The organism is Terriglobia bacterium, from assembly GCA_020072565.1.
Taxonomy (GTDB): domain Bacteria; phylum Acidobacteriota; class UBA6911; order UBA6911; family UBA6911; genus JAFNAG01.
The window spans coordinates 1-41846 of record JAIQGI010000050.1; the positions used below are offsets into that span (position 1 = coordinate 1).

Annotated in this window: 32 protein-coding genes and 1 pseudogene; 15 read left to right on the top strand and 18 right to left on the bottom strand. The window is 57.9% G+C overall.

What is annotated here, in order from left to right; all coding sequences use genetic code 11:
• Window positions 1-134: 134 nt before the first annotated feature.
• Window positions 135-350: pseudogene (locus tag LAP85_23510) on the top strand (tyrosine-type recombinase/integrase).
• 234 nt (window positions 351-584) lie between these two features.
• Here LAP85_23510 and LAP85_23515 read toward each other — a convergent pair.
• Both LAP85_23515 and LAP85_23520 read right to left on the bottom strand, forming a co-directional pair.
• The gene (locus LAP85_23515; GenBank protein ID MBZ5499377.1) at window positions 585-1118 is read right to left on the bottom strand and encodes a DUF4199 domain-containing protein; all 534 of its coding nucleotides are present in this window, start codon (window positions 1116-1118) and stop codon (window positions 585-587) included.
• Window positions 1119-1172: 54 nt separating this feature from the next.
• Complete coding sequence (locus LAP85_23520) at window positions 1173-2021, bottom strand: methyltransferase domain-containing protein (protein MBZ5499378.1); 849 nt, start codon at window positions 2019-2021, stop codon at window positions 1173-1175.
• Window positions 2022-2242: 221 nt separating this feature from the next.
• On the opposite strand from LAP85_23520, the gene LAP85_23525 reads away from it, so the two are divergent.
• Window positions 2243-3175: a helix-turn-helix transcriptional regulator gene (locus tag LAP85_23525; GenBank protein ID MBZ5499379.1), complete on the top strand. Its 933-nt coding sequence runs from the start codon at window positions 2243-2245 to the stop codon at window positions 3173-3175.
• A 169-nt stretch (window positions 3176-3344) separates the two neighbouring features.
• On the opposite strand, the gene LAP85_23530 is transcribed toward LAP85_23525, so the two are convergent.
• Window positions 3345-3884 carry a hypothetical protein gene (locus tag LAP85_23530; protein ID MBZ5499380.1) on the bottom strand — a complete coding sequence of 180 codons (540 nt, stop codon included), beginning with the start codon at window positions 3882-3884 and terminating at the stop codon, window positions 3345-3347.
• Between the two features lie 556 nt (window positions 3885-4440).
• Between LAP85_23530 and LAP85_23535 the strand changes: the two genes are divergently transcribed.
• Window positions 4441-4632, top strand: coding sequence for a hypothetical protein (locus LAP85_23535; GenBank protein MBZ5499381.1), 192 nt, complete (start codon window positions 4441-4443; stop codon window positions 4630-4632).
• 261 nt (window positions 4633-4893) lie between these two features.
• Here LAP85_23535 and LAP85_23540 read toward each other — a convergent pair whose 3' ends face one another.
• Window positions 4894-6516 carry a hypothetical protein gene (locus LAP85_23540; protein MBZ5499382.1) on the bottom strand — a complete coding sequence of 541 codons (1623 nt, stop codon included), beginning with the start codon at window positions 6514-6516 and terminating at the stop codon, window positions 4894-4896.
• A gap of 251 nt (window positions 6517-6767) precedes the next feature.
• Here LAP85_23540 and LAP85_23545 point away from each other — a divergent pair, with 251 nt between their 5' ends.
• From LAP85_23545 to LAP85_23565, 5 genes are all read left to right on the top strand, one after another.
• Entirely contained in the window at window positions 6768-7352 is a 585-nt protein-coding gene (locus LAP85_23545) for a sigma-70 family RNA polymerase sigma factor (GenBank protein MBZ5499383.1), read from the top strand.
• 128 nt (window positions 7353-7480) lie between these two features.
• On the top strand, window positions 7481-10405 hold the full coding sequence (locus LAP85_23550; GenBank protein MBZ5499384.1) for a protein kinase: 2925 nt from the start codon (window positions 7481-7483) through the stop codon (window positions 10403-10405).
• A gap of 616 nt (window positions 10406-11021) precedes the next feature.
• Window positions 11022-11354, top strand: a complete 333-nt coding sequence (locus LAP85_23555) for a PadR family transcriptional regulator (GenBank protein MBZ5499385.1) — start codon at window positions 11022-11024, stop codon at window positions 11352-11354.
• 12 nt (window positions 11355-11366) lie between these two features.
• Window positions 11367-13979 (top strand): ABC transporter permease, encoded by a 2613-nt coding sequence (locus tag LAP85_23560; protein MBZ5499386.1) that lies wholly within the window; start codon window positions 11367-11369, stop codon window positions 13977-13979.
• Between the two features lie 849 nt (window positions 13980-14828).
• Window positions 14829-16652: a PQQ-like beta-propeller repeat protein gene (locus tag LAP85_23565; protein ID MBZ5499387.1), complete on the top strand. Its 1824-nt coding sequence runs from the start codon at window positions 14829-14831 to the stop codon at window positions 16650-16652.
• 447 nt (window positions 16653-17099) lie between these two features.
• On the opposite strand, the gene LAP85_23570 is transcribed toward LAP85_23565, so the two are convergent.
• The 3 genes from LAP85_23570 to LAP85_23580 all read right to left on the bottom strand — a co-directional run bounded on the left by LAP85_23570 (window position 17100) and on the right by LAP85_23580 (window position 20586).
• Window positions 17100-17369 carry a hypothetical protein gene (locus LAP85_23570; protein MBZ5499388.1) on the bottom strand — a complete coding sequence of 90 codons (270 nt, stop codon included), beginning with the start codon at window positions 17367-17369 and terminating at the stop codon, window positions 17100-17102.
• 226 nt (window positions 17370-17595) lie between these two features.
• Window positions 17596-20193, bottom strand: a complete 2598-nt coding sequence (locus LAP85_23575; GenBank protein MBZ5499389.1) for an ABC transporter permease — start codon at window positions 20191-20193, stop codon at window positions 17596-17598.
• Window positions 20194-20250: 57 nt separating this feature from the next.
• Window positions 20251-20586, bottom strand: a complete 336-nt coding sequence (locus LAP85_23580; GenBank protein ID MBZ5499390.1) for a PadR family transcriptional regulator — start codon at window positions 20584-20586, stop codon at window positions 20251-20253.
• A gap of 582 nt (window positions 20587-21168) precedes the next feature.
• On the opposite strand from LAP85_23580, the gene LAP85_23585 reads away from it, so the two are divergent.
• Window positions 21169-21450, top strand: a complete 282-nt coding sequence (locus tag LAP85_23585) for an acylphosphatase (protein MBZ5499391.1) — start codon at window positions 21169-21171, stop codon at window positions 21448-21450.
• Window positions 21451-21457: 7 nt separating this feature from the next.
• Window positions 21458-21973 carry an adenine phosphoribosyltransferase gene (locus LAP85_23590; protein MBZ5499392.1) on the top strand — a complete coding sequence of 172 codons (516 nt, stop codon included), beginning with the start codon at window positions 21458-21460 and terminating at the stop codon, window positions 21971-21973.
• Window positions 21974-22179: 206 nt separating this feature from the next.
• On the opposite strand, the gene pckA is transcribed toward LAP85_23590, so the two are convergent.
• Window positions 22180-23841: a phosphoenolpyruvate carboxykinase (ATP) gene (gene pckA, locus LAP85_23595; GenBank protein ID MBZ5499393.1), complete on the bottom strand. Its 1662-nt coding sequence runs from the start codon at window positions 23839-23841 to the stop codon at window positions 22180-22182.
• A complete protein-coding gene (locus LAP85_23600) occupies window positions 23838-25055 on the bottom strand; it encodes a pyridoxal phosphate-dependent aminotransferase (GenBank protein ID MBZ5499394.1) in 1218 nt (405 codons plus the stop codon). The genes pckA and LAP85_23600 overlap by 4 nt, the downstream gene beginning before the upstream one ends.
• 751 nt (window positions 25056-25806) lie before the next feature.
• Here LAP85_23600 and LAP85_23605 point away from each other — a divergent pair.
• Together LAP85_23605 and LAP85_23610 are read left to right on the top strand one after the other, a co-directional pair.
• Window positions 25807-28365 carry a M28 family peptidase gene (locus tag LAP85_23605; GenBank protein ID MBZ5499395.1) on the top strand — a complete coding sequence of 853 codons (2559 nt, stop codon included), beginning with the start codon at window positions 25807-25809 and terminating at the stop codon, window positions 28363-28365.
• Window positions 28366-28415: 50 nt separating this feature from the next.
• A complete protein-coding gene (locus LAP85_23610) occupies window positions 28416-29210 on the top strand; it encodes a histidinol-phosphatase HisJ family protein (GenBank protein MBZ5499396.1) in 795 nt (264 codons plus the stop codon).
• Between the two features lie 154 nt (window positions 29211-29364).
• Here LAP85_23610 and LAP85_23615 read toward each other — a convergent pair whose 3' ends face one another.
• The 7 genes from LAP85_23615 to LAP85_23645 form a co-directional block, all read right to left on the bottom strand.
• Window positions 29365-29748 carry a hypothetical protein gene (locus LAP85_23615; GenBank protein MBZ5499397.1) on the bottom strand — a complete coding sequence of 128 codons (384 nt, stop codon included), beginning with the start codon at window positions 29746-29748 and terminating at the stop codon, window positions 29365-29367.
• 152 nt (window positions 29749-29900) lie between these two features.
• Window positions 29901-30284, bottom strand: a complete 384-nt coding sequence (locus tag LAP85_23620; GenBank protein ID MBZ5499398.1) for a hypothetical protein — start codon at window positions 30282-30284, stop codon at window positions 29901-29903.
• Between the two features lie 394 nt (window positions 30285-30678).
• A complete protein-coding gene (locus LAP85_23625) occupies window positions 30679-30921 on the bottom strand; it encodes a hypothetical protein (GenBank protein MBZ5499399.1) in 243 nt (80 codons plus the stop codon).
• 138 nt (window positions 30922-31059) lie between these two features.
• Window positions 31060-32031 carry a xanthine dehydrogenase family protein subunit M gene (locus LAP85_23630; protein MBZ5499400.1) on the bottom strand — a complete coding sequence of 324 codons (972 nt, stop codon included), beginning with the start codon at window positions 32029-32031 and terminating at the stop codon, window positions 31060-31062.
• 3 nt (window positions 32032-32034) lie between these two features.
• Entirely contained in the window at window positions 32035-34344 is a 2310-nt protein-coding gene (locus LAP85_23635) for a xanthine dehydrogenase family protein molybdopterin-binding subunit (protein MBZ5499401.1), read from the bottom strand.
• Window positions 34341-34973, bottom strand: a complete 633-nt coding sequence (locus LAP85_23640; GenBank protein MBZ5499402.1) for a (2Fe-2S)-binding protein — start codon at window positions 34971-34973, stop codon at window positions 34341-34343. Before LAP85_23640 ends, LAP85_23635 begins: the two co-directional genes overlap by 4 nt.
• Window positions 34974-35188: 215 nt before the next feature.
• A complete protein-coding gene (locus LAP85_23645; protein MBZ5499403.1) occupies window positions 35189-35743 on the bottom strand; it encodes a hypothetical protein in 555 nt (184 codons plus the stop codon).
• A 233-nt stretch (window positions 35744-35976) separates the two neighbouring features.
• Between LAP85_23645 and LAP85_23650 the strand changes: the two genes are divergently transcribed.
• From LAP85_23650 to LAP85_23660, 3 genes are all read left to right on the top strand, one after another.
• Window positions 35977-36723, top strand: a complete 747-nt coding sequence (locus tag LAP85_23650; GenBank protein MBZ5499404.1) for a DsbA family protein — start codon at window positions 35977-35979, stop codon at window positions 36721-36723.
• 148 nt (window positions 36724-36871) lie between these two features.
• A complete protein-coding gene (locus LAP85_23655; protein ID MBZ5499405.1) occupies window positions 36872-39007 on the top strand; it encodes a GWxTD domain-containing protein in 2136 nt (711 codons plus the stop codon).
• Complete coding sequence (locus tag LAP85_23660; protein MBZ5499406.1) at window positions 38901-40700, top strand: DNA mismatch repair protein MutS; 1800 nt, start codon at window positions 38901-38903, stop codon at window positions 40698-40700. The genes LAP85_23655 and LAP85_23660 overlap by 107 nt, the downstream gene beginning before the upstream one ends.
• A gap of 304 nt (window positions 40701-41004) precedes the next feature.
• On the opposite strand, the gene LAP85_23665 is transcribed toward LAP85_23660, so the two are convergent.
• Window positions 41005-41463, bottom strand: a complete 459-nt coding sequence (locus LAP85_23665; protein ID MBZ5499407.1) for a hypothetical protein — start codon at window positions 41461-41463, stop codon at window positions 41005-41007.
• 188 nt (window positions 41464-41651) lie between these two features.
• A partial coding sequence (locus tag LAP85_23670) for an IS110 family transposase (protein ID MBZ5499408.1) occupies window positions 41652-41846 on the bottom strand: 195 nt, incomplete at its 5' end.

Sequence of the window (41846 nt, forward strand, 5' to 3'; positions counted from 1 at the left end):
ACTATGTCGAGCGAAACACTCACCGCATCCACACCGTGACCTGATTTCTTCAGATATAGAGCCTCACCGATCCGGTATCGCTCGACATAGTCAGGCAGGGTTGATAGTGGCGGCTATGTCGTTGAAGACATAGGCGCCATAGCACCGCAATGGAATTGCTCCACAATGGAGTCGATCCGTCGGTGATCGCTCTCTGGCTTGGGCATGAGTCTATCGAAACAACGCAGATGTACACACATGCGGATCTTCGTCTCAAAGAGAAAGCTCTGGCCCGCGTGGCCACCACTATCCCGGCTGCCGGGCGCTATCGTCCGGATGACAGTCTCCTTGCCTTCCTGGAATCGCTCTGATTATGCCGCATGGCCGCGTCGATCCAGGCCGATTTTTAAACCCAAGTCGTGATCGACGCGGCATAATCCGGGTGTCGGCATTATGCATGTTATGCCGATATCGGCATAAAATGCACTGGCTGGAGTGCAAGCGCTTCTCCCTTCCCTCGCCGCGGATGAGGCAGCTTATCCCGCCTATCCATCCGAATTCAACAGGCGCCCCCCCGCGGCCTCCTCGCGTCCCAGCTTCTGCTACTACCGGACGCCTGCCAAGTTGCGTGCCCTTGTCCTCCTGCGAAATGCGATGGCGGTCAACGCCGACAGGGCGACCCCGAACCGCACAAATCCGCTGAGATTTTCCGTAACGATCCTCCGGAGTGTCGTTTCATCCCGCAGCAACTCGAGCATCTGCCCTGCCTGCGACGGATCCATCCCGAGCGCCTGCTGACGCGCGAGTTCGGACTGAACCATGTCTTCCAGGAAATGCGGATACACGAATGAAATCGATACGATGTTGTAGGTGACGTATACCAGACCGGTGCACACGGCGATGATAAACCCGACGAGCAGCGCACTCCAGTATGTGGTATGTCCGTCGAGCACGTGCCTCCCGTAATAACGAGTGCCGACGGCAATGCTGGCGGCAAGCGCCAGCAGGGTGACAAGCAGGCTCCCCCGCGCGAAGTAGATGCCCGCCAGGTACAGCGCGACACCAATGGCCACCTGAATCAAGCCGGAGACAAGACCGATGGCAACCGCCGGTTTCCATTGAAACGTGTTCATGGTCATAAGCAATCCTCCTCTTTTGTATAATCGAACCAAGGTAGGGACAGGCGCTTCCCGTTACGGTTTTCTGGCGATCGCGCGGACGAGGCGCGAACCGGGGCCTCCCCAGTCGGCCGTCGCTTCGAACTCTTTATAAGACTCGATTTCAAAGGCGCTGAAAATGCTCCGCAACTGGCCAGGCCTGAGCGCCCTTATCCCCGCGGGCCTCGGTCGTTCCGGAGTGTCCAGGAAATGCTCGAAGACGATTCTGCCGTTCTTGCGCAAACCTGTGGCGAGTCTCTCAACAAATGCCGAGTCCGACATGGGCGCCCACGCAAAGGTGAGCACGATCAGGTCCCATTTCCCGGCGCCGAAATCAAAGTCGTCGTAGGAACCTTTGACGGCGGTGATCGCAACCCCCGCCTTCTTCGCGTTGGACTCTGCCGCCGCCAGCGCGCCGCTGGAAATGTCGAACCCGATGACATTCCAGCCCCTCTGCGCCAGGTAGACGGCGTTCCGGCCCTGCCCCATGCCGGCGTCAAGTGCGGTTCCCGGTTTCAAACCTTTGACGGCCTCGACCAGTAACGCACTTGGGGAAGTCGGGACATCCATGGATGGGTCCCCCGTGGGCTGCCTGGTGAACGCGCGATCGTAGTAGATCTCGACCGCTTCACGGCGGCTGAAGAACAGGTTCTTTATAATTCCCGCCCGGCGCTCGATTTCCTCGGCCGGAACTCCTTCCTGCCGCAGCTTGAGAAAGTAGTCTCGCGTGGGATTTGCTTCCCACGACGCGGTCTTGAACCATGCCATGAACTCGCGCCATACTTCCTCGGGGCTTCCCTGGCTATGCGCAGGCAGGCCGGCGAGGGTTGCAACACTGATGCCTGCGAGCAATACAAACAACAACACACGTTTCGTTTTTTTCATCGCAGCCACTCCTTCACGAATGAAATTGCATTTGTGCATCTTTGTTTCTTTTAGACGCCCGCCTGAGGTTCTGCATCCATGCTAAAAAGGTGGGAAAAAACAGGATTCCACTTTTGCGGTAGGCAGCGGAAAACAGCATACGGGATTAGGCGACAGCATAGACGAAGCGGAAAACCTTGAGCCGTGTATATTTTCGGAAAGAAATCTGTTAGAAATGGATCGTGCGTGCGATTCCTTTTTTGTTTTTTTTCGCCATTGCCGGTGTCGGCTGTATTTCCGTCGCGAAATCGTATGGTTTGCAGCGTCGGTACAGGCAGGAGTATCTGCCGGCCTACACTCTCTATCTCGGCGGCTGGGGAGTTCTGGCTCTCTTTGCGGTAGTTCATTTCATACTTGCAACTCCCGTGATACCTGCCGAGGCATGGGTTCGCATCACACTGGCCTTAAACCCGCTCGTCCACCTGATCGTGGCCGTGAGCATGTACTTCTACTCCTCTCTGATGGCGCAGCTCGCCGGCCGCAAATTGTCGAGGCTGTATAACATCCTCTATGCGGTGGCGTGGGGGGGCAGCGCTGTCGTCATAGCTATCGTGGCAGCGCGGCCCCCTGCGGAGATTTCGAACTATCCCCTCGTTCTTTCGGTGGCGCAGTACCTGCTCAGGACGGTAACGTTCCTGGGCTGGGGACTTTATCTGCTGCTGCATTTGAGGAAGATCGACGACCTTCTCGAGCGGAGGTTTCTGCGTAATTGGGTCATCCTGTTGCTGGCCGGCTACGCGAGTTTCGATCTGTCACTCAAGATTCCCCGAGCCTCCGACTACGTGATAGCGACTTTACAGGCCGGCTTCAACATTCCGGCCCTGTTTTACCTGTCCTATTTCCTAAGAAGACGCTCCGTAGAACGGCCGTTCGAGGCAAATCAGACCGACCTGAATGCGATTTTGGTTCCGCTCGGCGTTTCACCGCGGGAAACGGAGATCGTCGAATTGATCCTGAGAGGATTCAGCAACAAGGAGATCTCGGGCCGTCTTTTCATCTCCGTGGATACGGTCAAGAAGCATAGTTACAATGTCTACCGGAAACTCGGCGTTCAAAATCGGGTTCAACTCAGCTACTTTGTGCAAAATCGTCCTGGAGGGCCACAGAGGGGATGAGGTTGAAGCTGAGATCGGTCCCGAGAATATGCCCGGCTAACTTGGCAAAGTGGTGCTTGCCATACGCTTACACGATCTGCGCAGGGAAACTTGGACGCAAGGGCTGCCCCAACGAAGGCTCAGATGGCGACATGCTTTATCCTGCGACCGACTTTCTCGTCATGAACTCTCAGCGTTTCGTTCTCGAAGTGTCCACGCCCAGTCCGCCATCAACCTGTTTTGCAGCAACTTCCGCCCACCTGCGCTCCACGCGGCGTTCCCAGGCAAGCAACAAGTAGCCGTAGACCAATGTTTGAAGCACGATCTCTGGCAGGTGCGCCATGAATAGCCCAAGGTGAAAGGTTGTGGAATACACCCAATCTTCGATTACACCAGAGATTCCGGCTATCGAGCCGATGAGGAGAAGCAGCGACGCGACCACAAGACCCCCAGAGCGGGGCATTTTGAGAAGCGCGGCCCTTAGGGGGAATAGGGCGACGCCGTGCAGCACCCCGCGGACGATCTGCGCCGGCACGAACCAACGCCGCACAAACTCGCTCTCGGGATTGCGCAGCCATGGAAGCGCTTCCGCACCGGTCCAAAAACGTCTTGCCACGAACCAGTAAGACACTGCACCAATGACGAGGTAGGTGAGAACATGGAGTACCGTGCTGCGGACAGTGAAACCCACCAACATTCGAAAGATACCTCGCCTGTTCTGTGCCGTCATTTTCCACCTCCGTCTGACCCTTGGTCGCGTTCGAACGCCATGGATCCGCACATGACCGGTCTAGCTTGTAAGTAGAATGACCTGGGTCCCAACCCTGCGAGAAGCATGCAAACATAGTCGTGAGGGTTAGCCTTTCGCCTATTATCTGAGCGATTGGAACGGAATGCAACCGAGTTCATTATCGCGACTTGCCGAGGTATCCAGATCGGCGGGACAAGCCAATACGCGATCCGGAGATTGAGTTCGAGGATGTAACGACGCTGCGGGTCGACATCGTGGGGACGTTTCCTCGAACGCGACTTCAATAGCATGTCGGGGACTTCTACGGGTAGCGCGTTTTACGACCAAGTGCAAGATCCTCTGTTTCTTGGCGGATCCCATCATAGCGTCAGACCCACAAACTACGACCCCATAGTTAGACGTTTAGGGGCCGTTATTCATTACTGTCCGCAGCCGTTTGCCCTCATGTACCATCAAGTCATTGGTTTCCATGACGGGCGCCATAACCTCGAAATTCTCACTGGCACATGGAGGCGTCTCTCGGAATTTCGAGGTTATGGCGCCTGTCACTGAAGTTCCTGTGGAGGGGCCCAGCGATATAATCACATGCGAGGAGATCTACGAACGGCTTTGGCGCTACGGCACCGTCATCGAGTTCGAGCACGGCGCAAACTCGGCGGGGAAGCAGCTGTGCGCAACTACCTTTGCGACTCCGCAACCACCCCACGGTTCATGGAATCAGGAATAGGAGACTGACGACCCTGACCTCCAGAGCGCCAGCCCCATCGGCAGGGCCGAGGCCAAGAACTACTTTTTGCGGCCAAAAAACAGGCCCGATTTCTTGATGCTCCCACGCCTGGAAGTCTCCTGATCCGTACTTTTTCGTGCACTTCCGAACAGTCGCCGTGGTTATTTCCCGATTTGTCCCCAATTCGCAATCCACTCGATCGGGCAAATCGCTCTTCTGCTTCGATTGCATACCGCAACAAGCGGTTGCAGCAGCGGATTGTCACTTGTCAACCGATTCCTCATCCATCATCCTCAAAAAGCGCATGATCTGCTGGACTGTCTGGCCAATGCCGGGTTTCTGGATGAATTGGGCCGGGTGACCGACAATTCTGTTGTCGTGCACATAGGGCAGGCCGGTATCCGGGTTGATCATGTCAGCAATCACCAGTATCTGATTGAGAGCTCCGCCGGTCCCCACCGGGAAGCGGCCGCTTTCAAAAACCAGGTTGTTCTTCACTTCGGTTCCGGCACCTCCAAACTCCTTGTTCGACACAAGAACGATCACGCCACTTTCGCGCTCCGTGAGCCTGTAATCGTTGTGCATGATCACACAGTTCTCCACCGGATTCGGCAGAGGGGTTGTGGTGGGATACCCATGTATCGATTCAAGCCAAATGACCGGCTGCAACTCAGATCCATCCGGTATGAGCCTTCCCAGGACATTGTTCGAGAACGTCGTATCGGCCGTCGAAATCAGGGCGTGATTGTAAGCCTGCATTTCCGAAAGGTCGTTATCTACGATGATATTATCGTGCCCGTAGAAGGCTACGGCTATGGTAAGGCCGCACGTACCGGACATGGTGTTATCTCTGACGACACTGTGACTGAGACCTGTCGAGGTGCCCCCAAGACACATTGCCTCGGCTCCAGTATCAGGGGGGGAATCCATCTGTATGTCGTTCCCGCTGATAAGGACCGGGCCGTTGTCTCCCTGGACAAACTGATTTACCCACGGCGAGCTCGAGGTTTGCCTGTATCGTCTGAATCCTTTTTCAGGATCCGGATCAGGGCTGTTGAGGTTGGACCAGCCATAGATCAATATCGCCTGAGTGAACACACCGGGAGTCGTGATCATCAGGTTATTGGTGATTTCAAACGGATAGCGGACACTGTTGCCGAGCGAATCTGTCGGCACGACGGGCACATCATAGGGAAAAGTACTGATGGGTTGCAGTGTAAATCCGATCCATCGGCCACAGGCAGGGTACACTCCCCTGAGCACATTGTTATCTATCCTGACCGGGAAACCTGCGGAATTGTAGGCGAGGACGGGGTACGATACTACACTGATGTGATTCCTCTCCACCACAACAGGATGGTCGCTCGCCTGCCGGTTTGCGGATGAAATAAACATCCCGGTAGCGGCGGCTGTGGAAGTCAGTTTGAGTTCACGAACAGTGACGCCCGGAGCATTGACTGCGAACACCATCGCGTTACCGGAAAGGGTGGGAGAGAAGATGAATGGCCCCCCGCCACCGACGATTTTCGTCTTCGGCTCATCGAGAATAGCGTCCCAGCCATCGCCTGTCAGGGTGATGTCCGGACGCAGGAGTTTGATCACGCCACCCGTTCCGGTCGTAGTGCCTCCGAAGTTGAATGCCAAGGGATTACCGGAGACATCGGTGGATTTCATGATGACAGTCCCCGGTGAATCGACGTTGTCCAAAGCCCACTGCACATTTATCCTGTCTGTCGGATAGATACCGGTCGGATACACTTCATAGACCGCATTGCCCGCGGCTCCCAAAGCGATAGCGGACCGACCGGGCGCTTCGCCTGGTTCGGCTACACCTACCTGTGACATGGCAACCAGAAGCAGGGTAAATAGAAATCGGTATTTCATAAGAACCTCCTTGTATGGACGAAATTACACTTTTCTGAGCTCTACCCTATTAATGCGGGAATTGGCTTCGAGCGGGGTCACGGGTCACGATTGTTCCGGATTGCCAATTGCGGTGAGGGAAACGGGGTGCTCCGTTCCGCGTGCAGCGGCTATTCTGGGGCAATGTGAAAAATCAGCGTAGCGGTTTATTGCCGGACCGATCTATAATTAGAGAAACATAAGAGTTACCTTCGATTCCTGGAGACCGTTCCATGGGAGCCAATGCTCCGGAGGAAGTTACCAGGCTACTGCAGGCGTGGTGTCACGGCGACCGTGCCGCCCTCGATCAACTCATCCCCCTGGTGCATGACGAGCTCCACCGGCTTGCGCATCAGTACATGGCGCATGAAGCTGCCGGCCACGTGCTTCAGACCACAGCCCTGGTCAACGAAGCCTACATGCGGCTGATTGATGCAAGGCAGGTCGAGTGGCAGAACCGGGCGCACTTCTTCGCCATTTCGGCCAATCTCATGCGCCGCATCCTGGTCGATTTTGCACGCGCCCGCCGATATAAGAAACGGCGGGCCAGCACCCGGAATGCACACCTCGACCTTGATCGAGGACAAATCCCCCAATTTCAGGCAGGGCCGGACATCATAGCCCTGGACGATGCGCTGCAGGCGCTTTCAGCCTTCGATCCCCGGGGTGCCAGGGTGGTGGAACTGCGCTTCTTTGGCGGCCTTACTGTGGAAGAAACAGCCGAGGTGCTGGCAGTGTCGCCCAAAACCGTCAAGCGGGACTGGGCGGGCGCAAAGGTATGGCTTCTTGGCCAGATGAAACGCGGAGGAAGGGATTGAATCCCGAGCGCTGGGAACGACTCAAGCAGTTGTATCAATCCGCCCTGGAGCAAGAGCCGGGCGGGCGGACCGGATTCCTGTAGGAAGCCTGTGCCGGCGACGAGTCTCTGCGGGCAGATGTCGACTCTATGCTGGCGCGCCACGCTGAATCCCCGGATTTCCTGGAGTCGCCGGCCCTGCAGGCTGAGGCCGAGGTGCTGGCAAGGGACCTCGCGGATGACGGTTCCCATTTCCCCCATGGTTATTCCGCTTCGGGAAGCAAACTGTCGTCCCCTCGTTCCTCACCTTCCATGCGGCCGCCATGGTGGATGGTTTTCCTTGTGGCCGTCTTCGTGGCCGATTGCCTTTTGCGTAGTTATTGCCTGTTCCTGGGACCGAAGGGATTTGACTTCAGATTCCGGTGGGAAGGAGACCGGCCGGTCGTTTCGGCTGTGCCCCCGGGTTCTATTGCCGATCGCGCGGGCATCAAATCCGGAGATATCCTGCTTTCCCTGGACGGCCGGCCCGTCCGGCGCGGCAATTGGGCATGGATCACTCCGAATCTGGAAAGGGGCCGGACTTACCTCTTTGACATAGAGCGAGAGGGGAAACAGCGGCAGGCAAGGTATTTGATGGCGCGGGTCAACGTACTGGTGAATCGTGATTTCACTCTATGGCAGATCATCGGCATCCTCCTGCTTGCTACGGCGCTGCTTATTGCATTCGGCCGCCCGTATTACTTCCCGGCGCGGATGGGGGCACTGGCGCTGGCCACCCTGTCGATCAGCCTGATCCGATGGGGGAGCCTTGGGCCCCCGGGTTATGCGGCTATCTGGAGAGACTTGCCGCTTGTTGTGGGCGCCCTGCTGTGGATACCGACAGTCTGTTCCTATCTGGTGGGACCCATCCTTCTTACTTTTTTTGCCTTGTTCCCGCGCGCACTGTTTCGGGTGCGCTGGCCATGGGTGGTCATCTGGCTGCCGGCGCTCTGTTTCGTACCCGTGTTCTTCCATTCCAATTTCCTGATGGTGTACTACCCGCTGCAGGCTTACGGCAATCTCGTGCCTTCGAAGCTGCTGGTTTTCGGCGGTCGGCTCTATGGACTTTTTTGTCTGGCATCGCTCGGCGCGCTGACCGCAAATTATTTCCGGCTGGCGGACCCCAACGACAGGCGCCGGTTGCGGGTCTTGTTTATCGGCGGGGCGGCAGCAGTCCTTCCGGGGATCTTTAGATTGCTGATCTGGAATTCGGCGTCGCTGCCTGCGATCTGGAAGTGGGTGTCATCTGGGACTCCCGATCTCTTGCTCACTTTGATATTTGTTCTGTTTCCTGTCTGTTTCGCATACTCGATCCTGCGACACTGGCTGCTTGATATCCGGATCATCATTCGCCAGGGCGTGCGCTACCTTGCAGCACGGGGCGCTCTGCTCTCGGTCGTGCCGGTCCTGGGAGCTGTCCTGGTGGTGGATCTGCTTGTGCACGGCGACCAGCCGCTGATCGACATTCTGGAACTGCGCGGTTGGGTGTATGCCGCGTTGGGAGTTGCGGCAGTCACGGCTCATTGGCAACGCCGGCGCTGGGGGGATGCGATTGACCGGCTTTTCTTCCGCGAGCGCTACGACGCCCGCAGGCTCCTTCTTGAAGTCGCCGGGCACGCCCGGCAGGCGGGCAGTTTCGAGCACGCCGCCCCGGGCATCGTGGCCCGCATCGAGAAGGCGCTGCACCCCGAATTCGCGGCCATCATGCTGCGCCCGCCCGGGAACACGAGCTTTCAAACCCTCGCTTCGGCTCCCTCAGGGCAGGCTCCTCCCGCACTGATGGCGGACAGCAAACTGATCGCTTTTCTGCGCATACTGGCCAGGCCCCTGGAAGCAGGTGTGGATCAATCGAACTGGCTCGAGCGGCAACTGCCGCCTCGCGAGGTGGATTTCCTGCGGCAGTCGCGCATTGAAATCCTGATTCCGGTTGCCATGACGCCGGAACAAAACGAGGCGCTGCTGGTGCTCGGCGCCAAGCGCTCCGAGGAGCCTTATACGGGCGAAGACCTGGATCTGCTGGCGGCGATCGCCACCCGTCTTGCGCTGCTGCTCGCAATCCCGGCGGTTCCTCCGGCGCGCATCAGCGAGTCATTCGACGAGTGCCCTGAGTGCGGCACCTGCTACGACACGGGAACCGAACGCTGCGCGCATGATCGGATACATCTCACTCCCGTCCTCATGCCCCGGTCGCTCGTGGGACGCTATCGCCTGGAGCGCCGCCGCGGACGCGGAGGCATGGGTACGGTGTACGAGGCGACCGACAGGGCATTGGAGCGGAGGGTTGCGATAAAGGTCGTGCGTGAAGATTGGGTGGACAACGCCATTGCCGCTCAGCGCTTCCAGCGGGAAGCGCGCACGGCTGCCGGTTTTGACCACCCGAATGTCGTGACCGTGCACGATTACGGCGTCGAGGCGGGCACATGGGCATTTCTGGTCATGGAGTTGCTCGAAGGCTCCACGCTGCGCGAAGAAATCAGGCGCCTCAAACGGCTCGATCCCGCACGCACCGTCGAGGTGTTCCAGGGCGTATGCAGTGCCGTGCATGCCGCCCACAGCCGCCGGATGATCCACCGCGATCTGAAGCCTGAGAACATCTTCCTCACCCGGAGCGGCGATAATGGAAACGAGACGGTAAAAGTTCTCGACTTCGGCATCGCCAAACTGCTTGCCGCGGACGATGCGCCGGCGGCAACGCGGTCGGGAACCGAGACGGGCGCCGGCATCCTGGTTGGTACTCTGGGCTACATCTCGCCCGAGCAATTGCTCGGGGAAAGACCGGCAGTGTCCTGGGATCTGTGGGCGCTTGCCGTTGCCATCTACGAAACCCTGACCGGCGCCCTGCCATTTCCTGTTGAGAACCGGGAAATATGGCGACAGTCCGTGACCGCTGGCCGCTACACGCCCCTGAGCGCGCACCTGAAAAATCCTGCGCCCCGGTTGCAGGAGTTCTTCGCGCGTTCCCTGGCAATGGATCGCACAAGGCGCCCGCAATCGGCAGCGGATTTTTCCCGTCAAATGGAGCAAGCTCTGACGTAGGGGAATCGAGCTCGCTTCGCTCACCAAATTCAAGGGCTACTGGAAAGTGGAGACGTCGCCCTGTTCGGCTTGTCTCCAGGGCAACTTGCGGCATAAAACCAGCGAGCAAGTCGATCAGCCCGAACCTTTGCCTTTCCTGGCCATCTGGAAGGACGCCGATGCCGATATCCCGATCCTGAAAGAAGCCGAAGCCGGGTATGCGAGATTGAAGTAAGCGCGGTCAACCTGACGCCGTTTAGCAACGTGTCTGAGCACAGGTCGCGATATAAGAAACTGAGGCTCGGCTACCTGGACGTGTCGGTATATCGGAAAGATGACTTGGATTTAGACTCCCAATACACGAGCTTCAAGGCAGCTTTGGTTCCATGCGGACGAATAACCGGTAACTGTGAATGCTCGTTATCGACGGTCAGTCATTGTCAGTTTCCGCGAACGCCGTGCCTGGCCCACAATCCGACTTGTCCAGTTTGCCGACAATACGTCAACCGAGACTGACGCCTTCCCGCCCGCCGCCCATCACCGAATAATCGAATGCCATGTTGAATGACCAAATAGAATTTTCTTGACGCGGCAGGGAGTGATTATGCTATTCCTAGATAATCTAGGAGTTAGGGATATGAAAAAATCAGATGCCGATCTTCTTCAGGGTACGCTGGACCTTCTCATTCTCAAAACTCTTGCGCTGGAATCAATGCATGGTTATGGGGTGTCTTTGAGGATTCAGCAGATGTCCGAAAATGTGCTGCGGGTTCAGCAGGGTTCATTGTACCCGGCTCTTTATCGACTCGAGCAACAGGGCCTGATTGCCTACGACTGGGGTGTTTCCGAAAACGGTCACAAGGCGAAGTATTACAGCTTGACCAAGGCGGGACAAAGACGACTGAAGGATGAAACCGCGAGCTGGGATCGCTTGTCCTCTGCCGTGATGCGCATTCTTCAAACAACATAAGGATAACTGCAGATGTTATGGCGCACCTTGATCAACCTGCGTTTTCGTGAGCTTTTCCGAAGAGAGCGTTTCGAAAAGGAGATGGACGATGAGTTGCGTTTCCATCTCGAATCGATGATCAAGAGCAACATCCAGGCGGGGATGACTCCCAAGGAGGCCCAGCGTGCGGCGCGCCTCGCTTTCGGCGGCGTCGATCAGATAAAGGACGATTGCCGCGATACGCGCTGGATGCACTGGCTGGACCAATTCTGGCAGGACTTGCGATATGCCCTGCGCATTCTGTCGAGAAATCCGCTCTCTGCCCTGATCACTATCGTCCTGATTGCGGTCACCATAGGATTATTGTGCGCTGCCTACGCAGTTCTGGATGCCGTCGTTCTTAGAACATTGCCGGTCCCGCACCCGGAACAGTTGGTGGTGATAAATCCAACGGCACAGATTGACTCCTCGATTTATGACGTGCTCCAACGGGAGCGTCAGAACATATCGCAAATATTTGGCCTGAAGAGTTTGCGTTTATTTGGCAGTGCTGCAGGCGCCACTCGTTCTTTTTCGATCTATGGAATCAAAGGGGACTACTTCGGTGCCGTGGGCGCCATTCCTCAATTGGGACGATTTCTGGCTGCCGATGAACAGAATGCCGTGGCGGTCATCAGCGATCGCTTGTGGCGCAATGAATTTGCTGGAACTCCGGACATTCTTGGCCGGAACATGAAATTGGGTTCGTTGGAAGTCACGATCGTCGGAGTCGCGCACCGCGACTTTATCGCCGTGGAAGAACCTTATTTGGAATGGGATGCGATCGTACCCTGGGACATATTTTGCCGGGCTCTGGGGACTAAACGGATGCCGCTGCAAATCGTTGCGCGACTTAAAGTCGGCAAGAAGGCCAAGGAATATGAGGCGCAGCTCAATTCTTTGTGGCCCGCTCTTTTGCAGGCTACTGTTCCGCCTAATACGACACTCCAGCAATGGGGCGAGAGTATAGGTCCGCGGGCTCAGGTTGTATCCATCAGTCATGGCATCAATTATGTTCTGACAATGCAGCCGTCCATTCCACTTGCGATCTACATGATTTTCGGCTTATCCATATTGATCTTTTTATCAGGCTGCCTGGCCCTGGTTTTGCTGGCGATAGCTCGCAGTATCAAATATCAGCACCAGACGGCGATCATGTTGGCGATTGGCGGAGGGAGATGGCATGTACAACGGCCGTTCTTTTTGGAAATTTTGATTCTTTCCGGGCTGGGATGTGCCATTGGTCTCGCCATCGCCTGGTGGTGGAGCGGGCTGGGCAATTTTTTTTTGCCTGATTCCCAGTCCCAGTCCATAAATTGGCACGTGAGAATTGATGGCCAAGCAATCAAGCTGGCACTGCTAATGGCGATGTTTTTCGTCGGGATCATTTCTTGGGTCACCCTGACATTCGGTTTCGGCAATATATCGAGCCGGATACTGCAGCACGCCAACTCTGCGTCCCGGCCGAACGTTCGCCTGCGTACGGGCATGCTTGCCTTACAGATAGCGATTTCGGTGCTTTTAGTCCAATGTGCCCTGTCTTTCATCAGCACCTATTCAAGACTCCTTCACGTCCCTTTAGGATTTGATTTCGAGAATCTGCATATCTACCGACTGCAGGGCAAATTGCCAAAACCTAACGTCCCCGACAACTATTTTCCTGATTTGATTACGCAGATACAACAATTGCCGGAGGTTGAATCGGCCGCAATCACATTGAGCCCACCGCCATTGGCTTTCCCGCTCGAATTTAGACAACCGGTTAAGACCGAGGATGGGCGCGAAGCGCAGGCGACGATTGTATGCATTTCATCCGGTTATTTTCGCGCACTAAAATTGCCGCTGCTATTCGGCAGGGACTTTTCCTGGACGGACCTGAACACAGCGATTGTCAATCAAACATTATTAAAGAAACTCTACCCCGATCAGGATCCGCTGAGGCACACGATTGCCTTCGGCAAATCCGGCACTCGATTGCAGATCATCGGGGTGGTAGGAGAAATGGCCTATTTTGGACCTCGCTGGAGTAATTCGACGATTGCATTTGTGCCCTACGTTGCTCCGCCGCGGGGTGGCGTTAGTTTCATGGTTCGATCGAAACGCAATCTCGAAGAGCTCAGACGGCCTGTTCAGACCGTGTTAGATCCTCCCGGAGTTCATTACATTTACGATTCCGTAGACCAGAAGACCCTCCTTTCGAATTCGCTGCAGCAGGAGAGAATGCTGGCCACTATCGCCGGTGCATTCGGCGGTCTGATCGTGCTACTGGCTGGAGTGGAACTCTACGCTTTTTGTAATTACCTTCTCGCCATGCGCACAAAGGAATTGGCAATCCGGGCCAGCGTGGGTGCAGGCCCCGCTCAACTTGCGGCTGCCCTGTTAAAGGAGGTCGTGAGAGCTCTTGGGATCGGCTTAACCATCGGATTTATGGTGGCACTGGCCGGAGAACACGTTCTTTCCAATCTGGCCAAAATCATCAATCCGCCTGAATTTCCATACCTGGTGTTTGCACTGGTGGTCGTTACTGGTGTGACGATGAGTGCTGTATTAATGCCGATTTTGCAGGCAATTCGTATAAACCTGGCTAAAGCGTTGCGCGTGGATTGAAATAGCGAAACCAAGTTGACGGGAAACGCGTTACCCATGGATGAAGAATCTCCGATACTTGCGCGAGTCTTGTTTTGGGAACCTTCCAGGCAGTTGGCTACGAGGAACCAAAACTGCTCCGAAGCTTTGCGACCAAGTACGACTGGTTGTGCAAATGTTCGGCGCTGGATTCCCCGGCTGGGCCCTTGGCGTGGGGGCTCACTATAAATTGCGCCCTGCTCGCCTTGTCTTGTTCCGCATTTGTGTCCAACACACGGGAGGCGGACTGGCCACTCGGTTGACGAGACACGAATCGGACGGCTGAACGAGGAAATGGCGCGAATGCACCCTGGCGCGGACAAGTCACACCGGACAGCGGAAGTCAGTGCAGATTCCAGGCCCGTAACAGCATTCCGCTCCAAGACTATGAATTCTCATCGTGCTTGGATCTCTGGCGCAGTCGGGCGCAGTCAATGATATGATACCTATAACTCGGAAGCCGTAGCCACCAACGATGCCGAACGTGACAGTTTGACTCATTGCTTAACCCGCTGCATCCAACCGTCAGGTGCGTGAAGCATTCAGTTTAGTTCTCTTGTGCGTCAAGGCACTGCGCCACTGCCATGATAGCCCGGCGTGGCGGATTCTTGTTCTGAAATCTCCATTTCATCACGAATCAGCTCGGTCACATGGCGGTATAATGCTAGATCTCTATCAAAAGTGCTCCGGCAGATAATTGTCGATCATGAAGCGGCACGGCGTCCGGAGCACTTTTGATAGAGATCTAGCGTTTTACGTCCATGTGAATCGAAACGGCGCCGCGCCAAGAAAAAGGGAACCAATTGCCGGTGAGAAGAGTATCCTTCTGATATGACCATCGTGCAGACCGACGAACCGACTCCTCAGAAGCCGCTCCGGCTGTGGCCCGGCGTGGTCGCCGTGGTGCTGCAGTGGCTCATCAGGTTTGTTGTCCCCATCGTCGTGCCCGGGGCCGTTGTTTTCGCGGTGCTTGGCGGACTTTTCGGCGGATTGGCTATCGCCGTGTGGTGGGTGTTCCTCAGCCGGGCGCCTTGGTCCGAGCGCTTGGGCGCCATCATCGTGATGATAGCCGCTCTGTTCGCGACATCGCGCATCCTCCACGAGTCTATTGCGAGGGGGGCGCAGGGGATGTTGTTCGTCGTCCTCGCTATCCCGGTCCTGAGCCTCGCCTTCGTCGCGTGGGCGGTGGCCAGCCGCCGCCTCTCGGACGGACCTCGGCGCGCGGCGATGGTCGCGACCATCCTGCTTGCGAGCGGAGGGTGGGCGCTTGTCCGGACCGGTGGGATGACCGGCAACTTCGATAACGATTTGATGTGGCGGTGGGCGAAGACTCCCGAGGAACGCCTCTTGGCCCAAGCCGCCGACGAGCAGGCGGCGCGCCCGGCGGCTCCGGCAGTGCTCCCGGCGACTCCGGCAGTGCTCCCGGCGACTCCGGCAGTGCTCCCGGCGACTCCGGCAGTGCTCCCTGTGGCTCCGGCAGCAGCGGACACAGGTGCCGACTGGCCCGGCTTTCGCGGACCCCATCGCGACGGCATCATCCCCGGCGTGCGGATCGAGACCGACTGGTCTGCGTCGCCGCCGGTCGCGCTATGGCGCCGGCCGATCGGACCGGGTTGGTCGTCCTTCGCGGTCCACGGCGACCTCCTCTACACGCAGGAGCAGCGCGGTGGCGACGAGGTTGTCGCCTGCTACAACGTGACCACCGGCAAGCCGGTGTGGAAACACCGCGACGCGGCCCGGTTCTGGGAGTCGAATGGCGGCGCCGGTCCGCGCGCGACACCGACCCTCAGCAACGGTCGCGTATACACATTTGGTGCGACCGGAATCCTGAACGTGCTCGACGCTCGTGACGGCGCCGTCGTGTGGTCGCGCAACGCGGCGTCCGACACCGGCACGAAGGTCCCGGGCTGGGGCTTCGCGAGCTCGCCCCTGGTGGTCGACGACGTCGTCATCGTCGCCGCCGAGGGCCGACTCGCCGCATACGACCTCGCCACCGGTAATCCGCGCTGGGTCGGCCCGGCCGGCGGCGCTGGCTACAGCTCGCCGCATCTATTGACGATCGACGGAGTCGCGCAGGTCCTACTGGCCAGCGGAGCCAGCGCAATCAGCTTCGCGCCTGCCGACGGCACGCGGCTTTGGGAGTACTCTTTGCCGCCAAGCGTCCCCATCGTGCAGCCGGCCCTGACCGCGGACGGCGACATCCTGATCAGCACCGGCGGAGCCAACGGAGGAAACGGCATCTGCCGGATTGCAGTCGCGCACGGATCCGGCGGATGGACCGTCGAGGAACGCTGGACGTCGATCGGGCTGAAGCCTTACTTCAACGACTTCGTAGTTCACAAAGGCCATGCCTTCGGCTTCGACGGAAGCATCCTCGCGTGCATCGACCTCAAGGATGGCACGCGCAAGTGGAAGGGCGGACGGTACGGCAACGGCCAACTCGTCCTGTTGCCCGACCAAGACTTACTGCTGGTGCTGTCGGAGGAAGGCGAGCTGGCGTTGGTCGCGGCGGCCCCCGATCGGTTCACGGAGCTCGCACAGTTCCCGGCGATCGAAGGCAAGACCTGGAACCACCCGGTGCTGGTCGGCGACGTCCTGCTGGTTCGCAACGGCCAGGAGATGGCCGCATTCCGGCTGTCCCTCGCGCGCCGCTGACGCGGGTTGTCATCTGGGTGGGATGGGGACTGACGACAGCAACTGCTTGAAAGGGCTGGCAGAACCGCAGGTCAGGTGCCTGTTTGAGAGGCCTAAAACAAAAATCGGAGGCCGATTTTTCAATCTAAGATCCGCATCCGAGGCGTTAGAGTAATTCCCGATCGTACGTGTCCCACTCTCCTGGGCTGTCGAAAATTGCCGCGCATGGTCATCGGTCTTAGGTTCAATAATCAGGCCTGTTTTGTTGATGTAAACGGGAATTTGAAGGGTGAAGAATTATCAAAATACTGACCGGTCAGCACCTTGCCGTTGTCAGTCCCCCATCCCCAACGGGAACAGGAACACTCTGCAAAGGCGGAGGGGTAGGAAGAATGGGCTGTCATTTCGGGTCTGGACTCGCTGCCTGAATCTGTGGTTTTCAGGTTTTTCCGGTAGACGCAGGTTTGATCACTTTTTGATCTTCGGCTGCACGAGCTTGTCGAGGCTTTCCACCGAAAACACGAGATATTCCGAGTAACGGTGGCGATTCCTATAAGTCAGGCCGTTCCACTCCATGGTAACCAGGACTTCACGCGGAAGCCAGAACGCGTGCGGGCTGTCCTTGAAACGGACTTCATTGAACCAGATTTCCGTAGTCTGCCTGGCCAGCATCACATCGTTTCTGGGCGCCAGCAGATCGGTTCGCATCCGCAGGATTTGATGCGTCTGGGGATCCACCCAGGCCAATCCCTAATATGTCTATCTTAGTGCAGGTGAATCAGTGCCGACAGACAATTCTTGGGAGAATCTCCGGGATTTGACCGTTTAACACAAAAACCGCATCACCGAATGGGCGCCAGTATTGGGAGGCCCGGCATCCCTACTCCGCCGGAGGCGCCTATGTCGACTTTATGATGTCGGGAGTCAGCCTGCCTCCATCCTTCCCAAACCTGACACCCCGCACTCACTCGCAACGCAACGCCTTAATCGGGTCAATCCGGGTTGCCCGCCGTGCCGGAAGATAGGCGGCAGTCAGGGCGACCACGATGAGCAAGACGGCAATTGCGATAAACGTCTCTGCGTCATTGGCGCGCACTCCGTAGAGCAGGCTCACCATGACGCGGGTCATGACAAGAGCTACGGCCAATCCTATGGCTACACCCAACAAAATCAAGAGCGAGCCCTTCTGCATGACCAAGTGAAGGACATCCTTGCGCTGGGCGCCGAGCGCAATTCTCACTCCGATCTCGTGAATGCGCTGGCTGACTGCAAATGCCATCACGCCATAGACGCCGATTGCGGCCAGGACCAGTGCCGCACCGGCGAACAACACGAGCATGATCAGCATGAAGCGCCTCTGAGCCATGGATTTCGACAGCCTTTGCTCCATGGTCATAACATCGTAGAGAGGCAGGTTTTTGTCGATAGCCCTGACCTCCTTCCGCAATACTTCTACGAGCGCGAGCGGGTCTGAAGAAGTCCTGATCGCCACTGCGGACAGTGAGGAAAGACCAGGCTGGTAGATCTCCATCTGCGGCTCCTGCTCCAGACCCCAGTTTCTAATATCGCTCACGACGCCGATGATCTCCCGTGGCGCGGTTTCCGATGCGACGGTCATTCGCCGGCCGATGGGATCTTCATCAGGCCACAGACGCCGAGCCATGGTCTGGTTAATAATCAAAATGGGAGCGGCCCCCTCGACATCCATCCGAGTAAACGGACGCCCGCGGATCAGCGTAATCCCCATGGCGCGGAAGTAGTCGGCACTCACGGTGAACTCGCCGGCGAATCGGTCGCTGAAGTTCTTTGCTGCCGGCTTCCCTTCCGCATTAAAGAGAACCAGAAAGTAAGCCGATGTCTTGCCGAGCGGAAGGTTGCTGGTTGCGGCGGCGTGCACCACGCCGGGCAGTTTCTCCATCCGCTCGAGGAGACGCTGATAGAAAGCGGTGCGCTGGGAGGGCTGTGGATATGCCGACCGAGGTAAGTCGATGGCCATGCTCAGCACATTTTGTGGGTTGAAACCGGTCCCGGCCTGAACCAGTCGCAGGAGACTCTTGATCAGAAGCCCCGCCCCAACCATCAGAATAAGCGCGAGCGCAACCTCAGCGACGACGAGATGGTGTCGAAGGTTGCCGGATCTCGATCCCACTCCCCAAGGACTGCCTCCTTTAAAAGCTGCGTTGAGGTTGATTCGAGTCGCATTCAGAGCGGGCGCTAACCCGGTCAGGATCCCTGTGAGCATCGAGAGTCCCAGTGCGAACCCCAGCATCCAGATATCCAAATGAATCTCGGTGAGCCTCGGTATTTCCGTTGGCGCGGACAAGATGAAAAACCTCAGTCCGTAGCTGGCTACAAGGATCCCGAAAGCGCACCCGGCTGCCCCCAGCAGCAAGCTTTCCGTCAGCAACTGCCGGACCACGCGGAATCGGCCTGCGCCAAGAGCTGCCCGAATCGCGATTTCTCTCTGCCTTTCCCCCGCGCGCGCGAGTAGCAGGCTGGTGACATTGGCGCATGCGATGAGCAACACAAAGCCGACAGCTCCGAACAATACCAGGAGACCTTTTCGAACCGTCTTCACCAGCTGATCCTGGAATGGCACTACTGACGATGTGGATGAGACGTATGTGCGTCCCGGGTGCTCGCGCTTCAATGCCTCCATCCTTGCTTCCCAAAATGCGGCCAACTCAGCGCGCGCTTGTTCAAGTGACGAATCCGGACGTAGGCGGCCTATGACCTGGTATTTCGTGGCCCCTCTCAGGACACGCGCAGCGGATCCTGCCACAGGGAGCCAGAGATCCGCGCCCTCCGGAAATGAGAATCCTCGTGGCGCCACGCCGATCACTGTGAAGCTCTTCCCATTCAGTGAGACGGCCTGCCCAATGAGATTCGGATCAGAGCCAAAACGCCGTAGCCAGAGACCGTGACTCACGACCACGACGGCATTCCTGCCCGACCGACCTTCCTCAGCAAGGAACATTCTGCCGAGCCCAGGTTGAACCCCGAGTGTGGTGAAAAAATTTGCCGAGACCTCCGTCACATCGATCCGCTCAGGCGCTCCTGCAGAGATGAGGTTAATCCCAACGACCATGGTATTATAGAGGGCCAACTGCTCAATCGTGTGGATCTGATCTTTCCAGTCCAGAAGATTCTCAGGAGTGAGCCCATTGCCGTTTATATACACCGGAGCCCCAGGAAGGGCCACCAGGCGTTCCGGGTTCCGGTAAGGAAGGGGTCGAAGGAGAACTCCATAAACCACGCTGAATATCACACTGTTCGCGCCGATTCCAAGGGCGAGGGTTAGGACTGCGGCAATCGTGAATCCCGGGCTGCGGCGCAGCATTCGGATGCCGTAACCAAGGTCTCGCCCGATCTCGTCGAGCCATCGTATCCCGCGCGTCTCGCGGCATGCCTCCTTTGTCTGGTCCAATCCACCAAGTGCGATATGAGCATGCCGCCGCGCTTCCTCGGGGCCCATCCCGCGCCTGAGGTTTTCCTCGATCTCCATTTGCAGGTGAAATTCCAGTTCCCGATCGAATGAGGACTCCGATCTTGAAGGTCGCATGAGGTGAATCACCCGCCACAAAAATGCTCGAATTGATTCCAGCATTGTTTCCTCCGACTACGTGCCCTCAAGGACTCGATTGATGATCGCCATCATGCGCTCCCAGCTCTTGGTTTCCTCGCGGAGCTGCTTGCGGCCGGCTTTTGTGATGGAGTAGAACCGTGCCTTCCGGTTGTTGTCCGAGGTGCCCCATTCTGCGATGATCCAGCCGCGCTGCTCGAGGCGTAAGAGCGCCGGATATATGGTCCCCTGCGATAGCTGGAGCGCATTTTCTGACGCCTGTTGGATCCGGCGCGCCACGCCCCAGCCGTGCATCGACCCCAGCGATTCAAGGGTTTTCAGGACGAGCAGGTCGAGTGTGCCCTGCAGAACTTCAGATTTTGATTGGGTCATGGGGATCTCCTGTCGACGGTCGTAAGAACACCTTAATTCCACTCCGGCTGGCTGTCAACAAAAATCCAGAAATGGAAGACTGATCATTGCGGGTTGGCGTCCAGGTCCGTGACCCGGCTTAATCGTGCATCGCAAAAACATCCCGGAATGTTGGCAGGGCAACGGAGCTTCGTAAGGAATGGGAAAACGGCGAAACTGGAAACTACAGCCCTCGCAGTCCAGAAGTCCAGGTCCCGTTCTGGGAAGGTACGCCGCCAGCACTTCCGACCACTTGGCAGTCGGCTACTCGGAAAATGGCATGCAGCATGGAATCTGACATCGCGTCATCGGGAAGGAAGTCCGGATTTGTCCGCTGGATTCGTCCGAAGAAATGCCTTCCGTGTGTAGTGCGTGTGTAGTAACGTATCGATGTTTGGGGGTGTTTGTTGACGTTCGGAGGGATCTCGGAACAGCGGGAAATGGAATTGGGGCCGCTGTTTACGCGGCCCCGGCGAACGTTCGTGGTAATGGATGAACGATTGGGGTAGGAGTTTGAATCCTCTCGCCCCGACCATCCCCTCGATCTCGTCCTCGGGTTGCCCCATGGAGAAGCAGGCTCGGCGCATCATTGTCCACGGCATGGTGCAGGGCGTGGGTTTTCGCTACTTCGTCCAGCGGGCCGGGAAGCGCTTGGGGCTGGCCGGAGATGTCTGCAACCTGCCGGATGCGACTGTGGAGATCCTGGTCGAGGGGAATGCGGCCGAGCTTGACGAATTCATCAGGGAAGTGCGGAAGGGACCGCCCATGGCACATGTAGAGCGACTCGAGATCCTTGACATTGCTGTCAGCGGCAGGAATCCAACGTTTATGGTCGAAGGATGGTGAGGTGAAAATGGACCAGCTGAAGGCGAAGATTCGTGAGATCCCGGATTGGCCCAAGAAAGGCATCCTGTTTTACGACGTCACCACTCTGCTCAAGAACGGGCAGTGCTTTTATGAAGTCGTCAACGCCTTGACGACGCCTTTCGAAGACAAGCAGGTGGACCTGGTGGTAGGGATTGAGGCCCGCGGATTCATACTCGCACCCACCGTTGCCTATGGCCTCAAGGCGGGGTTCGTGCCGGTGAGAAAACCCGGGAAGTTGCCTGCGGCGATCCACAAAGTGACCTACGACCTGGAATACGGGACCGATTCGCTGGAGATCCACCAGGACGCGATTGAACCCGGCCAGCGGGTGCTGATCGTGGATGATCTCATCGCGACCGGGGGAACTGCCAGAGCAGTCGCCGACATCGTAGAGAAGATGGGCGGCATCGTCGTCGGTCTCGCCTTCATGGTGGAACTGACCGCTCTGAAGGGACGCCAGCGCATAACCAAATACAAGGTCACCAGCATCCTTAAGTATTGACGTCCGACTTCTGGCCTCCGACTTCGCGCGGGGACAGGGGCCCGCAGTCAGGAGTTACGGTCATAGAAGAATCGGGAGAGTCGGTCCCCGTTTAAAGACACGCGCAAATGCCGGCCGAAAACAGAACCGCCGATGGGAGGCGATAAATTTTCCGCGTCCATCGGCGGTTCCTTTTTCAGATCTCGAAATTCCGACTCCTGCTCCCTTTAAGACGAGGCGGTTTGCAGCCGCCTGGGGCCGGCGTCGACCACCTGTTGCGGGCAGCCTTCGGCGAAAAGCTTGAAATTCTCAATGTAGCGGGCTGCCAGCGCGTCATACTTCATCCAATATTCCTGCTTGTTGCCCCAGGCGCTTGATGGTTCCAGGACATCCTCCGGCACGTCGGGGCAGGACATCGGGACTTCGAAGCCGAACAGCTTGTCCTTCCGGAACGGCACCTTGTTGAGCTTGCCGTCCAGCACCGCATTGAGCATATTACGCGTGTGGCGGATGCTGATGCGCTTGCCGACGCCGAACTTGCCTCCCACCCAGCCGGTGTTGACCAGCCAGCAGCGGGCGTCCTGCTTCTCCATCTTCTGGCGCAGCAAGTCCGCGTAATAGAAAGGATGGTGCACCATGAAGGGCCCGCCGAAGCAGGCGCTGAAAGTGATTTCCGGCTCGATGCCGAGGCCCATCTCGGTGCCGGCAATCTTTGAAGTGTAACCGCTGATGAAGTGGTACATCGTCTGGTTCATGTCCAGACGCGCGATCGGAGGGAGAACGCCCGATGCATCGCATGTGAGGAAGATGACGTTCTTGGGATGCGTGGGGCTCATCTTCTCCGGCATGGCATTCGGGATGAACTCCAGGGGGTAGGAAGCGCGCGTGTTTTCCGTGGTGCGGTCGTCGTCCAGATCGGCCCGTCTCGTGGTGAGATCGTAGACGACATTTTCGAGGATCGTGCCGAACTTGCGCGTGCAGCCGTAAATCTCCGGCTCGTGTTCGGCCGAAAGACGGATTGCTTTGGCGTAGCAGCCGCCCTCGAAATTGAAGACGCTTTCGTCGCTCCAACCGTGCTCGTCGTCGCCGATCAGCTTGCGCCGTGGATCGGCAGAGAGGCTGGTCTTGCCGGTGCCGCTGAGACCGAAGAACAGAGCGACATCCCCTTGCTCGCCCACGTTAGCCGAGCAGTGCATGGCCATGACGTTCTGCAACGGCATCAGGAAATTCATGATAGTGAAGACCGATTTCTTGATCTCACCGCCGTAGCTGGTGTTGGCCACGATCGCCAGCCGCTGGGCGAAGTTGATCACGATAGCGGTCTCGGTAGCGGTTCCATCCACCATCGGCTCACATTTGAACGACGGAACGGCAATGACCGTGAACTCGGGGATGTGCTTCTTGTAATCATCCTGAGTGCGCGGCTGGATGAACATGTTGCGGGCGAACAAGCTCTGCCAGGCGCTTTCGGTGATGATGCGGATCGGCATCTGGTAGTTGGGATCGCCGCCCACATAACAATCCTGGACGAAAAGCTCCTCGCCCTGCAGGTAAGCCTGCAGCCGGGCGAGCAGGCCGCTGAACTTGTCCGGAGCCATCGGGCGGTTGTAGATGCCCCACCAGATCTTGTCTTCAGTCGATTCTTCCCGGACGATGTACTTGTCGTTGGCTGCGCGTGCGGTCCACTTGCCGGTGTTGAGAATCAGCGGGCCGCCGTGGCAAAGGTGAGCTTCCCCGCGGAAAATGGCCTCTTCATACAGCGCCTCCGCGGGCAGGTTCCAGAAAACCCTGTCCAGATACCGGAGGCCGTGATTCGCCAGTTTGAAATCACTCGCCAGATCGCCTGCCTGTTTTGACGCCGGTGTGTCGAATTCGAGATACTTTGTCATAGCCAATCCCTCACTAGTTTTCTCTGTCCAATGTACAGTTCGTTGGGCGAATTCGGATCCAGCGCCCACTTGATGCGCTCGATACCCTCGGTGATGTCCTTCACCGAGCCGCAAGTCGACAGGCGCAGGTAACCATCCATTCCGAACTCGACGCCCGGAACCGTAGCCACTCGGACCTTGTCCAGCAGGAAAGCAGCCAGCTTCGTGGAGCTCTTGTTGTAGTGGCTGAAATCCGCAAAGCAGTAGAAGGTGCCGTCGGGCTTGGTGACCCTGACGCCTTCAAAGGCCTTCAGCCTCTCAATCATGATGTTACGGTTGTTTTCCAGCGTCATGCGCAGGCTTTCCACGCTTGATTGCAGCCCGTTGAGAGCTCCAACCGTCGCCAGTTGCGTGACTGCGGACGGTCCCGAGGTCTGGTGCCCCTGGATATTGGTCATGACTGAAATGAGCTGCTTGTTGGCCACCGCCCATCCGATGCGGAAACCCGTCATGGCATATTGTTTGGATGCGCCATTGACGACGATGAGCTTTGAGTTCTCCGACAGGTCTTTGGCGTACTTGTAGCAGCTGATCGGCTTCCTGCCGTCAAAGATCAGCCGGTGGTAAATGTCATCCATGATCAGCCACAGGCCGCGCTTCTCGCAAAACTCCACGATTTCGGCGATGAACTGCTCCGAGTACATGGCTCCCGAGGGATTGTTGGGGCTGTTGATGATGATGGCCTTGGTGTAAGAGGTGACCACCTGCTCGATATCACGCAGGCACGGGTAAAAAGTGCCGTCTTCCGGCCGTACCGGCACCGGGACGCCTCCGCACAGCTTCACCATCTCGGGGTAGCTGACCCAGTAGGGAGCGGGAAAGACCACTTCCTCCTGAGGGTTGACCAGGGCCTGCAAGGCAACCATGATCGCCTGTTTGGCTCCGCTGCTGGCGATGACGTGCTGCGGCGTCACCCGCCGGCCATAGAAATCTTCGGTGTAGCGGATAATGGCCTGTTTGAGCGCCGGGACGCCATCCGCGGGGGTGTAGCGGACTTCTCCCGAATTGAGTAGCGACACCGCGCTGATGATCGCATCGAGGGGGGCCTTGGACTTAGGCTCGCCACCGCCCAGATGAATGATCGGCTCCCCCTTCGCCTTCAGTATGGCCGCGGTCTCGTTAAGCTTCAGGGTCGCCGATGCGCTAATGGATTTTCCGATCAGGCTTAAGCTCATCGTTCTTCCTCTTTAAGTTTGAGTTCGTCACTGCTTATCAATCATCGCCGCGCCCGGGAACCCGGATCCTGATCGCTCGGTTTTGTTCGCCCCAGTTGCCACGGATGGCCGTCTTCGACCGGAGGCCACACTGGAGTTTGGAAGCCATGGCAGGAGCACCGGACACCGATCAGGAAAGCAGGGCAGGGAGCGGAGAACGGTTTGTCCCCCGGTTTCGGAAACCTGCAGCCGAGATGCGCCGCAGTTGCCTGAAGCCCAGAGTTCCCTAATAAAAATGGCTGGTCTCAATTGCCCAAAGCACGACAAATTGAGAGCGCATTATATCAAAAAACCGGAACTGTTATCCCTTTTTCAGAAGAATCTCAACGCAGAGTCCGCTGAGAGCGCAGAGTCCGAGGGCTCAAAATCCGATTGCGGATTTTCCTGGTTACTCCCCCGGCAAAACTCTTTATAATGCGACTGTCTCGCTAACCCGGATTATTCTTGAACGTGCAGCCAAAATGCAGTTTTGGACGCGGAAAAACGCTGACCGACGCCGACTGTTCGGTCTTGGTCGGTTTGCAAAAGCTCTTGCCGGCGTTTATCCGTGTCCAATATTCTCCTTTTTCACGGGCGAGCGGTTCTGCTTCATGAATAATTCAGGCTAAAGACCTGCATACTAAAAGTTTAGTTAAAATCGGCATGATTTCGCCAGGTACCTCCTTGGTTTGATGGTACGCACCAACGCACGTATCCGTGAAAGGACACCAGCATGATTAGAAAGAAAGTAACGACAGCCACGGCTATCGTCCTGCTGCTGGCACTGTCGGTCTTTGCACAATCAACTTCGATTAAGGTGGACGGGAACGTAATCAAGAGCTACATCGCAACCATGGCAGATGCTGCGCATCAGGGAAGAAGGTCGCTCACCCCCGGTTATGAAAAGACTGCCGAGTGGGCCGCCGGGCTGTTTAAGCAGTGGGGCCTGAAACCTGCCGGCGAAGACGGCACCTATTTCCAGAAGGTGCCGATTCTGCAGTCTGCTCAAGCGACGTTTGCCTACAGACTGGGAGTTCCGGAGTTCATCATCGGCGGACGGAGCTTCTATGTCAGAGACAATGATTTTTCCATTGATCCCTCAACGCCGGCGGGTGCCAAAGTCACCGGCGAAGTCGTGTTCGTTGGCTACGGCATTTCAGTGCCGGCAAAAGGCCTGGACGAGTATACGGTCGATGTGAAGGGAAAGATCGTCCTGGCATTTGCCGGTTCGCCCAAGGACGCGCCGTCCGCATCGGGTCGGATGGGTGGCGCACAACCGCCGCCTCCGGCAAGCACCGAGGACTGGGCTAGAGAATCGACCAACGCTGAAAAGGCCCAAGTGGCCTATAACAAGGGAGCGGCGGGGATTCTGCTTTACACTCCGCCGGCTGCTGCCGCCGGTGGCGGTGGCCGTGGCGGTCCTGCGGCTCCTGCGGCCGCGCCCCAGGCCAGAGGGCAGGCGCAGCCTCAGGCGGACATTTCCCCGTTCAAACGCCCGTTTGTCGTTGCATCGATTTCAATCCCCGTTTCAGCCACCGTCCCCGCCGACGAGCGCGTGTTCCGCTGGATCATGTGGCGAGATGCGGAGCAGTCCCTGAGCGAATTCAACGCCACGATCGCCCAGATGCGCCGCGATATCCGGGACAAGAAAGCACAGACCAGGAGCACCGGGCTGAAGGCCACGATCAAGGGTTACGACTCGATCACCCTTTACGGCGACAAGTTTAAAAACAACTTCTCGCGCAATGTGCTCGGCATGATTGAAGGGACAGATCCGAACCTGAAAAATCAGTATGTCGGGCTTGGCGGTCACATGGATCACCTGGGAGTCACCAATGGCGTAGTTATGAACGGCGCCGATGACAACGCTTCCGGGACGGCCGTCGCGATGGAAATCGGGCGCCTGCTCGCGGTCAACAAGGTGCAACCCAAGCGCACGATCATTATCGGCCTGTGGTGCGGCGAGGAACAGGGCCTTCTGGGCTCCAATTACTGGGTGGCCCACCCGACCGTGGGCGTGTCAATGGACCGCTTTGTCGGTTATTTCAATATGGATATGGTCGGATTGGGTGACGCCATCGGCGTGCCCGGGGCGCTGAACTTTCCGCAGATTTACGACATCATCAAGCGCAACCAGGATCCGAACATCAAGCTGAGCAGCGAGAATATGGCCGGTCCCGGCGGCAGCGATTATTCGGCCTTCATTAACCTCGGCATTGAAGCGATCGCCTGTATGACCAGCGGCGGCGTCGGCCATCCGGATTATCACCAATCCGGCGACGACACCGAGAAGATCGATCAAAAGATCCTGGGCCAGACGGGCCAGTGGGTTTTGCAGGGAGTACTCAATCTCGCCAATGAGACCCAGGCGAATCTCCTGATTCCGGACCGTCAGCACATCTACAATGCCGAGCGTCTCAATGTCACTGACATGCGCGGCGGCCCGCAGCCTGCGGCCAGGGGGGGCGAGGGCCAGCAGGGTGGCAGAGGCGGAGGTGGTGCGGCCTGGCGCTCTGTGGATGCGTCCAGTAATGCCGACCTGGTGAACCTGGTCAACAATCGGATCAAAGAACTGGCGACGCCGGCACAGACCACTGCTGCCGCAGCACCTGCCGCAGGGCGTGGTGGTGGCGGTGGCGGCTTTGGCGGCGGCACCCGCTATACTCTGGGGGTGCGCGACGCCGGCATGTTTGACGGCAACATTCCCTTCCTGCTTCAATCCGCGATGCTCCTGAATTTTGGACGCGTTGATGTCCCGGCCAACGACGGGACCTGGTTCAATTTCAATAGCGGGGTCAGCACCAAGGGTCGTGAAGCGGTGAAGGCCATGGAGGCCAACAATATCGTCATCAACCTGATCGACCCGTCGAGCAAGCTGCTCAGCGACATGCTCGACGCCACCTCCAAGTCATTCCTGGTGACGCTTACCGGCAACGCGCCCATCGATCAGGCGCTGATCACGAAGATGAACCAGAAGAACACGCTGCTGCTGTTCGAATGCGATTTCACAGACCCGCAGGGCTGCGTGACTAAACTGCAGAACTACAAGAAGCAGTTCGGCGACACCGACAATCTCGTAGTTTCAGCGAAACCTGTCCAAGCCAGCCAGCTTGACGCAGCGAAGAAAACAATCTACCTGAGCCTGGTCAAGAGCGGCTGGACGCAGGAGCAGATCTATGCCGTCTTTGGGCAAGGCTCCGGCGGTGGCGGTGGCGGCGGTGGTGGCCGTGGCGGCGGTGGCGGCAACCTGTCCAAGCTGTCTCCCCCGGCCCAGGGTGGCAGAGGCAACTAATCCAAGCAACGCAGCAGGGGCACGGCGCTCCGTGCCCCTGCCATTTTCTCATGACCCTGCGCGACTATCACGTTCACTCCAACTATTCTGCCGATGCGCACGCAACCATGGAGGAGATGTGCCGGGCCGCCATAGCGCTGGGTGTTCCGGAGATCGGCTTTGCTGAACATTACGATCTGCATCCCGACGAAAAGCCGCGTGACTGGCTCCGGCTCGATCCCTGGCTCGAGGAGTTGGAGCGTTGCCGTGCCGCGTTCGACGGCCGGCTGGTGATCAGAGCCGGAATCGAGATCGGAGAGCCGCACCTGTTCCAGGTGGAGATGAAGAGAATCCTGGCGCGCGCGCCGTTCGACTACGCCATCGGCTCGCTGCACTGGGTGGGACGCAACAGCATCTTCGATCACGGGTACTTTCAGCAGCCCGCCCCGGAAGCATTCGGGCTATATTTTCAAGAGCTGGAACGCATGACGCGGGCCGGCGGCTTCGATGTGCTCGGTCACCTCGATGTGCCTGTCCGCACTGCCTTTGCCCATTATGGCAGCTACGATCCGCGCCAGTACGAAACCCTGATCCGTCCTGTGCTGCGCAATTGCATCGAACACGGCATTGCCCTCGACGTAAACACCTCCGCGCTGCGACGGCAGGCCCGGGTCCTGCTTCCGGATCTGGAAATCTTGCGCTGGTACGCAGAGATGGGCGGCATGCGCGTGACCCTCGGCTCAGATGCGCACCGGCCCGAGGAGGTGGCTGAGCACTTCGACGTGGCTTTGGAAGCCATCAAGACATCCGGAATCAGAAATGTCGTGCAGTATGAACGGCGGCTGCCACGCCTGATCCCGATTTAGCATCTCCAGTTGGTGGCGGCCCGGCTGCGTTGCGAACTTCACACTCCGTGCGGGTGGGATTTCCTGATAAGGTGGACGAAAGGATTATTTCCATCGACAACAAGGCCCGCTCCGGAGGGCGGGCCCGTATGGTCGAAGGCAAGCGCGGCTCACCCTACTTCTTCGCCTTGACGGTGACGTGCGTGTGCGGGCCGGGGGCACCCGCGAGGTGGAACCCGTCCATTCCGGGGATATGGATCTCCGAGAGAAAATATTGATTGTCCGCCCGGTCGAATACTACCAGGGCCTCATTTCCCGGACGCTGGCTGAGCCGAGTGACAATGGGTACCATGATGGTTTCGCTGCTCTTGGTGTTTACCACCCTGACCACCGAGCCGGCGACGTCCGGCTTGAATTCATAGGATCCGGCCGGCAGCACCTTGGTGCCTGCGTGAAACTCAAACGGAATCTCGGCCAGCGCCCGCGGACTCACCTGGGACAGCCCCAAGATCGGACTCAGTAGAACCACCGCCAGAGTCGCCAAAACACTTTTTCTCATTGGGTCCTCCTTTTTCACCTGATTGTTCACCTAGGATGCCTCCTGGAAAAATAGAACAGGAATCCCCTCTAGAGATTCTGTCTGCACTCGAAGCCAAGGCCCGCTTCAGGGAGCGGGCCATGGTAAAAACAGGAATGGGCGAGGCGCGGATCCTATTTCTTCGCCTTGACAGACACGTGAGTATGTTTGCCCCCAGCGCCCTTTACCAGCAGACCGTCCTGGCCGGGTATGAATACCTCGGTGAGGTAATATTCGCTTGCCGTCTTGTCGAACACGATCTCGCCGTCGGGAGGCACCTTCTTGCTGATAGTAGTGATGACGGGTACCATGATGGTCTCTCTCGTCTTCGTGTTTGTCACCTTCAGAACATCCGTGTTGGTATCCAGCCTGTATTCATAGTTTCCTGCAGGCAACGATTTGCCGTTCGCGTAAAAGCTGAATTCGATGGTCGCCGCCACACCTGGGACTGGAGTCTGAGCAAGACTGAGGAGCGGAAGCAACACAAGCACTGCAAAAACTGCGATGATCCTACTCATGCAATCCTCCGTTTCTGTGTAGCATGTACGTCCTCATATTCTCCGCCGATACTTCATAAGTAGCTCTCTAATAATAGAATCAGGCAGGAACTGCCTTAAGTCAAGAAACGTATGAGGGCTGAGCATCATGCGGCCTCAATAACGACCTGGTCTATGAGCTCTCCGGAGCAGTCCGGGTGCATCCCGAGCGGAAAATCGAAATATTGTCTTTTTGCCTCAGGAGCCGGCGTGGGACGAAAAAATCTGATTGTCGGCAGTACAGGGCGGTACTGGGTAGCGGCGTTTGTCTCAGAACCCGCGGCGAAGCGACGGCCATGATCCAGATGGCCGTGCGCAGCCGCGCCGTCCATGTCATCGGCGGCAGTTGCGTTGAACGGTGCCTGGACTCCTGGATCTATCCCGGCGTTGGGGCAATGTAAATTTTGTTGTTATCCGTCTGCTGGAAAATCTTGCCGGTCTTGGGGCATTTCACGGCATTTCTCAACATGATGAGAAGACTCGAGGGTACGCTCCGACCGGCATACACTGTGCCGATGCTGGTTTTTTCCGGCGGACCGTCGTTGAGTACCACAGACACCCCCATCGAGTGGGTAGCGGAGCAATCGTCGCAATAGACGTGGATCATGTATCTAGACATGGCTGTCTCTCCGGGATTTATTTGGAGCATAGCATACCAGTGGTTCTTGAAACCATTCTAATCTCTGCTGACTAAAGGTCTAAGACTACTAGATTGGCGGTGCCTTGAAGCGCCGTGCCCGTGTCCCGGCTCCGGAGCTCAAGCCAGCGCGAGGAGGGACTCCTCGACGGCACCCTGGACCACTTGAATCTTGTAAGCGTTGTCTCGTAGCGGGTTGGCTCCCTCGGCAGCCGCCTGACCCGCTGACGCGGCGAGGGTGCTGTCGATCTTCTTGCCGATCAAGAGCTTCTCTGCAGCCTCGACTCTCCATGGGTACGGGCCAACCCCGCCCAGCACGATGCGCGCCCTATTGACACTGTCATTCTCGTACTGCAACACCACCCCAACGCTGGTCAGGGCGAAATCCCAGGCGCGGCGCGCGCGGATCTTACGATAGGAGCTGCGCACGTTGCCGCTGATCGGCGGAAGATGAATCTCCGTCACGATTTCATTGGGCAGCAGGATGTTCTCTTTTTTGATGTCTTTATCAGGCCCTACGAAGAAGTTTTCTATCTTGACGGCCTTGCTTCCGGCCGGGCCTGCAATCAGCAGTTGGGCTTGCAGCGCCACGAGGGCGACTGCCGTGTCCGATGGGTGCACGAAAAAGCAGGGGCCGCCGCCAAAGATGGCGTGATACTGGTTTTCACCGTCCACTGCGTAGCACATGTCGCCGGCTTTCCGGGCACAAGGGAAGTCGCCCCGGTAGTACCAGCAGCGGGGCCGCTGGCAGATGTTCCCACCGATGGTCCCCTGGTTGCGCAGCTGGGGGCTGGCCACCTCGGCTGCCGCCTGTGCCAGCACGGCATATTTTTCTGCAATTGAGGCAGTGGAGGCGACCTCTGCAACCGTCGTGAGTGCTCCGATCTTCAGCCCGCCATCGGGCCTGGCGGAGATCCCTTTCAGTTCCTTCAGACCGCTGATGCTGACGATTTTCTCCACCGGGAAAGTCTCGTCACGTACGCATCCCAGCAGATCCGTCCCCCCCGCATGAAGGATGGCTCCTTTGGTGCCCAGAGCCTTGATCGCCGCCGCGACCGAGCCGGCTTTCACATAAGCAAAGTTTTTCATCATGGCTCATCCCCTTTTCTTCTTACTGAGCAGTTCCAGGATAGTTCTGGGATCGATCGGACCATGAGTAGGCCTCACGCCGATGGCGTCATAAACTGCATTGGCGATCGCCGAGGCGGCCGGAACGTGCGCGGGCTCACCCAAGCCTTTGCAACCGACGATGTTGCACTCGGTGTCTTTGAGATCGATGGGCAACACCTGATGATTCGCAGGAACATCGAGTGCCGTAGGCACCTTATAGTCGTGAAGGTTCGCGTTGCACATTTTCCCCGTTTGCCGGTCCATCACCCGCTTTTCCGTCAGCGCATAGCCCAGGCCCATGGTCATGCCTCCGAAGACCTGGTTGTCGAAGGTCTTTCGGTTGATCACGCGCCCGCTCTCATTCGCACCGAGAAGTCGCACAACTTTGACCTCGCCGGTCTTGGTGTTGACCTCCACTTCGGCAAAGTGGGCCCCGAAGGGCATGATCGCCTTGTTTGCCGGATTCGGATCCCGGTTGCCGATGCCGATGACATCCCTGACTCCGTGCGCCTGCATCAGCTCCTGCACGGTTCTTTTCTTATCGGGGCTGCTGCGGCTGACAATGGATCTGTCCTGCAATTCCAGGTCGTCCGCGGGAACGCCGAGGGTTTGCGCTGCCCAGCCGAAGAGCTGCCGTTTGACGAGCCACGCACCGCGACGCACCGCAGGGATCAGGCCGGGCAGGGTCATGCTGCCCCCACTGCTCTGGGCGTAAGGTGTGACGGCGGTGTCCGCATTTATGATCCGGACATTCTCGAGTGGTATCCCCAATTCCTCGGCAGCGACCATGCAGGCGACCGTCTTGGTCCCGGTCCCGAGATCCAGGGCTCCCGTCTTGAGGGTTACGCCGCCGTCCAAAAACATGCGGATTTCGGCCGTATAAGGCGGTGAGCCGCTGCCGGCTTGCCACAGGCCGGCAGCCACGCCGAAGCCTCGCTTGATATGACCGTCGCTCTTTCGGGCAGCCCGCGCTTCCTTCCAGCCGAACGCCTTCGAGCCCTGGATCAGGCATTCCTTCAAGCCGGCGCTGGTATAGGGCGCATTCCTGGACTGGCTGAAGTCGGTGAAGTTCTTGAGCCGGAACTCCACCGGATCCATGCCGAGTTTTTCGGCCAGCATGTCCATCATCTGTTCCAGGCACCAGTTGCCGGCAGGGAAACCGGGCGCCCGGAACGCGCGCCCGCGACCTGCATTGATGTAGTACGTGCTCTCGCTGATCTGGACATTGGGACACTTATAGAGTTCGCCTACCTGAAATCCCACGCCGGTCCCGGCCGAGTAGGCGCCGGCGGCGGCCACGTTGGTAAACTGCAAAGCGGTCAGAGTTCCATCTTTTTTCACGCCCGCCTTCAGCGTCATCCTGGCGTCAGGCCTGTTGCCCACGGCGAGAAGAGTCTCTTCGCGCGAAAGCATCAGCTTCACGGGCCGGCCTGTCCTGCGCGCCAGCAGGGCCGCGATGACCGTATGCTTGCCGAGCTCCAGCTTGGAACCGAAGCCACCGCCGAAATAGCGGCATATCACCCTCACGTTGTTGATGGGCACGCCCATGATGGAGGCGAAGGAGAGGAGGACGGCATCGTAAACGCCCTGTGTGGAATCCCAGATCGTCACCTTATCCCCATCCCACTTTACCACCGACCCGTGGGCTTCCATCGGGACATGGATCTGGAAGTTGGTGTAGAAGTTCTCCTCCAGAACCACGTCGGCCTCGGCGAAACCTTTGGCTATGTCACCCCTTTTGGTCACGCGCGGATCGCCCGTGGTGTTGCCGCTTTCGTGGATCTTTGGCGCGCCGGGTTTTAAAGCTGACTCTTCATCGATGACAAAAGGCAACTGCTCGTAAGCGACCTTGATCGCCTTGACGGCGTCCCAGGCCTGGTAGGGAGTGCGAGCCGCCACTGCGGCAATTTCATCCCCCTCATAGCGACAGTGAGGATCGAACAGCCTGCTCTGCGCCGTCCGGCCGCCGTACCACGGCAGGTCGGCGCCGGGAGATTTCCCGGTGAGTACGGCCACCACGCCCGGCATTTTCTCCGCAGCACTCGTGTCCACGTTCTTCACCATGGCGTGAGCGTGCGGGGAGCGCAGGATCGCGGCATAGAGCATGTCGGGGAGGATCACGTCGTAGGTGTATTCGGCGGCGCCGGAAACCCGCTCGTAGGCGTCGACACGGGGGAGTGCCTTGCCGACGATGCGCGTCTCGCCCCACGGCTGAATGGTTTCCTGAGGTTGCGGGGCTTGCGCTGAAGATCCCGAACGGAAGGACTCTTCTAGTTCGTCGTAGTAGTCGCTCATGCCACACCTCCCTTCCTGCGCAATTCGCCGGCCTTGGCGGCAGCCCTGAAGATGTGCTGATAGGCGGCGCAGCGGCACAGATTCCCGCTTACACCGGCGCGGATCTGGTCCAGGGTCGGATTGGGATTCTGGCGCAACAGACCCTCGACGGCCATTATCTGCCCCGGAGTGCAAAAGCCGCACTGGAAGGCGTCTTCCTCCGCGAAGGCCTGCTGGACGGGTCCGAGCTTTTCGCCATCCATCAAACCCTCGAGCGTCGTGATCTCATGTCCCTCTGACTCGACAGCCAGCATCATGCAGGCGTAACGCGGTTTGCCGTCGATCAGGACGGTGCACGCGCCGCACTCCCCGCGCTCGCAGCCGATCTTGGTGCCTGTGAGCCCCAGAACATCACGCAGGATGTAAAGCAGCGTCCAGCGCGGCTCCACGACGATCTTCCGTTTTGATCCGTTGACGGCCAGGTTGACGGTGACTGCATCGCCAACGGCATCTATCTCCTGCGCGGCCGCTACGGGGGCGTTTCCTATGGTTGCGGCGGCGACCGCTCCTGCGCCGACCGAAGACAGGAAACCTCTGCGGCTTATCCCCTGGTGTGACTTGCAGCATTTCTCCTCGGGATCTTGAGGCATAAAGGAGCCCTCCACAATTGCCTTCCAGCATCTTTATGACGTTCTTACCTGTTCGACCACCCCCCATCTCACACCAGAGGGGGCCTTTAGATCAAGATGATTGTTACGTCTGTGGGAGTCTTTGCGTCTTCGCGGTTCAGAAGGAGGAGGTGAAATGCAAAAGCAGGAGGGTGACCATCCCGGGGGCGCACAGCAGAAGGATCATCGGCAGGCCATCAATTCCAGTGGCCCTTACCTTTTGTGCGGCTGATGCCGAAATCGAAGCCCGCATTGGCATAGCCGAAAACCAGCAAATATTCGCCTGGTTTCAAATCGTCTTCCGGCGCGACGGAAAAGGACTCATCGGAATAAACAGTAACCGTCACATTCTGGATCTCCTGCTTCTTGAATCCGCCCTTGTTTTCCGTCGTGGCAGCCGAAGATGAGGTCCGGATCGTGCGGCTGTCTTTCTTGCGCGTCAACTGCACGATCATGGCTTCCTTCGATGAGCCGACGCCGCGAACATAAAAAACGGGCCGGGGAACAGGAATTTGCGCCGCGGCCTGGGCTCCCGTGTAAGTCACGGTAAGGTCGAGATTGAAATAGCCGTAAGTATCCATGAACTGTTCCATGCCCTTGCTTTTCATGTCAGCCATGGAGGCGGGTTCGAGCTTGATCCACTGCGCATCTCCCTGCCGGAAGTAGACGCCCGGCGTCACAGGCATGCCCGGCGGCGGAGCCGGTTTTGGCGCTTGCATCATGAGAACCAGCAGGAGACCCAGGCAATTCATAGCCATAATCCTAGCATAATTCCCGTGCGCGGATGGCGCTATGGAACATGGCTGGTTGCCGCCGCCCTCGAAGTGTCACGCTCCGACAGGCAGATTCCATGAGTAGCTGAATTGATAGAGGTAGAATGCCGGCGTTTGGCTGACTAAAATTTCGCTTGATTAGCCGGACACGCCGTTTACCATATCGGCGGGAATCTCCACACTGGCGAAATGTGTGGTTCGAGGAGATGTTGATGTCCCATAGCAGTAAGAAATCGCTCTGGTTACTGTTGCTGATCCCTGTCATTTTCCTCCTCTGGTACTCTGCCCGGGGCAGGGTCAGTCAATCCGGCGACGGTACCGTGACGCCGGCAGATGAGCGCCGGCAAGGCCAGGCGCAACCGCGGACCGATACTCTGCCGGCGATAACAGGAGCCACCGGCATCAGTATGCCGCGGGAACTCTATCTCGGCGGTGAACCCGGAGCGCCGGTCAAAATAGAGGTATTCTCGGATTATCAATGCCCCAAATGCCGCGATTTTTACCTGCTGACTTTGAAGCCTTTACTTGCCGACTACGCCAAGGCGAACAAGACCGATAAGATTTACATCGTGTACCGTGATTACCCGCTGGAGATGCATCAGTTCGCACGCAAGGCCGCGCGTTTGGCACTGGCAGCGGAACGTCTAGGCCGAGATCGATGGCTGCGGGTGGTGGATGCGCTCTACAGGGAACAGGATCAATGGTCGCAGGACGGCAATATCGGGGCAATCCTCGCAAAGGTGTTGGATCCGACGGACTTGGTGAGGGTGGCGAAGCTGGCTGCCGATCCTGCGACTGACGCCGCCGTCGGCCAGGAGATCATGTTGGCCCAAAGCCGCAACATCATTTCAACCCCCACATTTTTCATCACCGCCAGCACAGGCCTGCGCCAGCGGGTCGAAGGCATGATTACCTTCACCACGCTGAAAGATTTCATCGACCGGCTGCTCACCCAATAGGCGGCGCGGAGACCGCCCCTCCTGCGTCAGCTGCATTCCGATGATTTTTTTCGGCCGCGCGCCCACATCTTACGTAATTACAGGTAGCGAAGTTCGAAATGTGCCCGATGCCACCGGTTCGCTTAGCCGAACTACTGGAGCAGATCTCATGCATACCAGACTAACCTTGGTTCTAGCCGCCTTTTTCTTTTCCTTGCCGGTCTGGCAAGGTTTTCTTTCTCCATCGAAAGCGGCGTACAAAGAGGTGGTTGCTGCCGGCCGGCAGAAGGCGACGCCCCCTCCCGAACGGCAGAAGAGCAAACCTGCCGATCTCCAGAAAGCCAAAGCAAGGGAACGCGCGCTTCCCGACCAACACAAGAAATGGGTTGACGAGGATGTGCGTTACATCATCAGGCCTGAGGAGAGAGACACGTTCATGGCCCTCACCACTGACGAAGAACGGGAAAATTTTATCGAGCAATTCTGGCTGCGCCGGAATACGGATCTGCGCGAGGGCGGCAACCAGTTTAAGGTGGAGCACTATCGCCGGATCGCTTACGCCAACGAGCACTTCGCTTCCGGGGTGCCGGGGTGGAAGACGGATCGCGGCCACATCTACATCCTGTATGGGGAACCTGACGGGATCGACCCGCATCCCTCGGGCGGTTCCTACCAGCGGGAGTTCTGGGAAGGCGGCGGCCGGACGAGCGTATATCCCTTCGAGCGCTGGCGCTATCGTCACATTGACGGGGTAGGCGACGACGTCGAGCTCGAATTCGTGGACAAGACCTTCACCGGCGAATACCGGCTTGCAATGGATTCGGAGGAAAAGGACGCGCTTCTGACGGTCCCCAACGCGGGCCTGACCGAAAGCGAGGAGAATGGATTTACCAGGAAAGAGGATCGCGTCAATCACAGTGGCATGGGCCAGGCTGACTTCCAGAGATCCAAAGACGCGCCTTTCGAGCGCCTGGCCCGCTACTTCAACGTTCAGCGGCCCCCCCAGATCAAGTTTGCGGATCTCAAGGGAATCGTCTCGACGCGCATAATATACAATCAGCTTCCTTACAGGATGAGGACGGACTTCATCCGGATTTCGGCGACCAAAGTGATGGTCCCGATCACTATCGAGCTGGATAACAAGAACCTCGAGTTCAAGAAGGAGATGGGATTCAATCGGGCTTCGGTCAACGTCTACGGGGAAATCACTACCCTGCAGGCGCGCATCGCCGGCGAGTTCGAACACACGATCTCCACGGAGTACACTGACGAATTCTTTGAAGCCGGCAAGAACAAGCGGTCCATTTACCAGGCAATTGTATTTCTGGATGCCGGGCAGCGATACCGGCTTGACCTGATCCTCAGGGACTTGAACAGCGGCTATGTCGGCTCGCTGAGTCAGGGGTTCATGGTTCCGAAATATGATAGCGAGGAACTGCAGGCGAGTACCGTTATACTGGCAAACTCAGTCAATGGCGTTCCCCCGACCTACGATCACCTGGAGCAGTTCGTCATCGGCGACATGAAAGTGCAGCCGAACGTGAGATGCGAATACCGCAGTGGCGGGGATGTCCTGTTCCCCTATCTGCAGATCTACCACGCAGCCGTCGACCAGAGCACCCTTGAACCGTCCCTGCAGATCTCCTACGTCGTCAAGTCCGGCGATCAGGTCCTCTTGAACCTGGAGGACCCGAAGGGGAGAACGGTTCAGTACGCCTCCGGCCAGCGTGTCGTTGTTGTGGGAGCGATTTCGACCAAAGGCCTGGTGCCGGGCAAATACACGCTGGAGATAAGAGTCCTGGATAAGATCTCGAACCGGACTCTGACTGCCGGCAGCGAATTCCAGGTCATCCCGCCATCGGACCGCCAGGATCTCAAAGCAAGGAGCCGCAGATGCACGCAGACGAAAATCCGCGTTCATCTGTTTACGGACCCGCGATATGTGCGAAAACCTCCCTCGAGTGTTTCGAACTACTTACCTGCAAATCCTTGCCATTTAGGCAAGAAAAGCAAAAGATCGACGCAGAGGTCGCGGAGAAAAGTCACGCAGAAGCGAAAATTCTCCACGGCTTCTGCGCCCTCTACGTTGAGGCTTTGGGTTGTGGCTATGCCACGCCGTATATTTCATGGTCAGGATAGAGTGCGGATCATTTTCCCATGCCGATCTGAGACTGCTTTAAGCGATAATGACAGCCTCTATGTCAAGCCTGCCCCCACCAGATCCCCGCGCCGAGTATGTGCGCCGCCTCGAGGTGCGGCGCCGGGCGGCGGCGCGCGAGGCACAACTCGAAATTCGCATCGGTAACCTGCGCTTGGGTGTTTTTATCGCCGCGGTCGCCATAGCCTGGCTTTCCTTCAGATCCGCGCTCTTGTCTTCCTGGTGGCTGTTGCTTCCATTATTGGTCTTCCTGTCTCTGCTCATCCTGCACGAGCGTGTCCGCCGGGCCCGTCGGCGTTTGGAGCGGGCTGCAGCTTATTATGAGCGAGGCATTGCGCGGCTGGAGAATCGCTGGGCCGGAACCGGCGAACCCGGCGATCGGTTCCTGGACAAGTCCCACCCTTACGCCGAGGACCTCGATTTGTTCGGCAGGGGCTCTCTCTTTGAACTGGTCTGTACGGCACGAACCCGGGCCGGTGAAGAAACCCTCGCCCGGTGGTTGACTGCGCCCGCTACGCCGGAAGACATCCTTGCGCGGCAGGCAGCAGTTGAGGAACTGCGCGGCCGGCTCGATTTGCGGGAGGGCCTGGCGATTCTGGGCACCGATGTGCGTGCCGGAGTCAATCCCGACGCGCTTGCGGCCTGGGGAAATGCACCTCCGTTGCTCGATTCCCGGCGTGTTCGCCTCGCCGCCGCACTCCTGGCATCCGCTGCCATGATCACCCTTGTGCTGTGGAGCGTCTGGGGTATCAACGGCGACCTGTTTCTCCTTGTCATTTTTGGGGAAGCCGTGTTCACTTACTGTTTACGGAGGAGGGTCCGTCGGGTTGTTGAGGGCGTCGAGAGGCCCGGCCAGGATCTGGCGCTCCTGTCACAGGCTCTGGCCCGGCTGGAGCGTGAGCCGTTTACCGCCCCCAGACTCGTGGCGCTTTCCCGTGCTCTCATTACTGGAGGGCTGCCGGCATCACGCCAAATTGCCGGGTTGGATCGGTTGATCGTTCTGCTTGATTCCAGACGCAACCTGTTTTTTGCTCCTATTGCCGCACTCCTTCTTTGGGAAGTCCAGATGGCATTCGCGATCGAGACCTGGCGCAGGAAATCAGGACCGGCGGTTGCGCAGTGGCTTGCGGTGGTTGGAGAGATGGAAGCCTTGTGCGCGCTCGCCGGCTATGCCTATGAGCATCCCGACGATCCGTTTCCGGAAATGGCTCCGCCGGGCCCGTGCTTTGAGGGGGAGGGCTTGGGGCATCCGCTCCTTCCGGAGCGCACTTGCACGAGGAACGATGTCAGGCTCTGCCGGGATCTGCGCCTACTCGTGGTGAGCGGCTCGAACATGTCGGGCAAAAGCACACTCCTTCGTACCGTCGGCATCAATGCGGTTCTGGCTCAGGCCGGTGCCCCGGTACGTGCGTTGCGGCTCAAGCTTTCCCCGCTCGCCGTAGGAGCTTCGATCCTGCGGAGGGACTCGCTCCAGGAGGGAACATCCCGTTTTTATGCTGAAATCACCCGACTGCGACAGCTCGTAGATATAACTTTAGGGCCACGGCCGCTGCTCTTTCTTCTTGATGAACTCCTGCACGGTACCAACTCCCACGACCGAAGCATTGGTGCGGTAGCGGTCATCCAGGACCTGGTGCGCCGCGGAGCCGTCGGACTCTTGACTACGCACGACCTCGCCCTGGCACAGATCGCGGAAATTATGGCGCCGCGTGCCGAAAACTTCCATTTTGAGGATTTCATGGAGAACGGCAGACTAGTGTTCGACTACCGCCTGCGCCCAGGCATCGTGCGCAAAAGCAATGCGCTGGAACTCATGCGTTCCGTCGGGTTGCAGATCTGAGCCACGGGGATTTCCCCTCCATTTTCATGCCTGTGCCTTGAGTGCGGCGGATCGGTCACCGTCGAACCCCGCCCGGGGAGTGCGAGCATCATGAGGAGTGAGCAGGAACACTCATGGGTGAATGGTGAGACAGAAAGATATCACACGGAGGCCGAGCAGTATGAAATAGCTCAGCACGAGTGGAATCGACACCAGTTCCGATTTCATGGAGTGTACGGCCTCGAACCCATGGCGCGAGACCATGGTTACCAGACCCATGACGACGAACGCCAGCCCTACTCCAAGGGAAGCACCGAAATAGGTTTTATGGGTTGGGCAGCGCGCCAGCGTTTTGGCGATGAAGCAGAACGAGGCCCGCTCTCTGGGATTCCGAAGAACGAGGCGATGAATTATTGATGAAGGCATTGCCGGCAAAAACACTCAGCGCATGGCTGAGAATGAACCGGATCGCCTGCCCAATCCCCCTGCCGAAGAACAGGGGATAAAGGACAGCAGGCAACGCATTCACGAACACCGAAAAAAGAACAAGGAAGATGCACAGCGACCCTACCTTGGAGACGAACAGGGTACCTGCCTTGATCGGCAGCGGAGTCAGGATCAGGTAATCCCTGCGATCGGGAAATAGCGCATCCCACTCGAGGACGGCAACGAAGCCGATCACCACCATCGAGAAGTATATGAACAGGCACTTCTCATCGAGTGCGGCGAGATGGGCGGCTCCTCCGGAACATACCCGAGGCGGGCCTTGAATTCCATCACTCACAAGCGGTGCGGCTTCCCGAGGGGCTTTTTCCTGTCCGCCATGAGTTCGCCGCGCTCGTTGTAGTAGCAGCGGCAATGAGTGCGGAGCTCGTCGGCGAGGACGAGCGTTCGGATGTTCACTCATATGGCGAAAACGGCGTCCGAAAAGACACGCGGACTCTGTGGTCTCTGTTCCGAAAATTCTTAGGCTCAGGCAGCCTCTTCCGTTAGTTTTACTTTGTAGCCCAGATGCTCAAGTCTTTTTGCATGGTATCGACGAATTCGGTCTCGGTGAAGGCGTTCAAAGTAATCGGCGCCAAGATCACAAAACGGTTTAGTGGTTTTCAGCACGTGATAGGCAACGGTGAGAATCGAATGTGCCAAGGCAATCAGTGCTTTCTTTTT

What these genes read in the sequence shown, in the direction of transcription:
- LAP85_23565 (MBZ5499387.1), top strand. Translation starts at nt 14,829, where the DNA reads ATGACCATCGTGCAGACCGACGAACCGACTCCTCAGAAGCCGCTCCGG.
- LAP85_23625 (MBZ5499399.1), bottom strand. Translation starts at nt 30,921, where the DNA reads ATGTCTAGATACATGATCCACGTCTATTGCGACGATTGCTCCGCTACC.
- LAP85_23655 (MBZ5499405.1), top strand. Translation starts at nt 36,872, where the DNA reads ATGCATACCAGACTAACCTTGGTTCTAGCCGCCTTTTTCTTTTCCTTG.
- pckA (MBZ5499393.1), bottom strand. Translation starts at nt 23,841, where the DNA reads ATGACAAAGTATCTCGAATTCGACACACCGGCGTCAAAACAGGCAGGC.
- LAP85_23615 (MBZ5499397.1), bottom strand. Translation starts at nt 29,748, where the DNA reads ATGAGAAAAAGTGTTTTGGCGACTCTGGCGGTGGTTCTACTGAGTCCG.
- LAP85_23520 (MBZ5499378.1), bottom strand. Translation starts at nt 2,021, where the DNA reads ATGAAAAAAACGAAACGTGTGTTGTTGTTTGTATTGCTCGCAGGCATC.
- LAP85_23530 (MBZ5499380.1), bottom strand. Translation starts at nt 3,884, where the DNA reads ATGACGGCACAGAACAGGCGAGGTATCTTTCGAATGTTGGTGGGTTTC.
- LAP85_23535 (MBZ5499381.1), top strand. Translation starts at nt 4,441, where the DNA reads ATGGCGCCTGTCACTGAAGTTCCTGTGGAGGGGCCCAGCGATATAATC.
- LAP85_23635 (MBZ5499401.1), bottom strand. Translation starts at nt 34,344, where the DNA reads ATGAGCGACTACTACGACGAACTAGAAGAGTCCTTCCGTTCGGGATCT.
- LAP85_23620 (MBZ5499398.1), bottom strand. Translation starts at nt 30,284, where the DNA reads ATGAGTAGGATCATCGCAGTTTTTGCAGTGCTTGTGTTGCTTCCGCTC.
- LAP85_23540 (MBZ5499382.1), bottom strand. Translation starts at nt 6,516, where the DNA reads ATGAAATACCGATTTCTATTTACCCTGCTTCTGGTTGCCATGTCACAG.
- LAP85_23660 (MBZ5499406.1), top strand. Translation starts at nt 38,901, where the DNA reads ATGTCAAGCCTGCCCCCACCAGATCCCCGCGCCGAGTATGTGCGCCGC.
- LAP85_23645 (MBZ5499403.1), bottom strand. Translation starts at nt 35,743, where the DNA reads ATGAATTGCCTGGGTCTCCTGCTGGTTCTCATGATGCAAGCGCCAAAA.
- LAP85_23600 (MBZ5499394.1), bottom strand. Translation starts at nt 25,055, where the DNA reads ATGAGCTTAAGCCTGATCGGAAAATCCATTAGCGCATCGGCGACCCTG.
- LAP85_23640 (MBZ5499402.1), bottom strand. Translation starts at nt 34,973, where the DNA reads ATGCCTCAAGATCCCGAGGAGAAATGCTGCAAGTCACACCAGGGGATA.
- LAP85_23515 (MBZ5499377.1), bottom strand. Translation starts at nt 1,118, where the DNA reads ATGACCATGAACACGTTTCAATGGAAACCGGCGGTTGCCATCGGTCTT.
- LAP85_23550 (MBZ5499384.1), top strand. Translation starts at nt 7,481, where the DNA reads ATGCTGGCGCGCCACGCTGAATCCCCGGATTTCCTGGAGTCGCCGGCC.
- LAP85_23650 (MBZ5499404.1), top strand. Translation starts at nt 35,977, where the DNA reads ATGTCCCATAGCAGTAAGAAATCGCTCTGGTTACTGTTGCTGATCCCT.
- LAP85_23630 (MBZ5499400.1), bottom strand. Translation starts at nt 32,031, where the DNA reads ATGATGAAAAACTTTGCTTATGTGAAAGCCGGCTCGGTCGCGGCGGCG.
- LAP85_23605 (MBZ5499395.1), top strand. Translation starts at nt 25,807, where the DNA reads ATGATTAGAAAGAAAGTAACGACAGCCACGGCTATCGTCCTGCTGCTG.
- LAP85_23560 (MBZ5499386.1), top strand. Translation starts at nt 11,367, where the DNA reads ATGTTATGGCGCACCTTGATCAACCTGCGTTTTCGTGAGCTTTTCCGA.
- LAP85_23575 (MBZ5499389.1), bottom strand. Translation starts at nt 20,193, where the DNA reads ATGCGACCTTCAAGATCGGAGTCCTCATTCGATCGGGAACTGGAATTT.
- LAP85_23545 (MBZ5499383.1), top strand. Translation starts at nt 6,768, where the DNA reads ATGGGAGCCAATGCTCCGGAGGAAGTTACCAGGCTACTGCAGGCGTGG.
- LAP85_23585 (MBZ5499391.1), top strand. Translation starts at nt 21,169, where the DNA reads ATGGAGAAGCAGGCTCGGCGCATCATTGTCCACGGCATGGTGCAGGGC.
- LAP85_23555 (MBZ5499385.1), top strand. Translation starts at nt 11,022, where the DNA reads ATGAAAAAATCAGATGCCGATCTTCTTCAGGGTACGCTGGACCTTCTC.
- LAP85_23610 (MBZ5499396.1), top strand. Translation starts at nt 28,416, where the DNA reads ATGACCCTGCGCGACTATCACGTTCACTCCAACTATTCTGCCGATGCG.
- LAP85_23580 (MBZ5499390.1), bottom strand. Translation starts at nt 20,586, where the DNA reads ATGACCCAATCAAAATCTGAAGTTCTGCAGGGCACACTCGACCTGCTC.
- LAP85_23590 (MBZ5499392.1), top strand. Translation starts at nt 21,458, where the DNA reads ATGGACCAGCTGAAGGCGAAGATTCGTGAGATCCCGGATTGGCCCAAG.